This window comes from Nonomuraea sp. NPDC052634, assembly GCF_040678535.1.
In the GTDB taxonomy this organism is placed as follows: domain Bacteria; phylum Actinomycetota; class Actinomycetes; order Streptosporangiales; family Streptosporangiaceae; genus Nonomuraea; species Nonomuraea fastidiosa.
Map to the genome: position 1 here is coordinate 225673 of NZ_JBFATY010000010.1, position 57069 is coordinate 282741.

49 protein-coding genes (1 of these 49 only partly in view) are annotated in these 57069 nt (G+C 72.1%); 30 read left to right on the forward strand and 19 right to left on the reverse strand.

Annotated elements, in window-relative coordinates; genetic code table 11:
- Positions 1–387: 387 nt before the first annotated feature.
- From AB0K67_RS32825 to AB0K67_RS32875, 11 genes are all read left to right on the forward strand, one after another.
- Positions 388–1437: a LacI family DNA-binding transcriptional regulator gene (locus AB0K67_RS32825; protein ID WP_364067998.1), complete on the forward strand. Its 1050-nt coding sequence runs from the start codon at positions 388–390 to the stop codon at positions 1435–1437.
- Between the two features lie 449 nt (positions 1438–1886).
- Positions 1887–2168 (forward strand): peptidase inhibitor family I36 protein, encoded by a 282-nt coding sequence (locus AB0K67_RS32830; RefSeq protein WP_364067999.1) that lies wholly within the window; start codon positions 1887–1889, stop codon positions 2166–2168.
- 802 nt (positions 2169–2970) lie between these two features.
- A complete protein-coding gene (locus tag AB0K67_RS32835; protein WP_364068000.1) occupies positions 2971–5181 on the forward strand; it encodes an alpha-galactosidase in 2211 nt (736 codons plus the stop codon).
- A 41-nt stretch (positions 5182–5222) separates the two neighbouring features.
- Positions 5223–6545 carry an extracellular solute-binding protein gene (locus AB0K67_RS32840; protein WP_364068001.1) on the forward strand — a complete coding sequence of 441 codons (1323 nt, stop codon included), beginning with the start codon at positions 5223–5225 and terminating at the stop codon, positions 6543–6545.
- Positions 6546–6555: 10 nt separating this feature from the next.
- Positions 6556–7491, forward strand: coding sequence for a sugar ABC transporter permease (locus tag AB0K67_RS32845; protein WP_364068002.1), 936 nt, complete (start codon positions 6556–6558; stop codon positions 7489–7491).
- The gene (locus AB0K67_RS32850; RefSeq protein WP_364068003.1) at positions 7488–8366 is read left to right on the forward strand and encodes a carbohydrate ABC transporter permease; all 879 of its coding nucleotides are present in this window, start codon (positions 7488–7490) and stop codon (positions 8364–8366) included. Before AB0K67_RS32845 ends, AB0K67_RS32850 begins: the two co-directional genes overlap by 4 nt.
- Before the next feature lie 41 nt (positions 8367–8407).
- Entirely contained in the window at positions 8408–11017 is a 2610-nt protein-coding gene (locus AB0K67_RS32855) for a hypothetical protein (RefSeq protein ID WP_364068004.1), read from the forward strand.
- Positions 11018–11201: 184 nt separating this feature from the next.
- Positions 11202–12491 carry a cytochrome P450 gene (locus AB0K67_RS32860; protein ID WP_364068005.1) on the forward strand — a complete coding sequence of 430 codons (1290 nt, stop codon included), beginning with the start codon at positions 11202–11204 and terminating at the stop codon, positions 12489–12491.
- Positions 12492–12764: 273 nt separating this feature from the next.
- Complete coding sequence (locus AB0K67_RS32865; protein WP_364068006.1) at positions 12765–13421, forward strand: hypothetical protein; 657 nt, start codon at positions 12765–12767, stop codon at positions 13419–13421.
- Positions 13418–14326, forward strand: a complete 909-nt coding sequence (locus AB0K67_RS32870; protein ID WP_364068007.1) for a hypothetical protein — start codon at positions 13418–13420, stop codon at positions 14324–14326. The genes AB0K67_RS32865 and AB0K67_RS32870 overlap by 4 nt, the downstream gene beginning before the upstream one ends.
- Positions 14323–16476, forward strand: coding sequence for a hypothetical protein (locus AB0K67_RS32875; protein WP_364068008.1), 2154 nt, complete (start codon positions 14323–14325; stop codon positions 16474–16476). Before AB0K67_RS32870 ends, AB0K67_RS32875 begins: the two co-directional genes overlap by 4 nt.
- Before the next feature lie 1117 nt (positions 16477–17593).
- On the opposite strand, the gene AB0K67_RS32880 is transcribed toward AB0K67_RS32875, so the two are convergent.
- The 3 genes from AB0K67_RS32880 to AB0K67_RS32890 all read right to left on the reverse strand — a co-directional run bounded on the left by AB0K67_RS32880 (position 17594) and on the right by AB0K67_RS32890 (position 22328).
- Positions 17594–18520, reverse strand: coding sequence for a hypothetical protein (locus AB0K67_RS32880; RefSeq protein WP_364068009.1), 927 nt, complete (start codon positions 18518–18520; stop codon positions 17594–17596).
- A gap of 15 nt (positions 18521–18535) precedes the next feature.
- Positions 18536–22081 (reverse strand): FxSxx-COOH system tetratricopeptide repeat protein, encoded by a 3546-nt coding sequence (gene fxsT, locus AB0K67_RS32885; RefSeq protein ID WP_364068010.1) that lies wholly within the window; start codon positions 22079–22081, stop codon positions 18536–18538.
- Positions 22082–22145: 64 nt separating this feature from the next.
- A complete protein-coding gene (locus tag AB0K67_RS32890; RefSeq protein WP_364068011.1) occupies positions 22146–22328 on the reverse strand; it encodes a hypothetical protein in 183 nt (60 codons plus the stop codon).
- A gap of 104 nt (positions 22329–22432) precedes the next feature.
- On the opposite strand from AB0K67_RS32890, the gene AB0K67_RS32895 reads away from it, so the two are divergent.
- From AB0K67_RS32895 to AB0K67_RS32910, 4 genes are all read left to right on the forward strand, one after another.
- The gene (locus tag AB0K67_RS32895; RefSeq protein WP_364068012.1) at positions 22433–23542 is read left to right on the forward strand and encodes an FxsB family cyclophane-forming radical SAM/SPASM peptide maturase; all 1110 of its coding nucleotides are present in this window, start codon (positions 22433–22435) and stop codon (positions 23540–23542) included.
- Positions 23539–24840 carry an HEXXH motif-containing putative peptide modification protein gene (locus AB0K67_RS32900; protein WP_364068013.1) on the forward strand — a complete coding sequence of 434 codons (1302 nt, stop codon included), beginning with the start codon at positions 23539–23541 and terminating at the stop codon, positions 24838–24840. The genes AB0K67_RS32895 and AB0K67_RS32900 overlap by 4 nt, the downstream gene beginning before the upstream one ends.
- Before the next feature lie 92 nt (positions 24841–24932).
- The gene (locus AB0K67_RS32905) at positions 24933–25160 is read left to right on the forward strand and encodes a DUF2945 domain-containing protein (RefSeq protein ID WP_364068014.1); all 228 of its coding nucleotides are present in this window, start codon (positions 24933–24935) and stop codon (positions 25158–25160) included.
- A gap of 4 nt (positions 25161–25164) precedes the next feature.
- Positions 25165–25503, forward strand: coding sequence for a DUF3140 domain-containing protein (locus tag AB0K67_RS32910; protein ID WP_364068015.1), 339 nt, complete (start codon positions 25165–25167; stop codon positions 25501–25503).
- A 9-nt stretch (positions 25504–25512) separates the two neighbouring features.
- Here the strand turns inward: AB0K67_RS32910 and AB0K67_RS32915 are convergent, their stop codons facing one another.
- Together AB0K67_RS32915 and AB0K67_RS32920 are read right to left on the reverse strand one after the other, a co-directional pair.
- Positions 25513–26346 (reverse strand): alpha/beta fold hydrolase, encoded by an 834-nt coding sequence (locus tag AB0K67_RS32915; RefSeq protein ID WP_364068016.1) that lies wholly within the window; start codon positions 26344–26346, stop codon positions 25513–25515.
- 172 nt (positions 26347–26518) lie between these two features.
- Entirely contained in the window at positions 26519–26992 is a 474-nt protein-coding gene (locus AB0K67_RS32920) for a MarR family transcriptional regulator (protein WP_364068017.1), read from the reverse strand.
- 188 nt (positions 26993–27180) lie between these two features.
- On the opposite strand from AB0K67_RS32920, the gene AB0K67_RS32925 reads away from it, so the two are divergent.
- From AB0K67_RS32925 to AB0K67_RS32940, 4 genes are all read left to right on the forward strand, one after another.
- Positions 27181–28242, forward strand: a complete 1062-nt coding sequence (locus tag AB0K67_RS32925; protein WP_364068018.1) for an LLM class flavin-dependent oxidoreductase — start codon at positions 27181–27183, stop codon at positions 28240–28242.
- Positions 28239–28856 carry an NAD(P)H-dependent oxidoreductase gene (locus AB0K67_RS32930; protein ID WP_364068019.1) on the forward strand — a complete coding sequence of 206 codons (618 nt, stop codon included), beginning with the start codon at positions 28239–28241 and terminating at the stop codon, positions 28854–28856. Before AB0K67_RS32925 ends, AB0K67_RS32930 begins: the two co-directional genes overlap by 4 nt.
- Positions 28857–28947: 91 nt before the next feature.
- Positions 28948–30123 (forward strand): MFS transporter, encoded by a 1176-nt coding sequence (locus AB0K67_RS32935; RefSeq protein ID WP_364068020.1) that lies wholly within the window; start codon positions 28948–28950, stop codon positions 30121–30123.
- A 145-nt stretch (positions 30124–30268) separates the two neighbouring features.
- Positions 30269–31615: an MFS transporter gene (locus AB0K67_RS32940; protein WP_364068021.1), complete on the forward strand. Its 1347-nt coding sequence runs from the start codon at positions 30269–30271 to the stop codon at positions 31613–31615.
- 11 nt (positions 31616–31626) lie between these two features.
- Here AB0K67_RS32940 and AB0K67_RS32945 read toward each other — a convergent pair whose 3' ends face one another.
- Positions 31627–33117, reverse strand: coding sequence for an MFS transporter (locus AB0K67_RS32945; RefSeq protein ID WP_364068022.1), 1491 nt, complete (start codon positions 33115–33117; stop codon positions 31627–31629).
- 80 nt (positions 33118–33197) lie between these two features.
- On the opposite strand from AB0K67_RS32945, the gene AB0K67_RS32950 reads away from it, so the two are divergent.
- On the forward strand, positions 33198–33653 hold the full coding sequence (locus tag AB0K67_RS32950; protein WP_364068023.1) for a helix-turn-helix domain-containing protein: 456 nt from the start codon (positions 33198–33200) through the stop codon (positions 33651–33653).
- Positions 33654–33824: 171 nt separating this feature from the next.
- Positions 33825–34223, forward strand: a complete 399-nt coding sequence (locus AB0K67_RS32955; RefSeq protein WP_364068054.1) for an ATP-binding protein — start codon at positions 33825–33827, stop codon at positions 34221–34223.
- 102 nt (positions 34224–34325) lie between these two features.
- On the opposite strand, the gene AB0K67_RS32960 is transcribed toward AB0K67_RS32955, so the two are convergent.
- Positions 34326–34733, reverse strand: coding sequence for a four-helix bundle copper-binding protein (locus AB0K67_RS32960; protein ID WP_364068024.1), 408 nt, complete (start codon positions 34731–34733; stop codon positions 34326–34328).
- 133 nt (positions 34734–34866) lie between these two features.
- On the opposite strand from AB0K67_RS32960, the gene AB0K67_RS32965 reads away from it, so the two are divergent.
- Entirely contained in the window at positions 34867–35199 is a 333-nt protein-coding gene (locus AB0K67_RS32965; protein ID WP_364068025.1) for a hypothetical protein, read from the forward strand.
- A gap of 118 nt (positions 35200–35317) precedes the next feature.
- Here AB0K67_RS32965 and AB0K67_RS32970 read toward each other — a convergent pair whose 3' ends face one another.
- Entirely contained in the window at positions 35318–36334 is a 1017-nt protein-coding gene (locus AB0K67_RS32970; protein ID WP_364068026.1) for a hypothetical protein, read from the reverse strand.
- 251 nt (positions 36335–36585) lie between these two features.
- Here AB0K67_RS32970 and AB0K67_RS32975 point away from each other — a divergent pair, with 251 nt between their 5' ends.
- Positions 36586–36834, forward strand: coding sequence for a sensory rhodopsin transducer (locus tag AB0K67_RS32975; protein ID WP_364068055.1), 249 nt, complete (start codon positions 36586–36588; stop codon positions 36832–36834).
- Between the two features lie 94 nt (positions 36835–36928).
- Here the strand turns inward: AB0K67_RS32975 and AB0K67_RS32980 are convergent, their stop codons facing one another.
- From AB0K67_RS32980 to AB0K67_RS32995, 4 genes are all read right to left on the reverse strand, one after another.
- The gene (locus AB0K67_RS32980) at positions 36929–38293 is read right to left on the reverse strand and encodes a sugar ABC transporter substrate-binding protein (protein ID WP_364068027.1); all 1365 of its coding nucleotides are present in this window, start codon (positions 38291–38293) and stop codon (positions 36929–36931) included.
- Positions 38293–39234 carry a carbohydrate ABC transporter permease gene (locus AB0K67_RS32985; protein WP_364068028.1) on the reverse strand — a complete coding sequence of 314 codons (942 nt, stop codon included), beginning with the start codon at positions 39232–39234 and terminating at the stop codon, positions 38293–38295. The genes AB0K67_RS32980 and AB0K67_RS32985 overlap by 1 nt, the downstream gene beginning before the upstream one ends.
- A gap of 12 nt (positions 39235–39246) precedes the next feature.
- Complete coding sequence (locus AB0K67_RS32990; RefSeq protein WP_364068029.1) at positions 39247–40158, reverse strand: sugar ABC transporter permease; 912 nt, start codon at positions 40156–40158, stop codon at positions 39247–39249.
- Between the two features lie 408 nt (positions 40159–40566).
- The gene (locus AB0K67_RS32995; RefSeq protein ID WP_364068030.1) at positions 40567–41268 is read right to left on the reverse strand and encodes a TetR/AcrR family transcriptional regulator; all 702 of its coding nucleotides are present in this window, start codon (positions 41266–41268) and stop codon (positions 40567–40569) included.
- Between the two features lie 101 nt (positions 41269–41369).
- Between AB0K67_RS32995 and AB0K67_RS33000 the strand changes: the two genes are divergently transcribed.
- Together AB0K67_RS33000 and AB0K67_RS33005 are read left to right on the forward strand one after the other, a co-directional pair.
- On the forward strand, positions 41370–42383 hold the full coding sequence (locus tag AB0K67_RS33000) for a hypothetical protein (protein ID WP_364068031.1): 1014 nt from the start codon (positions 41370–41372) through the stop codon (positions 42381–42383).
- Positions 42384–42391: 8 nt separating this feature from the next.
- Positions 42392–43249 (forward strand): aldo/keto reductase, encoded by an 858-nt coding sequence (locus tag AB0K67_RS33005; RefSeq protein ID WP_364068032.1) that lies wholly within the window; start codon positions 42392–42394, stop codon positions 43247–43249.
- A gap of 85 nt (positions 43250–43334) precedes the next feature.
- Here the strand turns inward: AB0K67_RS33005 and AB0K67_RS33010 are convergent, their stop codons facing one another.
- Both AB0K67_RS33010 and AB0K67_RS33015 read right to left on the reverse strand, forming a co-directional pair.
- Positions 43335–44840 carry a CocE/NonD family hydrolase gene (locus AB0K67_RS33010; protein WP_364068033.1) on the reverse strand — a complete coding sequence of 502 codons (1506 nt, stop codon included), beginning with the start codon at positions 44838–44840 and terminating at the stop codon, positions 43335–43337.
- A 14-nt stretch (positions 44841–44854) separates the two neighbouring features.
- Positions 44855–46180, reverse strand: a complete 1326-nt coding sequence (locus AB0K67_RS33015; protein ID WP_364068034.1) for a citrate:proton symporter — start codon at positions 46178–46180, stop codon at positions 44855–44857.
- A 111-nt stretch (positions 46181–46291) separates the two neighbouring features.
- Here AB0K67_RS33015 and AB0K67_RS33020 point away from each other — a divergent pair, with 111 nt between their 5' ends.
- From AB0K67_RS33020 to AB0K67_RS33030, 3 genes are all read left to right on the forward strand, one after another.
- The gene (locus AB0K67_RS33020) at positions 46292–47221 is read left to right on the forward strand and encodes a LysR substrate-binding domain-containing protein (protein WP_364068035.1); all 930 of its coding nucleotides are present in this window, start codon (positions 46292–46294) and stop codon (positions 47219–47221) included.
- A 211-nt stretch (positions 47222–47432) separates the two neighbouring features.
- Positions 47433–48635 carry a CoA transferase gene (locus tag AB0K67_RS33025; protein WP_364068036.1) on the forward strand — a complete coding sequence of 401 codons (1203 nt, stop codon included), beginning with the start codon at positions 47433–47435 and terminating at the stop codon, positions 48633–48635.
- Positions 48625–49512 carry a CoA ester lyase gene (locus AB0K67_RS33030; RefSeq protein WP_364068037.1) on the forward strand — a complete coding sequence of 296 codons (888 nt, stop codon included), beginning with the start codon at positions 48625–48627 and terminating at the stop codon, positions 49510–49512. Before AB0K67_RS33025 ends, AB0K67_RS33030 begins: the two co-directional genes overlap by 11 nt.
- 36 nt (positions 49513–49548) lie before the next feature.
- Here AB0K67_RS33030 and AB0K67_RS33035 read toward each other — a convergent pair whose 3' ends face one another.
- Positions 49549–51285 (reverse strand): ABC transporter ATP-binding protein, encoded by a 1737-nt coding sequence (locus AB0K67_RS33035; protein WP_364068038.1) that lies wholly within the window; start codon positions 51283–51285, stop codon positions 49549–49551.
- 287 nt (positions 51286–51572) lie between these two features.
- On the opposite strand from AB0K67_RS33035, the gene AB0K67_RS33040 reads away from it, so the two are divergent.
- Positions 51573–52907 carry a cytochrome b N-terminal domain-containing protein gene (locus tag AB0K67_RS33040; RefSeq protein ID WP_364068039.1) on the forward strand — a complete coding sequence of 445 codons (1335 nt, stop codon included), beginning with the start codon at positions 51573–51575 and terminating at the stop codon, positions 52905–52907.
- Between the two features lie 9 nt (positions 52908–52916).
- Here AB0K67_RS33040 and AB0K67_RS33045 read toward each other — a convergent pair whose 3' ends face one another.
- The 4 genes from AB0K67_RS33045 to AB0K67_RS33060 form a co-directional block, all read right to left on the reverse strand.
- Positions 52917–53474, reverse strand: a complete 558-nt coding sequence (locus AB0K67_RS33045; RefSeq protein WP_364068040.1) for a hypothetical protein — start codon at positions 53472–53474, stop codon at positions 52917–52919.
- A gap of 204 nt (positions 53475–53678) precedes the next feature.
- A complete protein-coding gene (locus tag AB0K67_RS33050) occupies positions 53679–54683 on the reverse strand; it encodes a hypothetical protein (protein WP_364068041.1) in 1005 nt (334 codons plus the stop codon).
- A 9-nt stretch (positions 54684–54692) separates the two neighbouring features.
- Positions 54693–55280 carry a serine/threonine-protein kinase gene (locus AB0K67_RS33055; protein ID WP_364068042.1) on the reverse strand — a complete coding sequence of 196 codons (588 nt, stop codon included), beginning with the start codon at positions 55278–55280 and terminating at the stop codon, positions 54693–54695.
- A gap of 319 nt (positions 55281–55599) precedes the next feature.
- Entirely contained in the window at positions 55600–56646 is a 1047-nt protein-coding gene (locus AB0K67_RS33060) for an alcohol dehydrogenase (RefSeq protein WP_364068043.1), read from the reverse strand.
- A 188-nt stretch (positions 56647–56834) separates the two neighbouring features.
- On the opposite strand from AB0K67_RS33060, the gene AB0K67_RS33065 reads away from it, so the two are divergent.
- A protein-coding gene (locus AB0K67_RS33065) for a helix-turn-helix transcriptional regulator (protein ID WP_364068044.1) crosses the window boundary here: on the forward strand, positions 56835–57069 show its 5' portion. 629 nt of this gene lie beyond the right edge of the window; the window shows 235 of its 864 coding nt (coding positions 1–235); its start codon is at positions 56835–56837; the stop codon falls past the right edge of the window.

Consider the following 57069-nt stretch of genomic DNA (forward strand, 5'->3'; position numbering starts at 1 on the left):
CCTACGCCAGGAGGCGTTGCGCACTTCCCACGCCCATCGGCCCCGTTTCCGGCCGGCCGCCCGAGCGCCCGCACACCTCGACCATCCACGGGTCCGCACTAGGCGTCAGGCCCCTGATCACTCCGCGCGCGCCCGTCTCACCTGACCTCTCGAACAGGCCGGGCGGCACCCTGACCCGTCGCGCCGAAATCCCACCCGCCGGCACACGTTCAGCCAGGTGATTTCCTTTCACCAAAGGACGATTGGCACCTGCGAAAAGGGCTCGAATGCGAGAGAGCGTGTTCTCGATGTGAAGTTCGGACGTTCCCGGACCGACAGGAACTCGAAGACGAGGCGGACGGACGGTGCCCGGCATGAGCGCGGATCATCAGGTCATACGATGTGGAGGTGACTCCGACTCCCCCGCGCGCGTCTCGCGCGGCCGCCCGCGACGCGGCCGTGCCCAGCATCAGGGACGTCGCCGCCGAGGCCGGAGTGTCGTACCAGACGGTCTCGCGCGTGCTCAACGACTCGCCCAGGGTGCGCCCGGAAACCCGCGCCACGGTGCTCGCGGCCATCGAGCGGCTCGGCTTCCGGCCCAGCCGCGCGGCCCGCGCGCTCAGCCTCGGCCGGGCTCGCGGCATCACCGTGGTCACCTCCGACACCGTCCTGTACGGCTACGCCGCCACCCTCCAGGGCATCGAGGAGGCGGCCCGCGCGGCCGGCATGTCCGTGGGCGTCAGGGTCGTGGAGTCGGCCGAGCCCGCGGAGGTGCGGCAGGCCGTCGAGTACGTCAGCGACGCCAGCGCCGGCGCGGTGGTGGTGATCGCCTTCGACGCGATCGGCGTCGCCGTGCTGGAGGCGCTGCCCGCCCATGTGCCCGCCGTCGCGGTGGCCGAACCCGCCGCTCCCGACCGGGGCAGGGTCGCGATCGCGCTCGACGAGCGCGGCGCCGCCGCCGACGCCACCCGGCACCTGCTCGACCTGGGCCACCGCACGGTGCACCACGTGGCGATCCCGTCCGAGGTCGGGCAGGGCGGCCGCCTGGCGGGCTGGCGCGACGCGCTGACCGCCGCGGGGGCGGCCGTGCCCGAGGTGCTGGGGTGCGGGTGGGACATCGCCTCCGCGTACGAGGCGGGCCGCCGTCTGGCCGCCGACCCGCAGGTCACCGCCATTCTGTGCGGCAACGACGACATCGCGCAGGGCGTCCGGCGGGCGCTGTACGACGCGGGCAAGGACGTGCCGGGTCACGTGAGCATCGTGGGCTTCGACGACATCCCGGGGGCGGCATACTGGACGCCCGCGCTGACCACCGTACGCATGGACTTCCCCGGCCTCGGCCGCGCCTGCTTCGACGCCGCCATGGCCGAACTCTCCGGCCTCCCGCAACCGGTGCCCCGCCTGGTCCCCCCGGCCTTGATGATCCGCGAATCCACCGCCCCACCCCCTACCACCTGACCCATCCCGCCTTGCTCCCGGCGCAGCCCACACAGGACAGGCGGCACCGGGCAAGCGGCATCGCCAGCGAAGGGGCGCGAACCGAACTTCGCTCTGGAGGGCTCTCGGTATCCGCACGCCCCAACGCAGCGCGTCCCATGTGCTCGGCGCGGCATCCAGCTCGTGGAGCACCACCCGATTCGGCGTGACACCGCTCCGCCACGCGCACAACAGGCCGGCTCTGCGCACCACGCCGATTCACCAGCCCACTTCGCGCCTCACCTGGCGACCGATCGGCACGCGGAGCCGGGTCCGGCGCCCTGCCGGCATGGTGCCGGAGGTCTGTCCCGTGCGCGTGTGAAGTCCCGCCCCGCTGCGAGAGCGCGTGCGGACGGTCGCCTCAGTACGCGGTTTCGGCAGCTCGTTCGTCCGCGCCATCTCGCCGAGAGTTGATTACCCTCACCGCACAGGTGAGCCTGACGCGAGCGGCAGCGGGCTGTCCCACAGGCAACATCTGCCTGTGGCGGGACCGGAACTTCGACGGTGTCCCGTGGAAGTGGAGCCCCGGCGACGGCTATCGCACGTTGCCGGCCAACATGCGCAACCACGTCCACTCCTTCTACGCCAACGCCTCAGGCTGCTTCATTGACACCGGCAGCCGTGAAAGGCGAGGCGTCAGGCCCGGCCACTACGCCAGGGCGTACGACACCAACTTCGGCGAGAAGGTCGACGCCATCGCCCGCACCTGCTGACGGCTGCGTCATGGGCATGACGCGCCCGCCCGAGCTCGAAGGAGGAGGGGTGGTCGCGTTGCCGAACTCCGAGCGCGCAGCACACGGATTCGGGAGGCCATCGGCGGGATCACGGCCGAGCCGAACAGGCGAGGCGGGCGGCCATGACGAGCAGAACGTCAGGCCAGGCCCGAAGTCGTGCGCCACCCCGGTCGTTCCGTAGGCCAGTCGCAATGTGAGGCGCTGAGAGCGATTCTCAGCGCCTCACGTGTCTCACGACATCGGGTTTCACCTGGAGACGACTACTCCTAGTACTGCACCCGATACTCGATCGTGCCCTTCTTCCCGAGCCCCCTGGCGCAGGGATCGCCGCGGCCGTCTTAGCGCTCGGCCCAAGGCTGGGCGCTCGCCGACCCCGGGCCGCGGGCGATGGGCCAGGGGATCTCGGCCGCACGGTCGGCGGCCGCACCGCTCCTGCCAGCGGTCGGCCGGCTCGCCTTCCGTCCCGTTGGCAGCCTCTTCCGCGGCTCCTTCCAGACCATCGCCTCCGTCCATTCGTGGATGCGACAGGCGGCGTCGCAGACTCGGAAGCACCGACAACCTTGCTGGTCAGCGCCCTGGTCAGCTTCGTTCCAGGCCGCGCGCTCAGGAAACCTGTGCGTAACGAATCGGCAAAGAAGGCTTTCGCAGGGGCCGTGTGACCGTTCACACTGACGGGCGTGTGACCGGTCACATGACTGCGGGAGCGCCCACCCGTCCAGGACAGTACGCGCGAACCCTGCCACCGCGATCGGTCCCCTGTGACGCCGAAAGAGAGAGCTTGATGCCTGCTGATGTCGTGGAGACCCTCCGCTGGGGCCATTCGGGTCTCGCGGTCGCCCTGGAGATCCATCAGGATCGCCCGGTGACGCTGCGCGAGCTGTCGCCGGGCGGGGCGGCGGCTCCCATGCGGACGTCCCAGCCGGTCGTGGAGGTGCTGGTGCCCGGCGAGGGCCGGGCGCGGGCCTCGCAGCGGCTGTCGGAGACGGCGGTGGGCCTGCGGCTGCGGTACGCGGGCGCGGACCGCTCGGTCCAGGACGGCCGGCACGAGCTGCGGGTGCGGCTGCGTGACGAGTCGTCGGGGCTGGGCGCGGAGCTGCTGCTGGAGTCGTACGAGGGCGTGCCGGCGCTGCGGTCGTCGGTCCGGGTGACGAACCTGGGCGCGCAGCCGGTGCTGCTGCTGGCGGTGACCTCGTTCGCGGCGGGATTCCACGGCCTGGAGGCGGCCGATCTGGACGTCCTGTACGCGGGCAGCGCCTGGCTCGGCGAGAGCCGCTGGACCAGGCAGCCGCTCGCCGGCCACCTGCCCGACCTGGGCCTGGAGGGGCACGGCCACGGGCGGGGCGCGTACGCGCTGACCAGTCTGGGCACGTGGTCGAGCGGCCGGTACGTCCCGATGGGCGGGCTGGCCGAGCGCGGCTCGGGCCGGACGTGGCTGTGGCAGATCGAGCACAACGGCCCCTGGCGGTGGGAGGTCGGCGACCGGCTGGACGGCGTGTACGCCGCGCTGTCCGGCCCGACGGACCTGGACCACCAGTGGAGCCAGCCGCTCGCGCCCGGCGAGTCGTTCACCACGGTGCCGGTGTCGGTGGCGGTGTCCGGCGACGGCCTGGAAAGCGCGGCGGCCGCGCTGACCGCGCACCGTCGCGCGTCGCTGCGCCCCCACCCCGACCGGGACAGGTTGCCGCTCGTTTTCAACGACTACATGAACACGCTGATGGGCGACCCGACCACGGAGAAGCTGCTGCCGCTCATCGACGCGGCGGCCGAGGCGGGCGCGGAGGTGTTCTGCGTGGACGCCGGCTGGTACGACGACGGCGGCGACTGGTGGGACAGCGTCGGCGAGTGGCGGCCGTCGAGCACCCGGTTCCCTGGCGGCATCGAGGAGGTGCTGGCCCGGATCAGGGAGCGCGGCATGACGCCCGGCCTGTGGCTGGAGCCCGAGGTGATCGGGGTGCGCAGCCCGATGGCAGGCAAACTGCCGGACGAGGCGTTCCTGCAGCGCGGCGGCGTACGGGTGGCCGAGCACGGCCGCTACCACCTCGACCTGCGCCATCCCGCCGCGGTGGCGCACGTGGACCAGGTGATCGACCGGCTGGTCACGGAACTGGGCGTCGGCTACTTCAAGCTCGACTACAACATCAACCCGGGCGCGGGCACCGACGTGGACGCCCCCAGCGCGGGAGCCGGGCTGCTCGGGCACAACCGGGCCCACCTGGCCTGGCTGGAGTCGGTGCTCGACCGCCACCCGCACCTGGTGCTGGAGAACTGCGGCTCGGGCGCCATGCGCATGGACTACGCGATGCTCTCCCGCCTGCAGCTCCAGTCCACCAGCGACCAGCAGGACTTCCTGCGCTACCCGCCGATCGCGGCCGCCGCTCCCCTGTCGGTGCTGCCCGAGCAGGCCGCCAACTGGGCCTACCCGCAGCCGGAGATGACGGAGGAGGAGGTGGCGTTCACGATGTGCACCGGCATACTCGGCCGCCTCTATCTGTCGGGCAACCTGCACCGCATGGACGGCCCCAGGCTCGCCCTGGTCAAGGAGGGCGTGGCGGTGCACCGGCGGCTGCGCCCGGTGCTGCCGCGCGCCACCGCGTGCTGGCCGCTCGGCCTGCCCGGCTGGGACGATCCCTGGCTCGCCTTCGCCCTCCGCGACGACAGCCCACGAAGTGACGGCGGCCCGCTGAGCGACGGCACCTCACGAAGCGACGCCATCCCGACAGGCGACGGCAGCCCACGAAGTGACGGCGGCCCGCGCAACAGCCCCGGCGCGAGCGGCGACACGTACGTGACGGTCTGGAGGCGGCCCGGCGCGCCGGAGTCCACCGTGCTCTCGCTCCCCCACCTCCGCGGCCGCGACCTGGAGGCCACCGTCGCCTACCCGGCACAGGCCGGGGGCTGGCGCCTCGACTGGGACCCGGGTGCCGCCGAGCTGACCGTCACGGCCCACGTCCCGCCGCCCACCGCCCGCATCCTGCACCTCCGCCCCCGCTAGCCCACCGAACCGGCGCTATGAGACCGAAGGACGACGTAACCGTGCGTAGAGCCCCCCGTACCGCGATCATGGTCGCGGCGAGCGCGCTCCTGGCGCTCACCGCCTGCAGCGATCCCGCCGCCGGGCCGGCGGCGACCACCGACTCGGCCCCGGCCGCCTGGCCCGAGCCCACCGCCCGCCTGGACGGGGTGACGCTGACGATCTGGGCCGCCCAGAACAGCACCACCACCCCCAAGGCGATCACCGACGCCTTCTCGAAGGCCACCGGGGCCACGGTGGAGGTGGTCACCGTCCCCGACCCGTACGAGCAGGGCGTGCAGACCAAGGTGGCCACCGGCGACAAGCCGGACCTGGCGTTCTGGCAGCCGACGGCGTCGATGCTGACCGCGCTGAACGCCCGCGCCAACCTGCAGCCGCTGGACGGCGCGCCCTGGATCGACAAGCTCTCGCCCGAGCTGCGCGACATCACCGGGATCCTGGACAAGACCCGGTACGCGGCGCTCATCACCAGCCCCGCCGTCGAGGGCGTCTACTACAACAAGAAGGTCTTCGAGGCCAACGGGATCAAGGAGACGCCGAAGTCGTTCGGCGAGATGGTGGAGCTGGCCCGCACGCTCAAGGCCAAGGGCGTCACCCCGTTCTTCGAGATGGCCGGCGACAAGTGGGCCACCCAGTGGTGGGTGCAGGTGCAGCTCGCCGACGCCGCCAAGAACGGGCTGTGGGACCGGATCAACACCGGCGAGGAGACGTTCGAGGACAAGACGATCCTCGATGCGATCAAGACGTACAAGGGTCTGATCGACGAGGGCTTGTTCAACGACGACATCAAGACGGCGACGTTCGAGGACCAGGGCGAGGCGCTGCTGTCCGGCAAGGCCGCCATGGTCGTGCAGGTCAACTCGTTCTTCGGCCAGCTTCAGGCGATGGCGGACACCGCCGAGCTGGACGAGAAGATCGGCTTCTTCCCGATCTCGCCGTCGGGCAACGTCGCCACGTCGATCCCCGACCAGTCGAACGCGCTGGTGGCCTTCCGCACCGGTGATGCCACGCGGGAGGCGGCGGCGCGGCAGCTCCTGGCGTACTGGATGGGGCCGGGCTACCAGACGTTCGTCGACGACCGTAAGACGGTCTCGCTGCGGCCCGACGTGCCGACGCCGGACGGGGTGCCGCAGGCGCTGAAGGACGTGCACGCCTCGCTGGGCGAGTCGGTCGGGTCGATGCAGTCGCTCGCGGTCGCGAACCCCGACCTGTATCTGAACCTGGCCGACATGATTACCGGCAGCCTGTCGCCCGAGCAGGTGGCCGCCGCGACCCAGAAGCAGTTCGCGCAGCTCGCCAAGGCCGCGGGCGCGCCCGGCTTCTGACCCCGTACCCGTGTCTCTCACCAAGGAGCAGACCGTGCCGTCCGGCCAGGAGACGCGCCGCCGCCCGCCCGCCGGGGCGGGGCGGGGCCGCACCCATCCGTTGTGGTTCCTCGTCCCGGCCTTCGCGATCCTGTTCGTCTTCTTCTTCCTGCCGACGCTGTTCAACTTCATCTACGCGTTCACCGACTGGTCGAGCTTCAAGAGCGAGATCAGGCCGGTGGGCCTGGAGAACTTCCGCACGCTGCTGTCGGACGGCACCCTGTTCGGGTCGCTGCGCATCACCGTGATCTACGCGGCGCTGGTGGCGCTGTTTCAGAACCTGTTCGGCTTCGGCCTGGCGGTGCTGCTGGAGCGGGACACCTGGCTGAACAGGGCGGCCAGGCTGGTGTTCGTCATCCCGGTGCTGATGTCCGCGCTGGCCGTCGGGTACGTCTTCCAGGCGCTGCTCAAGCCGGACGGCAGCCTGAACGCGCTGCTGTCGGCGCTGACCGGCGAGCAGGTGGAGATCGCCTGGCTGGGCAGCACCACGTGGACGCTGGTGCTGGCCGCCGTCATCCACGCCTGGAAGTGGATGGGGCTGTCGATGCTCATCTACCTGGCGGGGCTGAAGTCGGTGCCGGAGGACGTCTCGGAGGCGGCGCGCATCGACGGTGCGACGCCCTGGCAGGCGTTCTGGGCGGTGCGTTTCCCGCTGCTCGCGCCGGCGGTGACGTTCAACGTCGCGACGGCGCTGCTCGGCTCGATGAACGGCTTCGACATCGTGCAGGCGCTCACCGGCGGCGGCCCGGCCCGCAGCACCGAGATCCTCAACATCTTCATCTACCGGACGTTCGGGCAGGGCCTGTTCGCGCAGGCCACGACCATGAGCCTGGTGCTGTTCCTCATGGTGGCGCTGCTGGCGTTCCCGGTGATCCGGATCCTGCGCAAGAGGGAGGAGATCCTGTGACGGCGCCTGTCTTCGGCGGTCCCGGGCGGCGGCGTGCCGCCGGCCCGCCGATCTCGCGGGGCCTGGCGGCGCGGCTGCGGCCGGTCGCGGTGGTCGTGCTCGTCCTGCTCGTCATGGGCGTGCCGCTGTGGCTGGTCGTCGTCACGGCGGGCAAGTCGCAGGCGGAGGCGCTCTCCCCGGACCTGTCGCTGCCGTCGCAGTGGCATCTGTGGGAGAACCTGGCCCAGGTCTGGGAGCAGGGCGAGGTGCCGAAGGCGTTCATCGGCAGCGTGCTGGTGGTGGCGCCGTCGGTGGTGCTGGTGCTGGCGCTGGGGTCGATGGCGTCGTGGATCCTGGCCCGTCGTGCCTCGCGGTTCACCGCCGTGCTGTACGCGCTGGCGATCAGCGGCATCGTGCTGCCGCCCGCCGTGGTGACGATCGTGCTGCTGCTGCGCCTGCTCGGCCTGGCGGGCAGCCCGGTCGGCATGATCGGCGTGTACGTCGGCATCTACATGTCCACGGTGATCTTCTTCGTGACGGGCTTCGTGCGTACGGTGCCGCTGTCGCTGGAGGAGGCCGCCCGCATGGACGGCGCGGGCCCGCTGCGGGTGTTCTTCTCGGTCATCCTGCCGCTGCTGCGGCCGGTGCTTGCCACCGCGACCATCCTCATCTGCCTGTACGTCTGGAACGACGTCTTCTACGCCTTCTTCGTCATCGGCGGCCGGTTGGACACGCTGCCGCTGAACCTGTTCCAGGTGGCCAACGCCGGGCTGTACCTCGACAACTGGCACCTGATCTTCGCCTACATCATCCTCATGAGCCTGCCGCTGCTGGCCGTCTTCGCCGTCGCCCAGCGCAAGATCATCTCCGGCATCACCGGCGGCGCCGTCAAGTAGAGCCACGTCCCTAGTCGCACCCCCTATGAGGAGGTTCCTCCATGCCCAGACACCGCTTAGCGCGGCCCGCCCTGGCGTCCGCACTGTCCGTCGCGACGCTGGCGGCGCTCGCCCCGGCCACCGCCGCCTCGGCCTCCGCCGCGGCGCCCGATGTGGTCGCCGTGGACTTCTCGCAGCGCACCGGCCCCGTGTACGGCGGCGCGACCGGCGGCCTGTACGCCCTGTCCGACCCCGGCGTGCCCGGCGACAGCCTGCTGGCCGGCGCCCGGCCGCGCACGGTCGCGCAGAAGGCCCCGGACGGCGAGCAGCATCCCAACGGCGACGCGCTGGCGGTCGCCGACGGCTTCTTCGCGGCGGGCGGCGAAGAGGTCGTGATCTACATGCAGGACGTCTACAGCCGGTGGCCGTACCAGGAGCTCGGCATCGACGACTACCTGGCCAAGGTCGAGACGATGGTCCGCAAGGTCGTCGAGGAGCGGCCGAAGGACAAGGACCGGTTCGTGTGGGTGCCGTTCAACGAGCCCGACTGGATCTGGTACGAGGACTGGGCCACTGAGAAGGAGCGGTTCTTCGCCGACTGGAAGGCGGTGTACGAGCGCATCCGCTCGATCGACCCGAAGGCCCGCATCGTCGGCCCGAACGAGGCGTTCTACCGTCCCGAGCGGCTGCGCGACTTCCTCACCTGGGCCAAGGACACGCCCTGCGCCGGGCAGGACCACTGCCTGCCGGACATCATGGCCTGGCACGAGCTGCAGCGCGAGCGGCTCGCCGAATACCGCGGGCACTACGAGCACTACCGCGCGATGGAGCGGGAGCTCGGCATCGGGCCGCTGCCCATCAACATCGACGAGTACGGCAACCGCCGCGACATGTCGGTGCCCGGCCAGATGATCCAGTGGATCTCGCTGTTCGAGGACACCAAGGTGGACGCCGACATGGCGTACTGGACGTACGCCGGCAACCTCGGCGACCACGCGGTGCGCACCCGGCAGGCGAACGGCGGCTGGTGGCTGCTCAAGTGGTACGCCGACCTGACCGGGCAGACGGTCAAGACGACCCCGCCGCGCCTGAACGAGGCCGACACGGTGCAGGCCGTGGCGGCGATCGACGAGCCGGCGCGGCGCGGCACGATCCTGGTCGGCGGCGGCGCCGCGCCCGTCAGGCTCGACCTGTCCGGCCTCGATCGCCGCGTCTTCGGCGACCGGGTGGACGTCGTGGTGTCGAAGACGACCTGGACCGGCTACGAGGGTGACGCCGTGGAGCCGCCGGTCGTGGCCGCCACCCGGGCCAAGGTGTCCGGCGGCGAGCTGCGGGTGGACGTGCCGGGCGGCGACGTGATGGCGGCCTACCGGGTGACCGTCGTGCCGGCGAGCGGCCCCGCGCCCGCCGCGAACGCGCCCTGGTCGGTGTCCGTGGAGGCCGAGTCGGCGACGCTCACCTCCGCCCGCGTCTTCGACCAGGACACCACCGCCGACCCGCAGCTCTACGCCACCTCCGGCAAGCGCGACGTCGGCGGCATGAGCCAGGACGACTCGGCCGTCACGTTCAGCGTCACCGTGCCCCGCGACGGCCGCTACCGCCTGGGCATCTACCAGGGCACGAACAAGGCGCCCGGCCGGCACGCGCTCTTCGTGGACGGCAGGCTCGACCAGATCGTGCAGTACCCGGCCGACCTCGGCTGGACCTACCGCGGCCGTACCGACGTCGAGATCGAGCTGAGCGCGGGCGCGCACGAGCTGTCGCTGCGCACCAGCGCGGGTGACGGCACGCGGCTGCCGGGCAGCGACGTGACGCTCGACAAGTTCGACCTGACCGAGGTGACCGGGCCGCACCGGGCGGTGCACGGGGCCGACGAGGCGCGGCTGTCCGGCGGCGCGAAGATCACCCGTGGCGGCAAGGGGCCGGCCGTGGTCCTCGGCGGCACGGCGCGGGCCACGTACTTCGTCGCCGCGCGCGAGGACGGCTACCACGACCTGACCTTCGCCTATCACGCCGCCGGGCGCGGCGACCTGCGGGTCACCGTGGACGGACGGCAGGTCCCCGGCCTGCGCGTCACCCGGCCGGGCGAGGGCGCGTCGCGGGCGCGGATCTACCTGCCCGCCGGGATCAGCAAGGTCGAGGTGGGCGGCCCCGGCGGGCTCGAGCTGCGCACGCTGACCACGGCCAGGGCCGCCCAGGCGGACGAGACTGTGCACGCGGTGGAGGCCGAGCAGGCGCGGCTCGCCGGAACCGCCACGGTGGTGACCGTCCCGCCCACGAGCGCGTCGAACGCCTCGCGCGGCGCGTACGTCGGCGACCTGGGCGGCGGCCCCGGCAACACGCTCGCCTTCGACCGGCCCGGCGGGTTCGGCCCCGGCGAGTACGTGCTGGTCGTCCACTACGCCAACGCCGACAGGAACACCGGGCACCCGTACAACACCGACGTGATCAGCCGGTACCTCGACATCACCGAGGACGGCGGCGCGACGGTGCGCGGCGTGTTCCGGCACAACTACGCCTGGGACGGCTTCTGGTCGCAGGCCACGCCGCTGACGCTGACCACCCGGCAGGGCGGGCTCGTCCTCGGCAACGCCGACGGGCCGGGGCCGAACGTGGACCGGGTGGAGCTGGCCAGGTTCGTCGCGGAGGTGGACAACTCGGCCCGCCGCTGACGTACCCGTGAACACAGCGCGCCGGAGTCCGCCGGGCTCCGGCGCGCCGGCGTTTCCGGCGGCATAATGCAGGCGGGGCCGGTCCCGCCGAGGACGGGCTCCTGTTCCACCGCAGCTCGGGAGCCCTCCTCCCCAGCAGGCGGCGCACCACCCGTACGCACGCCCGCAGACCAGGAGCCCGCCAATGTCGCCTGCCACGCCGCGCCCCGGCCTCGCCATGACGATCGAGGAGGCGGGAAGGGCGCTCGCCACCCCTGACGCCTACACCGACGAGCACCGCCTGCACGCCGCGCTCGCCCTGCTGCGCCGTGAGGCCCCCGTGCATCACGTGCGGGCGCCCGGCTACAACCCGTTCTGGGCGATCACCCGGCACGAGGACGTGAACGCCATCGAGCGTGACCACACGCTCTGGCTGAACGCGCCCCGCCCGGTGCTGCGCACCGCCGTGCTCGACGCCGAGCTGGCCGCCCGCCGCGCGCGGGGCAGGGCGCTGTCGAGCCTCGTGCACCTCGACGACCCCGAGCACCGACGGCTGCGGGCGATCGCCGCCGACTGGTTCCGCCCGAAGGCCATGCGCGACATGGGCGAGCGGGTGCGCGAGCTGGCCCGCCGCCACGTCGACCTCATGGCCGAACTCGGCCCGTCCTGCGACTTCGCGCAGCAGATCGCCGCGCCGTACCCGCTGTATGCGATCCTCGCGCTGCTCGGGCTGCCCGAGTCCGACTATCCGCTCATGCTGCGGCTCACGCAGGAGCTGTTCGGCCACGACGACCGCGACAAGGGGCGCGACGCCGGCAGCCGCGCGGGCTACACGACCGCCCTCGAGGACCTGTTCGTCTACTTCCACGACCTCATCACCGAGCGCCGCGCCCGCCCCACCGGCGACCTGGCCTCCCACATCGCGCATGCCCGCATCGACGGGCGGCTGCTCACCGACAACGAGATCGCCTCGTACTACATCCTCATCGCCACCGCCGGGCACGACACGACCAGCTCCACGGTGGCGGGCGGCCTGGAGGCGCTGATCCGCCATCCCGACCAGCTCGACCGGCTGCGCCGCGACCCCGGCCTGCTGCCGGCGGCCGTCGAGGAGATGATCCGCTGGGTGAGCCCGGTCAAGTCGTTCATGCGCACGGCCGCCGCCGACACCAAGGTCCGCGGGGTGCCGATCGCGGCGGGCGAGTCGGTGCTGCTGTCGTACCCGTCGGCCAACCGCGACGAGGACGTCTTCGACGAGCCGTTCCGCTTCGACGTCGGCCGCGAGCCGAACCGGCACCTCGCGTTCGGGACCGGCGTGCACTACTGCCTGGGTGCGGCGCTGGCCAGGATGGAGGTGGAGGCGCTGTTCGCCGCGCTGCTGCCGCGCCTGCGGGACATCGAACCGGACGGGGAGCCGGCGTGGACGGCGACGACGTTCGTCGGCGGCCTGAAGCGCCTCCCGATCCGCTACCGCCTGGCGCCGGCACCGCGCTGAGCCGCCTCGCGCTTTGGGGCGAGTGCTCCGTAAACGGCATGAATGTGCCGTTCCATCGTCCGCCCCGTACGAAAAGCACCCTTCCACAGGAAGGTTTTCTGTGCTGTCATATGACGAACCATGAACATCTCACGCTTACGCCGGATGGCCGGTTATCGTGGCGATTACCGGCGAGGCGAGGAATGAGGTATGCGACGTTTGAGGGTGTCCGGCTGGTCACTGCTCTTCGGCGCCCTCATTTCGCTGTCCGCATGTTCGAATTCCGCGGAGCCGTTGCGTGACGACCAGATCGTGCAGTGCCTTTCCCCCACTCGGCAAACGGAGCTGGCGGCGGCGGCAGCGGCGCTCGACCACCGCCTGACCGCCGCCGGAGACCGCATCGTCACCCCCACCGCCACGCTCGACCCGATCACATGGTCGAGAACCGACCGCGCCGCCTTCACCCGGGCCTGCCGGGCCATGACCTACGTCGCCCCGCCCAAGTCCCCGGAGAGCCCGTTACCCGCCGCGGTGGCCATCCTGCTTCCCGTGCTGGCCGGCGGGCTGGTGGCACTGATCTCTACCGAATGGCGCAACTCCTCGGAGCTGGCGGTCAAGCACGCCGACGACCTGGGCGACGCCGCCGACGCCTTTCTCGTGGCGGCGCGCGAGTACCGTACCGCCCTGCAGGCCGGCCGGACGCCACAGGCGGGGCCGTACGAGCAGAGCCACGAGAAGCTGGCCGCCGAGCTGGCCCGTGTGAGCCGCTTCCGCCCCGGCTGGCGCCAGGTGCCGGTGGCCCGGCGGCTGCTCCTGGAGCGCCTCACCCGTGAACGGGCCCACGACAGCGACATCGAGCCCGAGCTGACCGCGCTGGCGGAGCGGCTGGCGGCCGTCAACCTGGCGCTGCGCCACCGGTTGCGGCTCCACCTGGAAGTGCGCCGCCGATGACCAACCCCATCCACCCGCCGAGCCCCGACGGCTCCCCCTACACCGGGCCGCTGCTCTTCTTCGACGAGCGGGTGGACCACCTGCCGCTGTTCGCGTTCATCGACGGCATGTACAACCTGCTCAACGAGCGCTTCGGCACCGCGGTCACCGCGGAGCGGATCCTGGTCCGCGGCCACCTCATCCTGGTGTACGGCCGGCGCGGCGCGGGCAAGAGCACCTTCGTCCAGCGCTGTGCCTATCGGCTGGCCAAGGAGATCGAGCTGGAGCGTGTCTGCGTCGCCGACTACAGCCAGGCGACCGGCCACCAGGACTGCGAGGACTTCCACCAGATGGCGCTGTGGCTGGCCCGCCAGATGACCGTCCTCCTGGAGGAGGAGGAGTGGACCGTCCATGAGGACGTGGCGTCGCTGCGGGAGACGACCGATGATCCGAATGCGGCCTTCGGCCGCATCAGGGATGTGCTCAACGAGCGCAACGGAGTCGCCGTCATCCTCCTTCCCGCGTACCTGCCGCTCACCTGGGTGCGCGGCTTCCAGGAGCTGGCGCGCCGGCGGATGGTCTTCTTCGCCGAGTCCGACTCGGACGACGCCGGCAAGCTCGCCCATCACTTCGGCAGGCTTCCCACCTGCCATACGATTTTCCTGCCGATCGGTTCCTTGGACGGCGGGGGCAGCGATATCCGCGAAATTCTGGTCAAACGTCAAGTCTCCCTAGGGGACGCGGAAATGAACGAGCTCTCGGCAGCGGTGCGCGACTTCACAACACCCAGGCAGGCCCTTGAACACCTGGCGGTCTTCTTCGACGAATACGGCACGGAAAACATCACCTTCGAGAAAATCAAGGCGTTCAAGGAGAAGCTGGTGCCGCGCCTGCTCGCCGAGTGGGAAAGAGACAGGCAGTCATGACAACCGGCCCAGGACCGCGCGAGCCCGAGGTCCCCGTTACCTACACCCTGCGCCTCGCCGACGACGCCGATCCCACCGGGATCACCGTGATCACGCCGGCCTTCGACAGCGCCCACCGGTTCGTCGACGGCTACCTCGCGACGAGCGGCGGCGGGCTCGGCGAGTCCGGCCGCGCCCTTGCCCTGATCGGCGACCTGGGGTCGGGCAAGACGCACCTGGCCACGTCCCTGCTGCACCGTATCGCGCGCAGCCACGAGGACGCCGTCATCCTCAAGCTGGACACCCCGCACTCGGAGTTCGGCTACCTGTTCCGCAACATCCTGCTGGAGCAGTTCGGCCGCGAGCGGCTGCACGACCTCGTCATCGACTACTACGGTCAGGTGACCGCGGACGGCATCGGCGACGACCAGGCAGGGCCCGAACTGGCCGAGGAGATCCGGTCGCGGCTGCGCGAGGGCACGATCGACCCGCGCAAGGTGGTCGAGCACTTCCACCTGGCCAAGCGGGTGCTGCAGGAGGAGCTGCGGCGCGTGCTGAGCCACCTGACCGAGCACTCGGTGTGGGCGACGGCGCTGGCGCTCATGGTGATGGACGAGCTGACCGACGCGGTGTGGGAGTGGCTGAGCGGCGCTCCCCCGAGCCGCGAGCTGAAGGCGCGGGGCGTACACCGCCAGCTCCACACCTCCGCCGACGCCTACCACACCCTGTCGGTGCTGGTCTATCTCAGCGGCCGCATGCGCCGCCGCACGGTCCTGGTGATCGACGAGTTCGAGAAGCTGCTCGGGGGCGAGGGCCAGGCCGCGCGCGACGCGGTCAACTCCCTGGAAGAGCTGGTCAAGGTGTTCATCGACGCCAGAGGGCTGCTGATCTACTGCGGGCCCACCGACAGCCTGCCGCTGGTCAGCAGGGGCACGTTTCAGCGCACCCGGATCATCACGCCCTCGCCGTTCGGCCGCGAGGAGACGGTCGAGCTCATCGCCAAGCGCGGCCACCAGGTGAGCGAGGCGGTGGCCGAGTCGCTGGTGCAGCTCACCGATGGCAACCCGCGCGAGATCCTCTCGTTGTTCCGCCGTGCGCAGGCGATCGTCGAGCCGACCGGCAGGCCGGTGACCACCACCACGATCAGGGAGGCCGTCAGGCAGCGCCACGAGTTCGAGCCGTGGGAGGTGACCACCACCGTACGCCGCATCCTGGAGGACAGCGGGCTCGACTTCCGCACCGACGTGGTGCTCGCGGCCGACACCGACCCCATCGACTTCTGGGTCCGCTACGCCGACGGCCGGGCCGCGGTCGCCGTGCTCGTCACCAGGTCCCTGCTGAGCGAGGGCGACGACGCCCAGCTCGGACGGCGGGTGGCCGCGGTGCGGGCCGGCCGGATGCCGTGCGAGGTGATCACCGTGGTCAACGGACACCTCGCCACGGGGATGCGGGCCGAGGTGTCTGGCCTGACCGGCCGCCAGCCGCTGCTGTTCAACATGCAGGACTTCGGCAGGAGGTTCAGGGAGACGCTGGAGAGCGCGCTCGGCCGGCTGGCCGCCGCGGCGGAGGAGAACGTGCTGGAGGGCCTGCGCCGCCGGATGGACCGGCTGAGCAGGCAGCAGAGCGCCACCCAGAACATGATCGACCAGTTGCACGCGTCGGTCGCCGGGCTCAGGTCCGCCCCGTCGTCCGGCTCCGCGCAAGCCGGGCTCACGGCGCTGCCGCCGGCCGTGGCCGAGCAGTTCCAGCGGGCCGGCGCAGTCACCGAGGACACCGGCGAGCTCGACCGGCTGCTGCACGACGTCTTCGACGACCCGGCGGGCGGCGAGCACAGCCTGCGCGCCCGGCGGCGGCTGGCCTCGCGGGAACTGGTGGAGGCGGCCGGCGCGGCCATGGTGCAACGGCTGCTGGTGCGGGCGTTTCAGGAGCGGGTGGCGCGGTTCTTGGCCAGCGCGCCGCCGGGGCGGCTGAGCCCCGCCCAGGAGGAGGAGCTACGGGCGATCTGCCGCACCTTCGAGGTGACCGTGCAATCGCTGCCGCTTGCGCCGCTCAGCTCGGCGGCTCCTGAACGGGGTCCGACGCGTCCGCCGCGACCGGACGAGCGGACCCGGGTGCTGGACGAGCTGGGCCGCCGGGTGCTGAACGGAGTGATCTCCGCCGTACGGCCGTGACCGCTCGCCGCAGGCCGCTGTTGGCCGCCAAATGCAGCACGTTCACCACCAGCACGGCGGGCGCGATGATCGCCACCGCCCGCGGGTAGCCGGGCGTCAGCGTCAGCGCCAGCAGGATCGCGGTGATGCCGTTCTGCTGGCCGAGCGCGAGGCTCACCCGGTCGCGGAGGGGCAGGCCCCGGGTGATGAGCAGGCCGCCGACGACGGCCTGCGCCGCGAACGCCGCGCCGCCGAGCACCAGCGCCATGGCCGGCTCGATCCCGGCGACCAGCAGCGTGCCCACCGCGAAGGTGGCCAGGTAGAAGGCGCCGGTCAGCGCCCCGTCGAGCAGCCTGCCCAGCGCGGGGCGGAAGAACAGCCCGATGAGGGCCATGCCGAGGACAAGGAACTGCGCGGTGGCGAACGCCAGCAGCGCGATGAGCACCAGCAGCGAGACGGCTCTGACCAGGCCGGGCCGCGGCCGCCTGAGGCCTGCCAGGCGGCGGGCCGTCGTCACGGCCGCCAGGACCGCCGCGGCGAAGAGCAGGTTGATCCCCAGGTTCGCCAGGTAGTCGCCGTAGCCGTCGCCGAGACCGCCCAGCACGAGGGACGACAGGTATACGGTCAGCAGCGCGGTGATCGGGTCGTCGAAGGAGGCCCAGGCCAGCAGCAACGACCTGGCGCGCGGCGACATGCGGGCCCGGCCGATCAGCGCGCCGACCGACAGCGGGTCGATCTGGGCGACCGCCAGCGCCAGCAGGACGACGGCGGGTTCGCCGAAGAACAGCCACATGACGCTCGCGATCAGCGCCGTCTTCAGCAGCACGCCCACGGTGACCGCGAGCACGACCGTCCTGACGTCACCGGCGACCGACTCCTTGTCGATGCCGTGCACGCTGCCGTACAGGCCGAGGCAGAGCAGGGCCGTCACACCGTAGAGGAAGACCGGATGCCCGGCATGGCTGCCCAGTCCGAGGGCGGCGAAGGCCCAGCCGGCCAGTGCCACGCCGACTCCCTTCGCCAGCCGGTCGGCGGCGGGGTCGTTCAGTAACGGACGCACGCCCTCTCCCCTCGTGGCCGGGCCCCTACGCGACGGTAGCCGCTCGCGGGTCATCCGGCCATGGGCCGCGCCGCCACATCAGCCCGTCCCCAGCAGCTCGCCGATCCGGTGCAGCCCCTCGCGCAGCCGGTTCTCGGCGGCGAAGACCTCCGGCTGGAACACGGTGAGACCGGCCACGAACCCCCGGGTGCCGGGCAGCGGGTAGACGTAGAGTGCGCCTGAGACGACGTCGAGGACCAGCCGCCGCAGCGGCGCCTCCGAGAGCTGCCGCAGCGCGTACGCCAGCTCCGGCATATCGGAGCGGAGCCGGGCGGCGAAGTCCTGATACATCTTGCGCGCCCCCTCACCGCCCGCCGCACCGCCGAACCACGGCGCCAGCGCCGGGCTGTCGAGGACGTCGGCCGCGCACAGGAAGCGCCAGTCGCGGTAGACGGCCACGTAGTGCAGGTCGTCGACACAGGCGAGCGAGCCGAGGCAGCTTTCCAGGTCGGCGATCAGCGCGGGATCGGCCCCCTCGCCCGCGGTGGTCCTGAGCACCTGCGTGGCGATGCCGGGCCGGTCCCGGGGGCCGTGCCGGCCACCGGGGAGCTGGTCGGCCTGTAGGTAGACCTCCTTCCTGATGCGCGTGACGAGCCGGGAGACCTGCTCGTCCATGGCGTCGGCGGCGTCGAGGTCGCGGGTCACGCCGATTAGAAACTCCTCCTCGAAGACGTGCCCGCACTGCACGGCCGCGTCCTCGGTCACCACGAACGTGCGTATCAGCTCGCCGGTGCCGAAGCCGCGTAGCAGGCCGTCGAAGCGGACGTGTTCGTTGACGAGCTGGCGGAAGGCGCGCTCCAGGGCCGCGCGCTCCTCGTCGTCCGCCTGCGCGATGGTGAAGATGTGGAAGCCGCGGTCGTAGAAGGCGAGCACCTGGGCGTCCGGCAGGCCTGGCAGCGCCTCCTCGCAGAACGTGATCAGCCGCTCGTGCCCGGCATGGGCGAAGGGCGAGCGCGTCGTCCTCACATGGCCTCCCGCATCTTAGTTCCCGAGGATCTCGATCTCGGCGGCGTGACGGGGCACGTCCTCCGCCCCCGGATGGCCGACCACGCGGCGCCGGGTGTTGGTCAGGTTCTCCTGCACGGCGAGCGTGCGCGGGTGCCCGGGGCCGTAGATCCTGGCCAGGCGGTCCCACGCCCGTTCCTCCAGCACCAGGGCCTGCGCCGGGTCGTCCCGCACCAGCCGGTCCGCCAGCGTCACCGCGGCGGCCAGCGTGTACGGATGCCGGGTCCCCAGCCGCTTGTGCAGCGCCCGGTGGGCCTGCCCGGCCAGTTCCAGCGCCTCGGTCTCGGCTCCGGCCGCGGCCAGGTAGATGGCCAGGTTGACCCGGGCGGCGTGGGTGAAGGGGTGATCGGCCTGCATGGCGGCGAGCCCGGCGACCACCTGCCGCGCATTGCCGGCCGCGGCGGCGTGCTCGCCCCGTGCGTGCAGGTCGGCGGCCAGGCCGGCCTGGCAGATCAGCGTGTAGAGGTGGGTCGCGCCGAGCAGGGAGCGCAGCTCGTCCAGCGTCTCCCGGTCGCGGGCCAGCGCTTCGAACGAGCGCCCGAGCATTCGTTCGGCCGCCGCGAGGCTGGCCTGCATCCGAAGCATGAGCATGGTGCGCGGCTGCCCTTTGGCGCTCAGGCCGGCGAGCCGATCGGCGGCCGCGCGGGTCAGCTCGTACGACTCGGCGTACCTGCCCAGGTCGCGCAGGAGCACGCCGGCCGTCTGCGCCGTCCGCAGCAGGCCTAGGTCGCTGTCACCGAACAGCGCGCGCCGCCGGTCCATGCGCTGCTTGGCCAGCTCGTACGCGCGGTGCGGCTGGCCGTTGAGCGAGGCGGACAGCGCCAGGCTGTTGAGCGCCTTGCTCGTCCACTCGTGGTCGGGCCCGAACACCCGGTTCATGCCCCCGTAGGCGACCGAGTCCCAGTGGTAGGCCTCCTCGAAGTCGCCCGCCGCCCGCAGGTCGGCCGCGTGGACCTGGGCAGCGATGTACTTGAGCGGGTGGTCGCGCCTGGCCAGGCTGAAGGCCTGCAGCGCTTGGTGGGACAGGGCCCGGGCGGTCTGGGGCCGGTCGAGCATGCGGTAGGTGTTGGCCAGCTCCATGCGCAGCCGGTTGACCAGCTCAGGCTTGGTCCCGGCGCCGGGGGCGGTCCAGCTCCGCAGCGCGCCGTCGCCGATGGCGACCGCCTGTTCCCATGCGCTGCGATCGCCTAGCAGGAACAGGTAGCGGACCTGCCCGATGATCCAGCGCTGCACCATCTCGTCCGCGCATTCGAGAGCGCCCGTGGGGAAGACGTGCTTGGCCAGCTCCAGATACATGGCGGCGTCCGGCCCCTCGGTGTCGGCGGGTGCGTGCCTGGCCAGCAGCGTGAGCACATGGTGGCGGCGCTCCTCGACCTGCCCGGCAGACATGCGGGCGCGGACCAGGGCCGCGGTCACACGGTGCACGCGCAGCCGGCCGCCCGGCCCCGGTTCCACCCTGGCCAGGGCGTGCACGTGCAGCAGCCGCAGCAGGGCGTCGACCATGAAGCCGTCGCCGTACTCGTGGACCAGCGAGACCGCGTAGTCACGTGAGGCGGTGGAGTGGGCTAGGCTCAGCGGGACACCGTCAGAGGAGACGAAGGTCAGCGCCTCCAGCAGCCAGGGGGCGCCCGTGCCGCCCGGCACGCCGTGCAGCAGGTCGAGCATCATCTCGACCAAAACGGCGTGCACGTCGTCGGGGCGGCCGCGTTCACGCAGCTCGCGCTTGATCCGCTCGTAGGTGAACAGGAACCGGTCGACGGTGATCGTGCGCAGGTCCTCGATCGTGCGGCGGGGCCGCTGCGCGCTACTCAGCTGCCGTGCCAGCCACGCCCTGGCCATGGTGACGGCCAGCGGCAGGCGCTCGACGGCCTCGGCCACCCTTGCCGCGCCGTCCTCGCTGAGCAGCTCGTCGCCCGAGGTCAGCAGCTCGACGGCGTCCGCGGTGGACAGGCCGCCGACCTCGACGCGGGTGAAACCGTCCGGCCAGCCATCCGCGCGCGAGGTCACGACGACATGGCCGTACGGACCTTGCGGGATGAGATCAAGGATCTCCTCGGGGTGGTCGGCCTCGTCGAAGATCAGCAGCCAGCGGCCCGCATGGGGAGTGGCCAGGTGCTCTCGCAGCGTGGTCACCGCGTCCTCGCGCGGCGGCAGGCCCAGCTCCTGGCCCAGCCGGCGCAGGCCCTCGCGGGCGGTGTAGGTGTCCTCGGCGTGCACCCAGTGCACGACGTCGTACGCGCTGCGGAAGCGGTGGGCGTATTCGGCGGCCAGGGCGCTCTTGCCGCGGCCTGCCGCGCCCTGGAGCACGCAGCGGCCGGTGCGGTCCCACCGGGGCCCGAGCGCGGCGCGCAGGCTCGCCAGCAGCTTGCGTCGGCCGACGAACTCGTCGTTGCGCTGCGGCAGGTTCGACAGGTCGGGCGGCCGGCCGGGGAAGCGGGCCGTGCCCGCGCCCTCGCCGCCGGCCACGAACGCGCCCCCGACGCCGAGCGTGGCCTGCAGCGCGTCGGCGGCCTCCGCCTCGTCCAGGCCGCGCAGGTCCAGCTCCATCTCGCCTGCCTGGGGCTCGCCCGCGCTCTTGCCGTCCACCAGCACGCGGATGAGCCCTCGGCCGGGAATCGGGGCGGGCCGATCGTGGCGGCGCCGCCAGTCGAAGCCGGTAGGCTCGCCGGCCGGGCCCACGAACATCACGGCCGTGTGCGTGTCGCCGGCCAGCAGGTCGACCGGGGTGCGCTCAAGGTAGTCGTCCTTGCCGACGATGTCGGTGGGGACGCCCCACAGACCGACCTGGGCGCCGATCCACTCTCCCCACACGTCGTAGCCGGGCGCGGAAACGACCGAAACCTGGCGCAGCGTCGTCACCGCGCCACCGCTGAGCAGCTCCACCAGGCGCTCGTAGGCGGCGCGCTGGGTGCCGCCGGAGCCGGGCGGCTCGCTGATGACGGCCAGGTCATCGGAGAAGTAGGCGGCGCTGTCGTAGGGCACCTCGACGGCGATGTCCGTGCCGAAGGCCCCGGTGGCCCGGCGGCGGGCGTCTTGCAGCAGGTCGTCACCGTCGGGGGAGACCATGGTGGGCAGGGGCGTGACGGGGGTGCCCGCCCGCTGTATCCGGCGAGCCGCCGTCGCGGCCTCGTCTATCCCGTACGGGCTGAGCCAGAAGCAGATCACCACGTGGTCGCAGGAACGGATGAGCGGCGACGGCTCCAGGCCCGGCCGCAGGTTGACCAGGACGTAGTCGTAGGGGGCGGAGGCGTCGATCTCCCCGGCGGACGGCACCGCGTGCCACACGGACCGGCCGGGCAGTTCGGTGGCGATCTCCAGGGCGGACCAGTCACCTGGCCCCACCGTCCGCGGTTCGGCCGGGCGCTCGGGGAGGAAACGGCTCAAATGGTGCCACAAAGCGGGTGCCTGTGGCTCCTCGTCGAGGACGAGAACACGTTTTCCCGCCTCGGCGAGAAGAAGCGCGCAGTTGCACAGCGCCATGGTGCGGCCGAGACCGGCCCGGGTCGAGAAAAAACCGATCACGCGAGCATTCGTCATCGTCTCCACCGCCGCTGCTTCGCACTATGCCGAGACCGGGCCCACCGACCTAATCCTTGCCCGTGCCGGGCAGGCACGTGTCGTGGCCGAGGAAATAAGTCTCCGACGGATCGCCCGCGTCCGCCAGCAACCGCCGTACGGCGCGGCTCAGCGCACTGTCGGGCAGCCGGGCGACCACGTCGAGGTCGAGTTCCGGCAGATCCGGCAGCTCCGAACGGAAAATCTCCTCCACCTGTCCCCCAGGGCCGAAATCGTAGGCAATTTCCGGTTAACGCGATATTATCCGGTGAGCGTTTCCCCGAGAATTGGATGGCAGTGCATTTATTTCCCGCAGCCATGCCGGAGAGTTTTCGCACATTCGTTCTCAAAGTTCACAGCCGTTGTGATCTGGCCTGCGATCATTGCTACGTTTACGAATCCGCCGACCAGAGCTGGCGCCACCGTCCCCGCATGATGAGCGCCGCGATCGCGTCGGCGACGGCCGCCCGCATCGAGGAGCACGCGGCGACACACGGCCTGCGCTCGGTCAACGTCGTTCTGCACGGCGGCGAGCCGCTGCTGTGCGGCCCCGCCCACCTGCGTACCCTGCTCGCCGTCTTCTCCGGGATGTCCGTACGCGCCAACCTGACCGTCCAGACCAACGGGCTACGGCTCGGCCCTGCCGTCCTCGACCTCTTCGACGAGTTCGCCGTCCGAGTCGGCGTCAGCATGGACGGCGGGCGCGCCGCCCACGATCGGCACCGCAAGACCCGTACAGGGCGGGGCAGCTACGACCGGGTCAGGGCGGGCGTGGAGGCGCTGGCCGCCCGTGAGGGCCGCTTCGCCGGGCTGCTGTGCACGATCGACCTGCGCAACGACCCCGTGGAGGTATACGAGGAACTGATCGCGCTCAAACCGCCGGCCATCGACTTCCTGCTGCCCCACGGCAACTGGTCGCAGCCGCCTCCTGGGCGCGTGCCCGGGGGCGGCACCCCGTACGGGGACTGGCTGGTCGCCGTCTTCGACCGGTGGTACGGCGCATCGCCCCCGGAGACCTCGGTCCGCATCCTGGAGGCGATCCTCACGCTGTACCTGGGCGGCCGGTCAGGCACCGAGGGCGTCGGGCCGGAGCCGGCGGCCGTCGTGGTGGTGGAGAGCGACGGCTCAATCGAGCAGAGCGACGCGCTCAAGTCCGCCTATCACGGCGCGGCCCGTACCGGGCTGCACGTGGCCACCGATCCGTTCGACGCGGTTTTCGGCCTGCCCGGCGCGGCGGTGCACCGACCGCCGCCGGCCGCCTGCCTGTCCTGCCCGCACGTGCGGGTGTGCGGCGGCGGGCACGTCGCGCACCGCTACCGCGACGGCGCCGGCTTCGACCGGCCCAGTGTCTACTGCCCCGACCTCTACCGGCTGATCGGGCACATCGGCTCGGTTTTGTCCGGCGACCTGGCCCGGCTGTGCGGATGATCCGCGAGTTTGTGCTGCCTCCCGCGGCGCTCGACGAGCTGGCACACGGCGGCGCTTGGCCCGGCGCGCCCGCCGCGATGGAGCGAGGCAAGAACACGCTGCTCCTGCATGCCGTGGCCACCCGCAGCCGCGAGCTCGGACATCTGGGGGCACAGGCGGCGGCCGACGGGTACCGGCTGCTCACGCACGTCCATCGGGCCGCCCCCGCGGCGGCGGCGCAGACGCTGGGTTATCCGCTGCTCGGCACGTGGGCCTCAGCCACGGTGGCGGCCCTGGAGCGCGGGGCCGACGACGCGGCGCCACACCGGCTCGCCGCCGTGGCCGCCGCCGCCGTCCTGCTCGCCCGGCTGCCCCTGACCGTCCGCTTCCACACGGATGCGGGCGCGGCGGAGCTGCCCGGCCTCGGGCGGCTGGTGCTGCCGGGTATCGCGGCCGGCGAGCCGGTCGCGCTGGTCGCGGACGGCTCCGGCGCCGCCCGCCTGGACGTGGCCGGCGAGCGCTTCCCGCTGCCCCGCGTGCTCCGCGCGGATGCCGAGGCAGGCGGCGCCCACGGAGAGAGGGCTCGATGGGAGGGCGTGCGGGATGCCGGGTTCCTGCTCGACGACGTGGACCCGTGGCGCTTCCCCGGGCCGATCCCGCCGCTGGAGCGGCTGGCCGGTCCGGAGGCGGCGGCCTGGGGCACGCGGCTGCGGCGGGCGATGCGGCTGCTCAACGCCCGTCACCCGGGCGTCGCGCGAGCCTTGCGGGAGGTCACCAAGGTCGTCGTGCCGATCTCGCCTCCGGAGGCGGGCACGCGCAGCGCGACGGCCAGGACGGCGTACGGCAGCGTCGCCATGTCGCGGCCGCACGACACCAGGTCCGCCGCGCTCACGCTGGCCCACGAGGTTCAGCACGCCAAGCTGACCATGCTGATGGACCTGTTCGACCTGGTACGCCCGGGCGTGCGTGACCACTACTACGCGCCGTGGCGCGACGATCCACGCCCGGCGGCGGCGCTGCTGCAGGGCGCGTACGCGCACATGGGGGTGGCCGGGTTCTGGCGGGCCGAGCGCCACGTGGCGGCAGACCCCGAGGTGGCGCACAGCGAGTTCGCGCGCTGGCGGGACGCCGCGTACGAGGTGTGCCTGACTCTGCTCGCCGGCGGCGCGCTCACACCGCTCGGCCGCCGCTTCGTCAGGGGCATGCTCGAGACGCTGGCGGCCTGGCGGGCCGAGCGCGTCCCCGCCGAGGCCTCGGCGCGGGCCCGCCGCGCTGCCGCCCGGCACCGGCTTCAGTGGGTCGCCCGCCACAGAAGCTGAGCCCCGGCCTTGACCTCGGCTTGGGGGTATCCGTGCCCTATCCGTGCCCGCCGCCGACGACGCCGCAAGGCTGCGCGGGTAGGGCGCAGATCATGACGAAGAAGCGGAAGCAGGTGCCGTCCGTGGGTGACGAGGTCACCTGGAAGAGTCACGGCTCCACCGCCCATGGCAAGGTCGAGAAGAAGGTCACCAGCCGGCAGGAGGAGGCCGGCCGCACGGTCGCGGCCTCGCCGGAGGAGCCCCAGTACGTCGTGCGCAGCGAGAAGAGCGGCAAGAAGGCCGTGCACAAGCCGTCGGCGCTGCACGAGGACGAGGGGTGAGCCGATGGTCGCGGTGAGCGAGGACCGCGCGGCGATCGCGAAGGAGTTCGGCGAGGCGGTGAACATGACCGCCGGGGAGCTGGAGGAGTGGCTGGAGACCGACGAGTCCAAGGCGGTCGGCCAGAAGGACGGCGGCGGCGAGTCCACCGGCCACGAGTCGGGGCGCAGGATCGTACGGCTTCTGCGGGCCAAGAAGTCGGAACTGACCGACGACGACTACGCCCACATGCGCAAGGTGCTCGGCTACATTCACCGGCACCTCGCGCAGCGGCCCTCAGGGGACGTCAGGAACACCAAGTGGCGCTACTCGCTGATGAACTGGGGTCACGACCCGCTCAAGTGAGCGCGGCTGTCAGCGTTCGAGGAAGTCCAGCAGGAGTGCGGCCGTACCCGGCGGGTCCTCCAGGATCGGGGTGTGCCCGATCCCGGGCAGCAGCTCGACCCTGGCCCCGGGCACGGCGCGATAATCGGCGGCGGACGACGAGCGCCACCTGCGGTCGTCCGCGCCGAACACCACCAGCAGCGGCTTGCCGAGCCCGGCCAGCCGGTCGGGGAGCGCCCGCCGCCGCAGGTACTCGGTGGTCTCCCGCATCGTCGTGGTGAGCGAGTGGAAGGTCATGAGGCGCACCTCGTCCAGGAGCACCTGGGGGACCTCGAAGCCGGGACGGCTGAAGCCGGTGCCGCCGAACCTGCGGATCTGCTCGTCGTCCGGCGGCCAGCGGTCCGGTGAGAGCGGCAGCGGCTCCTGCGGGATGAACGCCTCCAGGCTCGGCCCGGTGTTGATGAGCACGAGCGCGTCCACCAGGCCGGACCGCTGCTCGGCGAGCGCGGTCGCCACCACGCCGCCGCTGGAGTGCCCGGCCACGGTGGCGCGTTCGATCCCGAGCCGGTCCAGCGCCTCTCCGGCGCGGCGCGCCTGGTCCTCCGTCGCGTAGCTCCGGTCGTCCGGCTTGCCCGACCTGCCGTGTCCGAGCAGGTCGATCCGTATGACGTGGTACGTCTCCGCGAGCGGCGGGACGAGCGCGTCCCACGAGCGCAGCGAGCTTGCGGAGCCGTGGATGAGCAGGAGCGCGGGGGCGTCGCGCGGGCCGTCCTGGCGGACATGGAGGTCTCCGTCGTCCAGGCGCAGGGTGCGGCTCTCGGTGGGGCCGCCCAGCACGCGCGGCCCGTCTTCGTGAACGGTCATGCCCGCCACTGTGCCGGGCGGCGGGTGCGGCGTATTGCAGAAATGTTCCCAGGCCGGGCTCGCGGCGCCTGCGACGGGCCGGGCCCTGGCGCGCCGGTCCCGCACGTCAGGCCGGGCCCTGGCGCGCCGGTCCCGCACGACAGGCCGGGCACCATGGGCGGGGCCGGCGCCGTCAGGAGGGGTGTTCGAGTGACGCCTTGTCGTCGTCCGTGGGGGCGAGCCTGGCCCAGATCTCGGCGAGGCTGCGCAGGTGGTCGTCATCGAGCCGGTCGAAGAAGAGCCTGCGCAGGTCCTCGTGCTGGCGGCGCCACGCCTTGCGCAGCAGCGCCCGGCCCTCTTTGGTGAGGTAGACCTCGAAGCCGCGCCCGTCGTCGGCCGACCGCCGCCGTTCGATGAGCCCCCGGCGCTCCAGCCGGTCGGCCAGCCGGGTGAACCCGCCGCTGGACATCAGCCGCCGCTGCGCCAGCTCCGACATGCGCATGCCCTTGCGGCCCGCCTCCCCCAGCAGCGCCATCACGCTGTATTCGGCCATGCTCACGCCGAGCGGCGCGAGCCCGGCCTCGATCTCCCGCCAGATGCGGTCATGGGTGACCAGGAACCCCCGCCAGGCCGCGTCCTCGAGCTCGTCCAGCCTTTCCGTCGCCATGGGCAGCACCGTATCGGCCCGCGTACGGGTGCGCCAGCCGCGCGTATCTGCCTGCACAGCAAAGCTTACGAAGCACCGTTCAGCACCATCCCGCCTTGTACCAGCGAAACCTCGCGGAATAATTGCCTGCGCAAGCAGATTAATGCAGATGTCCGGAGAGTACCGGGCGCATGTGGAGAGGAGACGACATGCCGTTCGAGATCGGCATCATGACGTTCGGCGAGCTGACGGAGGACCCCCTGACGGGGCACCATCCCTCCCCCAGGCAGCGCGTCCGCGAGACGATCGAGCAGGCGCAGGTCGCCGACCAGGTGGGCCTGGACGTCTTCGGCGTCGGCGAGCATCACAGGTCCGACTTCGTCGGCTCGGCGCCGTCCATCCTGCTGGCCGCCGCCGCCGAGCGCACCGAGCGGATCAGGCTCACCAGCTCGGTCACCGTGCTCAGCTCGGAGGACCCGGTACGCGTGTGGGAGCAGTTCGCCACCATCGACCTGCTGTCCAAGGGACGGGCCGAGATCATCGCCGGGCGCGGCTCGTACACCGAGTCCTTCCCGCTGTTCGGCTACGACCTAGAGGACTACGCGGACCTGTTCCGCGAGAAGCTGGACCTGCTGCTCGCCATCCGCGGGCGCAACCCCCTGACCTGGCGGGGCCGCTTCCGCCCGCCGCTGGTCGATGCGGACATCGCGCCGCGCGCCGACGGCGAGACGATCCCGATCTGGGTGGGCGTCGGCGGCTCGCCCGCCTCGGCGATCAGCACCGGCAGGCTGGGCCTGCCGATGGCGCTGGCGCTGCTGCTCGGGCCGATGACCCTGCACCAGGAGACGGTCAGGCTGTACCGGGCCGCCGCCGCGCAGGCCGGGCACGACGCGTCGGCGCTGCGCGTCAGCATCAACGCCCACGGGTACGTCGGGCGCACCAGCCGGGACGCCCGCGACACCATGTACCCCTACTTCGCCAAGGGCATGATGGACAACAACCACCAGCGCGGCGCCGGCTACCCGCTGTCCAGGCCGGTGTTCGACGCGCAGGCCACGCCCGCCGCCGGGCTGCTGGTCGGCAGCCCCCAGGAGGTCGCCGGCAAGCTGCTCGCCTACCACGAGCTGTACGGCGTGACGCGGGCCATCATCCAGATGGGCTTCGGCGGCATGCCGCAGAAGGAGCACCTGGCGGCCATCGAACGTCTCGGCACCGAGGTGGCGCCCATCGTGCGCGACGAGGTGGCGCGGCGCGAGAGGAGCGCGGCGTGACGGGCGCGACCTTGCGGGTCGTCGTCGTGAACGGCAGCCCGAGCGAGCCGTCCAAGACGATGGGACTCGTGGACGTCATCCTCGGCACGCTGGGGCGCATGACGCCGATCGAGGTGTCCCGCGTGCACGTCTACCGGCTCGGCCCCGGCTTCACCGGGGCGATCGAGCGTGACGACGTCCCGCCGGAGGTGGAGGCCGCGCTGCGGCTGGCCGAGGGCGCCGATCTGCTGGTGGCCGCGGCGCCGGTGTTCAGGGGCTCGTACCCGGGCATGTTCAAGCACTTCTTCGACCTCGTGGAGCAGTACGCGCTGGCGAACAAACCCGTGCTGCTGGCCGCGACGGGCGGGGGCGAGCACCACGCGCTCGTGCTGGAACACGCGATGCGGCCGCTGTTCGGCTTCTTCCAGGCGCTGACCGTGCCGGTGGCGGTCTTCGCCTCGTCCGGCGACTTCGACGGCACGACCCTGCTCAACCCGCGCGTCCACGGACGTATCGAGGTCGGTCTCCGGGACGTGGCGGACCTGCTGCGCTCCCGCGCGACGGGCCCCGCCGCGGCAGCGACCGGCCCCGCGCCGACGCCGGCGGGCCCGGTGTCGGCACCGGCGGCGACCTGACCGTTTCAGCACACCCCGCCCGAATTATCGTGAGAGATCACCCATAGCATGCAGGGGTACATCGGCCGCCCCGAGCCCGGAGACCCCCTGCATGGACCTCGCCACCCGCCGGCGCCGGCAGGCACTGTTCCTGCTCTTCTTCCTTCCGGGCATCGCCCTGTCGTCGTGGGTGACCCGCACCCCCGACATCCGTGACCGGCTGGAGGCGTCCACCGGCGAGATGGGCTGGATCCTGTTCGGCCTGTCGCTCGGCTCGATGGCCGGCATCCTCTGCTCGGGGCGGCTCACCTCCCGCTTCGGCACCCGGCCGGTCATCGCGGGCGGCACCGCCGTACTCGTCGCGAGCCTGGCCGTGCTGAGCACCGGCACCCTGCTGTCGTCGGTGCCGCTGGTGGTGGCGGGGCTGTTCGGGTTCGGGGCGGGGGTGGGCGCCGGCGACGTGGCGGTCAACGTGGACGCCACCGACGTCGAGCGCGTCACCGGCAAGACCACGATGCCCACCCTGCACGGATGCTTCAGCCTGGGCACGGTGGCCGGCGCCGGGATCGGCATCGCGGCCACCGCCGCCCGGCTTCCCGCGCACTGGCACCTGGCCGCCGTCACCGCGTTCTCGCTCGCGCTCTTCCTGTACGCCATCCGCGCCATCCCCGCGGGCACCGGCAGGCTGGAGGAGGCCGGTCGGGCCGGCGGGCGGGCTGCGCAGATCTGGAAGGAGCCTCGGCTGCTCATGATCGGCGCGATCGTGCTGGCGATGGCGCTGGCGGAGGGCGCGGCCAACGACTGGCTGCCGCTGCTCATGGTGGACGGGCACGGCGTAGACGCCGCCTCCGGGTCTCTGGTCTACACGGCGTTCGCCGCCGCGATGACGCTCGGCCGGTTCGGCGGCACGTACGCACTCGACCGGTTCGGCCGCACGCTCGTCGTCCGCGCCAGCGCCGTCTCGGGTGCGATCGGCCTGCTCCTGGTGATCTTCTCCGACAGCGCGGTCCTTGCCGGGGCCGCCGTGCTCTTCTGGGGTCTGGGCGCGTCGCTCGGCTTCCCCGTCGCGCTGTCGGCCGCGGGCGAGACCGGGCCGGAGGGGACCGCCCGCGTCAGCCTCGTCGCCACCATCGGGTACGTGGCCTTCCTCGTCGGACCGCCCGGTCTCGGCTTTCTCGGCGATCATTGGGGGCTGCGGCCGGCGATGCTGGTGGTGCTCGCCTTCGTCGCCTGCGCCGCGTTCCTCGCCTCCGCCGTGGACACCCGCCGCGCCGCCGCTTCGACCTGACCCGGCGGGGGCCGGCTGTGCGCGGCGGGCGTTCTGAGAAGCGAACGCGCAGGTTGGGGCGGTCATCCATGGAATGGGCGCCTACTACAGGCTGTAGAGTTACCGCCGTGAGACAGCGGTGGCGCACCCGCAGGGAGGGGACACGATGCGGCGCCCGGCGCAGCTGATCATCTCGGCCACGGTCTTCGTCGATCTGCTCGGCTTCACCCTGATCCTGCCCGCGCTGCCGTTCTACGCCACCGAGCTGGGCGCGACCGGGCTGTGGTTCGGGGCGTTGATGAGCGCGTACTCCGTGGCACAGCTCGTCGCCGCGCCGCTGCTCGGCCGGCTGTCCGACCGGTACGGGCGGCGCCCGCTCGTCCTGCTCGCACTGGCGGGCACCGCCGTGTCCATGGCGCTGACCGGGCTGTCCGCTTCTCTGCCCGCGCTGCTGGCCTGCCGCGTCGTGGCGGGGGCGAGCGGCGGGAGCATCTCCGTGGCGCAGGCGTACCTGGCCGACGTGGTGCCCGAGGAGCGGCGTACGGGGGCGATGGCGCAGATGGGGGCGTCCATCGGGATGGCCTTCGTGCTGGGTCCCGCGCTCGGCGGGCTGCTGGCGCCGCTGGGGTTCGCGGCATGCGCGTACGCGGCGGCGGCCCTGGCCGCGCTCAACTTCATCGCCGCCCTGATCTGGCTGCCCGAACCGTCTCGCACCCGGACCGCCGCGATCGGCACGCCCGGCCAGCCGCCGGCCCACGCCCTCGCCACGCCCGATCACCCGGCCGCGCCTGAAGCCGGCACGCCCGGATCTTCGGGCGCTCACGAGCCCGGAGCATCCGGTCAGCCGGTCGCACCCGAGACGGTCCACGCCGGCGCCGGGGCCGGGGCGGTCCCGAGGCCGGCCGGTGCGGCGCCTGCCGTAACAGCGCAGAGCAGTGGCCGGGCGCCGGTGGCGTTGCTTGCGGCCACCGGGTTTCTGGCGATGGCCGCGTTCGTGGGCATGGAGACCACACTCGCGTTCCTCGGCCGCGACCGCTACGGCTGGGACGCCACCTCGATCGGCCTGGCGCTGGCGGCGGCGGGTGTGGCGATGGCCGCCGCGCAGGCCGGGCTCGTGCCGTGGCTGGCCCGCCGCTGGGGCGACTCCCGGGTCGCGGCGGCCGGCGCGGTCACGATGACCGTGTGCATGGTCGCGGTGGCCGTCTCCGGCACCTGGTGGCAGGGCCTCGCCGCCGTCTGCCTGCTGGCCGCCGGGCACGGCCTGCTCACCCCGACCGTCTCCAGCCTGCTGGCCGCCTGCGGCCCCTCGGAACGCCGGGGCGCCCGCCTGGGCACCGGCCAGTCCGCCGCCGCGGCGGCCAGGGTCGTCGGCCCGGCGCTCGCGGGCCTGCTGTTCGACGCGGGGACGGCGCTGCCGTACCTGGCGGGTGCGGTCGCCGCCGCGCTGGCGGCCGTAGCCGTACTGGCGGTTCCCGCGCCAGGGCCTGCCGCAGCACCCGAGAGCAGCGTCTGAGCGCCGGCGCCTCATCCTCGGCCGTCGCATCCCGCCGGAGATGTCAGCGAGCAGCGTTCGGCGGACCGCGATCCGGGGTTCGCGCGATCGCCGGGCAGGCTGCGGCCGATCGCCCACACGGCCAGCGCGCAGGCGGCGAAACCGGCGCCCAGGAGGCTGGAGCCCGTCCAGCCGAACGCGGCGAAGGCGGCGGTGGTCGTGGCCGCGCCGAGCGCGGAGCCCAGCGAGTAAAAGATCATGTAGCTGCCGACGACGCCGCTGGTGCGATCGGGGTGGGCGGCGGTGAGCAGGTGCTGGTTGCTCACGTGTACGACCTGGACGGCGAAGTCGAGCAGCACGATCCCGGCGACGAGCAGCCACAGCGACCACGGGAGCTGCGCGATGGCCGCCCACGAGCAGATGAGCAGGGCGAGCGCGAGACCGGTCGCGGGGGCGGCGCGTCCGGCGTCCGCCCACCGTCCCGCGCGGGCGGCCCCGAGCGCACCGGCGAGTCCCGCGACGCCGAACAGCCCGATCTGGCTCTCGGTCAGCCCCCACGGTGCGCCCGCCAGCGGCAGAGAGAGCCCGCTCCACAGCGTTCCGAACGACGCGAAAAGGAAGAACGCGATGAGCCCGCGCGTCAGAAAGAGCCGCTGCCCGAACGGCCTTCGCCCCGAGGCGTCCACCCTCCGGCGACGGCGCTTCCTTCCCGGCAGGAGTGCAAGCACCGGAGCCGCGAGCCCAGAAGCCTCCCCGCGCAGGCGACGTTCCTCACTCGGCAGGAGCGCGAGCACGAGTGCCGCGAAGCCGTACGAGAGCAGCGCGAGCACGGCGTAGACGCTTCGCCACCCCCACACATCGGCCAACGCGCCGGCGACGACCCGCGCGCCCAGGATGCCCACCACGACGCCCGAGGTGACGACGCCGATGCTGCGTCCGCGTTCCGCCGGTGATGAGATCGAGGCGGCGTACGCCACCGTCGTCTGCACCACGACCGCGAACACCCCGGCCACCGCGAGCCCGGCGAACGCCGCCCACCCTGCCGGCGCCAAGGCCGTCAGGGTCGTGCCCGCGCCGGTGAGCGCCAGGTGTGCGGCGATGAGCCGGCGTCTGTCGAGCACGTCGCCGAGCGGCACGAGCAGCGCCAGCCCGGCGAGGTAGCCGAGCTGGCCGGTCGCGACCAGCCACCCGGTGCGATCCGCGGGCACGCCGAGCTCACGCCCCATCGGCTCCAGGACCGGCTGGGCGGCGTAGACGCTCGCCACCGCGACGCCGCACACCACCGCGAGCAGCGCCCGCCGCCAGGCGTTCATCGGGAACCACAGCCGATCGATCGGCCCCCATCGCCCATCGATCGAGTGCCACCACCCATCGATCGAGTGCCGCCGCCGATCGATCGCGCCCCGCCACCCGTCGATCGAGTGCCGCCGCCGATCGATCGCGCCCCGCCACCCGTCGATCGAGTGCCGCCGCTGATCGATCGAGTCATCGATCGCGCCCCGTCTCGCATGCCGCGCTCCCATCCCTCGTTGGTTGCAATTCGAAACCAATCACGACCGTAGGGCATAATGGTTTCAATCTGCAACCGACTGGAGGTGTGCTGGTGACGACCGCGGAGCGCGTACCCGAGCTCGACTGGACCGACCCCCACTGCCCGGTCGCCCGTGCGCTCGACCTGGTCGGCGACCGGTGGAGCCTGCTCGTCATCAGGGACGCGATGGACGGCGCGCGGTCGTTCACCGAGTTCCAGCGGCGGACGGGCATCGCCCGCAACATCCTCACCGACCGCCTGCGCAGGCTGACCGCTCACGGGCTGCTCGCCCGGCGGGCCGCGCCGTCGGGCCGCCGCCAGGAGTACGTGCTCACCGACGCGGGACGCGACCTCTTCCCCGTCATCGTCACCCTGCGCCAGTGGGGCGAGCGGCACGCCTTCGAGCCGGGCGAGCCCCATTCGATCCTGGTGGACAAGGACGGCGTCCCGGTGCCCGAGGTCACGCCGGTGGGCGCCGACGGCGGCGTTCTGGACTCCGGCACCACCCGCGTACGGAAGGTCGAATAGCGGCGCGCCCTGTCCGCCGGCTCAGGATCGGGCCGCTCACCGGAGACCTTTCCGTGAATGTCCGGACGAGTGCCGTACGACGGCGCTTAGGATTTCGGGCAACGGGATGAGCACACGACGAGCGACGCGCTCGTCACAGAAGCGGCCGATGGGATGGATCAGGCGGTGACCATGGGCGAGTCCTACGGCCTGCGCGTACCGATCGACGACGATCTCGCCCTCCTCCGCGCTTCAGTGGGCGCGTTCGCCTCAGGGGCCGGCCTGAGCAGGCGACGTACGGAGGCGCTCGTCCTGGCGGTCAGCGAGGCGGCGAGCAACGTGCTCGAACACGCCCAGGCGGCGGGCACGGTGAGCGCCCGCAGCGACCCCGACGGCATCACCGTGCACGTCGAGGACGAGCGCGGCGCATTGACCCACGAGCACCTCCGGGGCACCCCGCCCTGGCCACCGCGCCGCGGCCTGGGCCTCTTCGTCATCCAGCGCGTCTGCGATCGCGTGGCGCTCGACCATCCCGGCGGCCGGTCGCGCCTCGAATTGTTCATGAGGTTCAGACCCGACGACCCCGACTGACCCGACGACCCCGACCGGCCCGACGACCCCGACCGGCCCGACGACCCCGACCGGCCCGACGACCCCGACCAGCCTGACGGCGCCGGCCGCCACGGCTTTTGATCAGCCCAGTGCGGCCATCAGCTCGCGGCACGCCTGCTCGCAGTCGCGGCAGGCCTGAGCGCACGTGACGCAGTGCGGGTGGTGGGTGTGCTGCGCGCACTCGTCCCCGCACGTCTTGCACGCCAGCGCGCATGCCTCCAGCACTGCCCTGGTGAGGTTCGCGTCGTAGCCCGTGTGCCGCGACAGCACCCGTGCCGTCGCCTCGCACAGGTCGGCGCAGTCGAGGTCGCCCCGTACGCACTTGGCCAGCTCCGTGACCTCGGGCTCGCTCAGGCAGGCGTCGGCGCACGCCGTACACGCCTGGGCGCAGCTCATGCACTGCTCGATGCATCTGATGAGGCGGTCCTGGTCCACCTGGCCGAGGTCCTGTGGGTACGCGGAGAGCATCTCCGCCACCTGTGACGTCATTGTCGCCTCCCGTTGCAGAACCCTTCAGCTACCCAGCGGGCGCGGGCCGTTAACGCGTTCCCGGCCGGCCGGTTTTCCGGGTGTTTTCCGGGTATGGCGGGCTGCCGAGCGCGTATCGAAGGAGGTAGTGGTGATGCGAGTGCACCATGGGGAGCCGGTGCGGGACGAGCGCGACACGGCGTACACGCGGCGGCTCGACCGGGAGGCGGCCGCCGAGACCGCCGCCGTCGTGACGACCAGCGTCGCGGGCGGGCGTGCCGGGAGCGTGGCAGGCGGCATGGCGAGCCGTGTGGCGGGGCGGCGCGCGCCCGCGCCCGCGGTGGTGGCCGCGCTGCTCGCCGGAGCCTGCGGCGCCGTCGTCGCCGCCCGGCTCATCAGGGCGCGCATGACGAGAGGCGCGGGCGTTCCCGCCCAAGGCAGGCGGTGCCTGAGCACGCACGACAGGGTCCGCCATCACGAGCGCTGACACAGGCCCGACAGGACCCGCCAACACGAGCGCTGACACAGGCCCGACAGGACCCGCCAACACGAGCATCAACGCGAGCCCGGCCCGGTTCTGTCTGCCGCCGGGGCGTCGGTCTTCTTCAATGGCAGGCGACGACGAGCTTGGTGCCGGGGCCGCAGCGCTGGCGTTCCCAGGCGCCGGTGATGCCGGAGAGCGGAACGACCTGCAGGTCCAGCTTGAGGCCGCCGGACGCGGCGAGCCGGGTCATCCGCAGGTAGGCGTCGCGGCGCACCTCGACAGGCGCGTGGAAGATCGCGAAGCCGCAGATGTCGAGCGCGGGCGAGCGTACGAGCGGCGCGGGCAGGTCGATCCGCATGGCGGCCTGCTGGCCGAGCTGGATGTGCCGGGCGCCGTGGCGGGCCGCTCCCATCGCCGCCAGCGCGGGCGGGCCCCACAGCGGGTCGATGATGACGTCCGCCCCGCCACCCGTGGCCTCCCGTATCGCGGCCACCAGGTCGCCGCCGGCTCCTTCACCACCGCCGCCGGTGGCCCCCCTGCCGCCGTCACCGCCGTGGCCATCGGTGCCACTCGCGCCGCCGCCGCCCGCGCCGTCGAGCTCGACGACGGCGTCCGCGTCCAGGCGGTGCAGGCGCTCGCTTGACCGGGCCGCCGCGACGACCCGGCCCGCCCCGAGCGCGCGGGCGATCTGCACGGCCGCCGTCCCCACCGTGCCGGTCGCGCCCAGGACGAGGACGGTCTCCCCCGGCCGCAGCCCGGCCCGCCACTCCAGCGCCAGCCAGGCGGCCAGGCCGCTGTTGCCGAGCGCCGCCGCCATCCTGCTGTCGACCCCCTCGGCGACGTCGAACAGCGCGCCGGACGGCACCAGGACGCGTTCGGCCAGCGACCCGTACGGCGGCACGACCGTGTCGAAGAACACCCGCCGCCCGTCCGGCAGGCGGCCGACGCCGTCGCTGCCGACGACCGACGGCAGGGGCGGCGGCCCGGTGTAGAAGGTGCCGGACGCCTTGGCGACGTCGAGGTGGCTGAGCCCGGCCGCCTCCACCTCGACGACGGCGGCGTCATCGGAGGGGCGCGGCTCGTCGAACTCGTCGTAGTGCGGCGGCGTCCCGTAATCGTGCAGTACGGCGGCTCTCATGCGGCATCGCCATCCTTCCCTGCGCCCGGCGAAGGCGACGTCGTCCCTGGTCAGGGCGGTCGTAGCAGGTTTACTGCCCACGCAGCCGCCGGGCCATGCCGGACGAACGGCGTACCCGGGTGATAGAGCGGGCCGCGCCGGGGTAGCGGCCTGCTGCCGCGGCAGGAGAACGGGAGTGGCGCATGAGCACCATGGCGGGGAGCTGGAAGATGACGATCACCGACGGATGACGTCCCGGAGACCGGCTGAGCCTGCTCAACCCCAGCCCCGGCCCCGCGCACGTCGAGCTGACGCTGTGCGCGCGAGGCGGCCGGCCGCGCGGGCCGATCCGGGTGACGCTCCCGGCACAGCGCACCCGGTCGGCGACGCTGGAGGAGCTGGCGGGCGCCCTGCCGCCGGGGACGGTGTACTCCGTCGTGGTGGTGTCGGACGCGCCGGTGCTCGTGCGGCCGCACCGGGCCGGCGACGATGTGCCCGAGGTGGGCCGCCCCGCCGCCTGACCCGCCGAGTGCCCTCCCGAAGCCCCGCCCAGGGAGAGCGTGCGGCCTGGCCGACCACACGGCTGGGGGCGAGCGCCTGCGCCCGCCCCTCAGCTCAGCCGACCACCTCGAACAGCTCGTTGAGCTGATCGTTCAGTTTGGAGAGCGAGCTGACCGGCTCGTCCCCGATGTACACGGCGTCGAACGCGGGCTTCGACAGCGCCGAGATGTCGGCCGCGTTGGAGGTCACCGGCAGCGGGAACGTGGTGCCGTTCTTGACGTGGTCGGTGAACGCCGACACGTCGAGCCCGCGCTCCTTCTTGTTGTACTCGATGGCCAGCTCCGTCCCGGAGGGCCGGGCGGGGAAGACCACGCCGGACTGGCCGATGATGTTCTGGCACTCCTCACTGGAGAGGAACTTGACCCACTTGGCGGCGTTCTCCGGCTGCTCGGAGAACGTCGTGATGGAGTCGGCGAGCCCGTTGAACATCGAGGCCCGCTTGCCCTTCGGCCCGATCGGGGTGGGCGCGACGCCGATGTTCAGCTTCTTGCCGTCGGCGTCGGTGAGCTTGGTGAACGACGAAATCGTCCACGAGCCGTCCAGGCCCATCGCGGCGATGCCGGCCTGGATCTGCTTGTCGGCGGTGATCGCGTTGGTGCCGCCGATCGCTTCGTAGCTCGCCATGTACCCCTTCTTGGCGAGCCCGAAGTACCACTCCAGGGTCTCGTGGAGCACCGGGTCGTCGAGGTTGAAGCGGGTGCCCCAGGGGTTCTTGTCGGTGGGCTGCCAGCCGACGCTGCCGGTGAAGGCCGACCACTGCGTCTGTCCCCAGTTGTCGCCGCCGGCGCCGTTGGCGGCGAGGCCGTACCTCTTGACCTTGGTCTTGTCGAAGCCGGGCTCGTCGCCGCGCTTGCCGTTGGCGTCGATGGTCAGGTGGGCGATGGTCTTTTCGAACGTGCCGCCGTCGTGCGGGTTCCAGGTCAGCTCGTCGAGCGTCTCCGGGTCGATTCCGGCCTCTTTGAGCGCGTCGGCGTTGTAGAACATCGCGATCGTGTCCCAGTCCTTCGGGGCGCCGTATCGCTTGCCGTCCTTGCCCTTCCACAGCTCGGCCAGGCCCGCCTGGTAGTCGGAGTCCTTGATGTCGCTGGTCGGGCCGAGGTCGTCGAGCGGGCGCAGCACCTCGAGGTCGACGAACTGGGGGAACTTCGTCAGGTGGTCGGTGAAGACGTCGGGGGCGGTGCCGGCGATGAAGCTGGCGGTCAGCTTGGACCAGTAGTCGTCCCAGTTGTACTGCGAGATGTTGATGCGCAGGCCGGGGTTCTGCTTCTCGAAGGCGTCGGCGCACTTCTGGTAGCCCGGCTGCTGCGCGGAGTCCCACAGCCAGTACTCGATGGTGCCGTTCGCCCCGCCGCTCCCGCCGGTGCCGCACGCGGCGGTGGTGGTCAGCAGGAGCGCGGACAGGAGGATTCTTCTGAGCATCACTTGATCCCGCTGAAGCCGATGGAGTTGACGATACGGCGGGCGAAGACGAAGAACAGCAGCAGCATCGGCAGCGCCGCCACCAGCGTGGCCGCCATCAGTCCCGCCCAGTCGGGGCCCGCCTGGGGCTTCTGCGACTTGAACACGCCGAGCGCCACGGTGAGCACGCGCGACTTGTCGGTGTAGCTGACCATGAGCGGCCAGAAGTACTCGTTCCAGGAGGTGATGTACGTGAGGATCGACAGCGTCGAGATGGGCGCGGCCGACATCGGCAGGATGATCCTGAAGAAGATGCGCACCTTCGAGGCGCCCTCCACCATCGCCGCCTCCTCCACCTCCCGGGAGATGCCGAGGAAGAACTGGCGCAGGAAGAACACCGCGAACGGCGTCATCAGCATCGTCGGCAGCGCGATGCCGAGCACGGTGTCGATCAGGCCGAGCTCCTTGATGAGCACGAAGTTCGGCAGCAGCGTGAAGATCGCCGGGACCATGAGGCCGGCCAGGAAAACCGCGAAGATCTGCTCGCGGTAGCGCCAGCGCAGCCGGGCGAAGGCGTAGGCGGCCATCGAGGAGAAGAACACCTGCCCGGCCGTGACCATGGTCGCGACGAGCACCGAGTTGAGCAGGTAGCGCCAGAAGTTGAACGGCTGTCCCGAACCGCCGGCGTCGATGGCCTCCTGCCCGGTCTGCAGGCCGAAGACGCGCTCGAAGCCGCCCCAGGAGAACTGCACGGGCAGCAGGCTGTCGCTGCCCGCGTAGAGGGCGTTGTTGTCGGACAGCGCGGTCCTGAGCACCCAGTAGAACGGGAACAGACTGGCGAAGATCACCAGCACCATGAACGCCCAGGCGAGGATCCTGCCGATGCCGGGCCGGGGCTTCGGCGGCGGCTCGTGACCGGCGGCGGAGGCATCGCTCGGGGCGGGGGCCATGACGGTTGCCATGTCACACTCTTCCTAGGCCAGATCGGAGCTGCCGGCCCGGGTCAGCCGGTACTGAAGGAACGTGATGATCGTCAGGACGATCAGCAGCGCCACGGACATCGCCGAGGCGTAACCGAACTGGAAGCGGCTGAACGCGGCCTCGTAGATGTAGTACTGGAGCACCTTCGAGGAGTTGACCGGGCCGCCCTTGGTCGCGATCGCGATGGTGTCGAACACCTGGAACGAGCCCACGACGCTGATGATCAGCACGACCGCCGTGATGGGCCGCAGCAGCGGCAGCGTGATGCTCCTGAACAGGCGCAGCTCGGAGGCGCCGTCCACGCGGCCGGCCTCGTACACGGTCGCGGGGATCGTCTGCAGGCCCGCGAAGATCAGCAGCGCGGTGTAGCCGACGTGCCGCCAGACGTTGATGAGCGCCACGGTCGGGATGACCCAGGCGGAGTCGGCGAGGAACGCGATCCGGTCGAGCCCGAGCAGCTCGAGGACCGTGTTGCCGATGCCGAGCTGGTAGTCGAGGATCCACAGGAAGATCAGCGCCGCGACCACGTTCGAGACGAGGTACGGCGTCAGCACCAGCCCGCGCAGCCACGTCTTGCGGGTCAGCCGCTGCATCAGCACCGCGATGATCAGCGCCAGGATCGTCTGGATCCCGATGTTGACCACCACGTAGTAGACGGTCACGCCCAGCGCGTTCCAGAAGACCGGGTCCTCGACCATGCGCACGTAGTTGTCCAGCCCGGTCCAGCGGGCGGGCGTGAGCAGGTTGAACTTGGTGAAGCTGAGGTAGATGCCGCGCAGCGTCGGCCAGAGCAGGAAGACCAGGAAGCCGATCAGCGCGGGGAGGATGAACAGGAGCGCCAATCGCGTGTCGTCGCGTGGTCGCTTGGGAGTGCCGGTGGTCGCCAGCTTGGTGGGGGTGGCCATGGTTTCTCCTACGCCGCTCACCGGACGATCGGCGCGGGGCGATCCGTACCCTTCCCGGACATTGAGGGACATCTCCGGTTTGACGCCAAGTGCTTAATGGTTAGCGGAGAGTCTGTTTCCCTATGACATGTCATGTCAAGACTTGCTAACCGCCTGCCATAGGACATTGTGCGGAGAGGCGGGGCGATAGGGATCGCCGATCGCGCGGCCACGCAGGGGTTCGGCACGATCTGCCGTCAACCGCGCCGAAGATCGCGCGCGATCGGTTTCCATCCGCGCCGAGAGCCGCGCGCGATCCCCTGGAAGCCCGCGTCGGGAGCCGCGCGCGATCCCCTGGAGGCCCGCGTCAAGAGCCGTGCGCGATCACCTGGAGGCCACGTCGAAGGCCCGCGCGACGGCTCGGCGCGATCAGCGTTCGGCCGCGTCGAGGGCCGGGACGAGGGGCGCGAGGGAGGCACGGAGCAGGCCGGGCAGCGACCCGGACGGCACGACCAGCCCGGAGGCCGAGGCCGCACCCGGCCGCCCCACCCACCGGTCGATCGCGACCCGCACCGCGGCGGCCACGGCGGCCGCCAGAACGCGCGCGGTGTGCTCGCGATCGTCGTCGTCGCTCCCGGCGTCGTCGCGATCGGCACCACTGTCGCGGGCCGCGTCGGCGGCTTCCCCGCCCTCCCGGCGGGCGGCGAGGCGGGCGGCGATGGCGGCGGCGAGGGGGAGCTCCATCGAGGCGGGAGCGTCGACGAAGGCCTCACGAAGCGCGGGCCGGGTGGTGATCATCAGCAGTGCGGCCGCATGCTCCTCGCCGGGATCGGTGTACTGCTCCACGATCGCGTCGATGACCGCGTCGGCCAGGCGTACGGACGGCGGCCTGGCGGCCACGGCCTCCGCCACGCGGCTCTCGCGCTCGGCGGTGACGGCGGCGACGATCGCCTGCTCGCGGCTGGCGAAGTAGTTGTTGTACGTCCGCGGCGAGACGCCGGCGGCCTCGGCGATGTCGTCCACGCGGACGTTGTCGGGCCCGCGTTCGAGCGCCAGCCGCAGCGCGGCCTCGCGCAGCGCCTTCCGGGTGGCCTGCTTCTTCTGCTCGCGCAACCCCGTACGCCTCGCCATCACGCCCCCACCATGCCAGAAAACTTGCACTCACGCAAACTTGCGCGCACGCAATTTTCGTCCGTACGCTGATGCCCCCTCGAACACGAAAGGACGGCACTATGCGAGCCAAAGGCATCAGCTACGACACCGGCTTCGTCCCCGGCGGGTCGGGCACCGTCGAGCGCTTCGACCTCGACGTGGTCCGGCGCGAGCTGGAGATCATCCGCGACGACCTGCACTGCACCGCCGTCCAGCTCGTCGGCGGCGACCCGGAACGCCTGGAGCGCGCCGCCGCCTGCGCCGCCGAGCTGGGCCTCGAGGTGTGGTTCTCGCCGTACCCGCTGGAGCTGACGGCTGAGGAGATGCTGGCGCTGTTCGCCGACTGCGCCGAGCGGGCGGAGCGGATCCGGCGGTCCGGCGCGGAGGTCGTGTTCGTGGCGGGCAGCGAGCTGACCGTCATGGACCGCGGCTTCCTGCCCGGCGACACCCTGAAGGAACGGCTCGACGCGCTGCTGAACCGCCGCGAGCTCGTCGCCGAGGCGGGCAAGCGGGTCGCCGCGTTCCTCGCCGAGGCCGCGACCGTGGTCCGCGAGCGCTTCGGCGGCAAGGTCACCTACGCCGCGATCCCCTTCGAGCCCGTGGACTGGTCGCTGTTCGACTTCGTCACGATCGAGCTGATCCGCTCGGCCGAGGTCGCCGACCGCTTCCAGGAGGGCGTGCGCGCCCTGGTCGCCCAGGGCAGGCCGGTCGCGATCACCGGGTTCGGCACGGCGACCTGGCGCGGCGCCGCCGACGTGGCGCCCCGCAGCATGGAGATCGTCGAGTACGACGAGGTCACCGGCCTCCCGGTGCGCCTGACCGGTGAGTACGAGCGCGACGAGGAGGGCCAGGCCACCTACCTGCGGGAGCTGCTGGAGATCTTCGAGGCGGAGGGCGTGGACTCGGCGTTCGTGCACACGTTCGCGCTCCCCGCGCTGCCGCACCGACCGGACGGCGACCCGCGCGACGACCTCGACCTGGCCAGCCTCGGCATCGTCAAGGTGTACGCGGACCGGGACGGCGACACCTACCCCGGCCTGCGGTGGGACCCCAAGCCGGCGTTCGCCGCCGTCGCGGCCTGCTACGGAAAGTGAGGCGCCCGATGACGACCTTCCCGTTGGGCGGTGAGACGCCGGTGAACCGGATCGGCTTCGGCGCGATGCGGCTCGCGCTCGGACGCTCGGCGCGCGGTTCCGAGGCGGGCGTCGCCGTGCTGCGCCGCGCCGTGGAGCTGGGCGTGAACCACATCGACACGGCCGGCTTCTACGGCTTCGGCGACCTGCGGGCGCACGAGCTGATCAGGCGGGCGCTGGCGCCGTACCCGGACGATCTGGTGATCGCCACCAAGGTCGGCCCGCTGCTCGGGGCGAACCTCGCCCCGGCCGGCGAGGCACGCGCGGACCAGCTCCGCGGCCTGGTCGAGGACGACCTGCGCCGGCTCGGGGTGGACCGGCTCGACCTGGTCTACCTGCGGGTCGGCGGGCTGGGGCCGGTGGGCGACGAGCCGATCGGCGAGCGGTTCGCGGCCCTGGCGAAGCTGCGGAGTGAGGGGCTGATCCGGCATCTCGGGCTCAGCCACGTCAGCGCGGCCCAGCTCGCCGAGGCCAGGTCGATCGCACCCGTGGCGGCCGTGCAGAACGCGTTCAGCGTCCACGACCAGGGCGACCGCGCGGTGCTCGCGGAGTGCGAGCGGGCGGGGATCGCGTACGTGCCGTACTTCCCGCTGGGCGGCGGGCGTCCGTCGATCGACCAGACTCGCCTGGCGGAGGTCGCGGCGCGGCACGGGGCGACCCCGGCGCAGGTCGCCCTGGCCTGGCTGCTCGCGGTCTCACCGGTGACGCTGCCGATCCCCGGCACCGGCTCGCTCGACCACCTCGCCGAGAACGTGGCCGCCGCCGGCCTCCGGCTCACCTCTGCCGACCTGGCCGCGCTGAGCGCCGCGTCCGAGACATCGGCCTGACTCCCCCGGCCGGGCCACATCCGGGGGTCGAGCCGCCCAGCCGGGTCACCGGCCGCGCACCGAGCCGCCCGGCGGCCGGTCGCGGTCAGCGGGTGGTGAGGCGGAGTTCGGTGCCGCCGCGCCCCAGGCGCAGCTTCACCTGCCCGGCCGGGGCGTCGGAGTCGATCTCCGGGTAGTCGTCGCTCGCCACGGTGATCCGCAGGCGGTGCCCGGCGGCCAGCCGGTAGTGGACCGGCCAGGTGGTGACGTCCAGCTCGTACGTCCTGCCCGGCCGGACGGGGACGGCCCGCTCGTGGCCGAAGCGGTGGCTCGCCTTGAGCCAGCCCTGCGTGATGCGGGTGGCGGTGCCGTCGGGTGCGACGTCCTCGGCGATGACGGCGATGTTGCCGTCGGCGGCGGTGAACGCGGCCTTGACCCTGGCCGTGATGTCCCCGGCCAGCACCAGGTCACGCTGGTAGGGCTCGGTCTGGAAGGTGAGCCGCTCACCGGCGGTCCCCGGCCCCGGGTCGGTGTTGACGGTGAACGTCCTGGTGGCCTGGGCGCCGGGGCGGGCGGTGATGGTGCCGTCGGCGTTCAGACCGAGCCTGCGCGTGCGGGCGCCGGGCGGCGGCCAGCTGCGGAATTGCCTCCAGCCCGCCCCTTCCATCTCGTACGACGTCACCTTGGCGGCGGGCAGCGGCGCGTCGTCGCGACCGGCGAGCCAGCGGTCCCACCAGGCGAGGTAGGCGCCGTTGCCGATGGCGGCGGGCTGACCGGCGGGCCAGCCGTGCTCCCAAGGCCCGGCCACCAGCCACACGTTGCCCGGCCTGGCCAGGAAGTTCTCCACCATGCCCGCCCGGTACCTGTCCCGCCAGCCGGCGATCTCCAGGGTGGGCACGTCGAGGTTCTCCCAGCGGGCCTTGACGCTGCGCTCGCGCCAGTAGTCGTCGTAGAGCGGATGCCGGGCGTAGGTGGTGAGGGTGTCGGGGGCCACCTGCCGCTGCCAGTCGCGGATCCTGGCGGAGTAGATGCCGCCGCGGTAGATGGTGTTCTCGTACCAGTCGCTGATGCCGTCCACGGGGATGATCGCGGCCAGGTGCGGCGGCTTGTTGACGGCGACGAGCAGCGTGGAGTGGCCGCCGTAGCTGAGGCCCATCTGCCCGACCTTGCCGGTGGACCAGGGCCGCGTGCCGAGCCACTCGATGAGGTCGTAGTTGTCGTGCTGCTCCTGCGCGCTGAACGGGTCGAGGCGTCCTGGCGAGTCACCGGAACCGCGGGCGTTGCAGACGGCGGCGACGTAGCCGCGGGTGACGTAGTAGGCGGCGGCCTTGCCGAGGTTCGCGAGGTCGTCGTACGCGGTGTAGTCGTAGACGATCACGGGGAAGCGGCCGCCCGCGTCGGGCCGGTGCAGGTCGCAGGCCAGGTGGCCGCCGTCGCGCAGGGGGACGGAGACGCGTTCGGTGCGGACGGCGTAGGTGGCGGGACGGTCGTAGGAGAAGAAGGGGTCGGCGGGGGTTTCGCCGCCTGTCGCGGCGGAGGCCGGGGCGTGGGCGGTGAGCGGGAGCGTCAGGGCGGCGGTCAGTGCGGCGGCGAGGACGCGCGCGGGCGACATGGGGCGGGGACTCCTCACAGTGAGATGGCGGTGGTGGCGAGCGCGACCACGGTCATGACGGCCGTGGTGGCGAACGCCCAGCCGAAGATGAAGCGCTGGTGCTGGCCGAGTTGCACGCCGCTCATGCCGACGAGGATGAACGTGGCGGCGGTGAGCGGGCTCAGGGGGAAGCCGGTGGTCATCTGGCCGAGGATGGCCGCCCTGGCGATCTCGGCGGAGTCGATGCCGAAGCCGCTCGCGGTCTGCGCCAGGACGGGCAGCACGCCGAAGTAGTACGCGTCGGGGGTGAAGACGAGGCTGAGCGGCATGCCGGTGAGCGCCACGAGCACCGGCAGGTGCCCGCCGAAGGACTCGGGGATGAGGCCGACGAACGCCGTCGCCATCTCGTCGATCATCTTGGTGCCGGTCAGCACGCCGGTGAACACGCCCGCGGCGAAGATCATGGTGGTGACGAGGACGACGCTCTTGCCGTGCCGTTCGAGCAGCTCCTGCTGCTTGTCCCAGGTGGGCAGGTTGACCACGGCGGCGATGGTGAAGCCGAGCACGAACAGCACCGGCAGCGGCATCACCTGCAGCACCAGGCACACCAGCAGGGCGAGGGTCAGCACCAGGTTGAACGCGGTCAGCAGCCGCCCCTTGCGGGCCGGGGCGAGCGGGGTGCCGGGACCGTCACCCACGGCCCGCGCCTCTGCGGGGCCGGCCTGCGCATCCGCGGGCAGCGCGACGGTCCCGAGGCGGCGGCGCTCGCGCAGCCCGATCAGGAACGACGCCACCAGCACCCACGCGATCCCGGCCCCCATCGCGGGCAGCACGGGCGTGAACACCTGCGAGCCGTCGAGCTTCAGCACCGCCATCGCGCGGGCCGTCGGACCGCCCCACGGCACCATGTTCATGACGCCCGCGCCCAGGCAGACCACACCGGTGAGCACGAGCGGGCTCATGCCGAGCCGCCGGTAGACGGGCAGCAGCGCCGAGACGGTGATGAGGAACGTGGAGGCGCCGTCGCCGTCGAGCGCCACGCACATCGTGATGACGGCGGTGCCGACCGCGATGCGCAGCGGATCGTCCTTGGCCAGGCGCAGGATGCCGCGGATCAGCGGGTCGAACAGGCCGGTGTCGATCATGAGGCTGAAGTACAGGACCGCGAAGGCGATCATGATGCCGGTGGGCGCCACCTTGCCGAGGCCTTCGAGGATCATCGGGCCCAGGTCGGACGCGAACCCGCCGATCAGCGCCGCCGCCACCGGCACGAGCACCAGGGCGGTGAGGACCGAGATGCGCTTGGTCATGGTGAGCGCCAGGAACAGGCCGATGGTGAGAAAACCCAGGAGCGCGATCATCGGGGTCCTTTCCGGGTCCGGGAGGTTACGGGCAAGTGTCCGAGCACCCCGCGTTTCGCGTCCACCATCAAAACTGGATTTATCCATGCAGCATGCGCAAGAGTTGCGGGCGTGGATGCCACTCTGCGGCAGCTCGCCGCGTACGTCGCCGTCGCCAAGTCGGCCGGGTTCACCGCCGCCGCCGCGCAGCTTCACCTCTCGCAGTCCACGCTGAGCCGGGCCGTCGCCGACCTCGAACGCGTGCTGGGCGTCCGGCTCCTGGAGCGCGACACCAGGAACGTGCAGCTCACCGCCGCCGGGGTGGAGACGCTGCGGGTGGCCGAGCAGATCGTGGACGCCCACCGCTCCGGCATGAAGGAGCTGCGGCGGTACCTGCTCGGCGAGTCGGGCGTGGTGGCCATGGCCACGCTGCCGTCCGTGGCCGCCGTGCTGCTGCCCGGCCTGATCTCCGCGTTCCGGCGGCAGCGGCCCGAGGTGAGCGTGCGGATCATGGACGGGCTTGAGCGGGCCGTGCTCGGCCGGGTGCTCTCCGGGGACGCCGACTTCGCGGTGACCACCGTGGGGGCCGCATCCGACCGGCTCGAACACCGTCCGCTGATCCGCGACCGGTTCCGCGCCGTCCTGCCCGAGGGTCATCCGCTGGCCGAACGTGACGAGCTGACCTGGGAGGACCTGGCCGCCGAGCCGTTCCTCGCGGTGGGGCCGGAGTCCAGCGTCCGGCGGCTCACCGACGCGGCGTTCGCGCAGGCGGGGGCCGGGGCGGCGCCGGCGGCCGAGGCGAGCAACGTGGCCACGGTGGGCGGCCTGGTCGCGGCCGGGCTGGGCGTGTCGGCGCTGCCCGCGCTGGTGCTGCCGCTGCTCGGGCCCGGCCGGGTGGTGCACAGGGAGCTGGTCGCGCCCGTGGTCGAGCGGCGGCTGGACGTCGTGGTCCGGGCCCGCCGTACGCTGCCGCCCGCCGCCGCGGCCTTCCTCGACCTGCTGGAGGAGGCGCGCGCCGAGGGCCGCGACGTCCCGCCCGGCGCCTCCTGGATCACCCGCTGACCCGCCCCACCGCACCGGCGGGCCGGATCACCCGCAGACCCGTCTCACCGCACCGGCGTCTCCTGGATCACCCGCTGTCCGCCCCACCCTGCCTGCAGGCACACAGCTACCTATGCGATATGCGCATAAATTTATCGAAATTTCGTGCTGGACCTGCATTTCTCCGAATGGGCACCATGAAGCCAGCCGTACCGGACGAAGGAGCTCATGCGTGGCCTCTGAACAGCGCGGGCAACTGCGTGGACTGAAGGTGGTGGAGTTCGCTCACGTGGTCGCCGGGCCGCTGGCCGGGTCCATGCTGGCCGACCAGGGGGCGGACGTCGTCCACGTCGAGCCGCCGGGCGGCGGCGACGCCGCCCGCGCCATGGGCCCCACCAAGGACGGCGTGCCGCTGTGGTTCAAGGTCGCCGGGCGCAACAAGCGTTCCGTGACCCTGGACCTGCACGATCCGGACGGCCGGCGGGTCGCGCACCGGCTCGTCGCCTGGGCCGACGTGGTGATCGTGACGCTGCGCGCGTCCCGGCTGCGGGCCTGGGAGCTGGACTGGGAGGCCGTGCACCGGATCAACCCGAAGGCGGTGCTGCTGCAGATCTCCGGGTTCGGCGCGACGTCGTCGAAGGCGGACGCGCCCGGCTTCGGCAAGGTCGGCGAGGCGCGCAGCGGCGTCGTGCACCTGACCGGGTTCCCGGACGGACCTCCGGTGCACACCGGGTTCTCCCACGGCGACGCGGTGACGGGGTTGATGGGCGCGTACGCGGTGCTCGCCGCCCTGCACCGGCGCGCCGGCGACCCGGACTTCGACGGCGAGTGGATCGACCTCGCGCTGTTCGAGCCGCTGTTCCGGCTGGTCGAGTGGCAGGTCATCGCCCATGACCAGCTCGGCGTGGTGCCCGGCAGGTCGGGCAACCAGCTCGCGGTGGCGCCTGCGGCGGTCATCAACACGTACCTGTCGGGCGACGGCGACTGGATCACCGTGACGTCGGCGACGCGCCGCTCGGTGCTGAACGTCGTACGCCTGCTCGGCCTGCCCGAGGACGAGTACGCCACCACCGAGCAGCAGCTCGCCGGCCGGGAACGGCTGGATCGCGAGCTGCGGTCGTGGGTGGCCGCGCGCGGCACCGAGGAGTGCCTGCGGGCGTTCGCCGAGGCCGAGGTGGTCGCCTCGCGGGTGTTCACGGTCGCGGACATCGCCGCCGACCCCGTCTACGCCGAACGCGGCGACATCGTCACCGTGGACGACCCCGACCTGGGCCCCGTCCGCATGCAGGCGGCGCTGCCGCACTTCCACCGCGAGCCGGGGAACGTCTGGCGCACCGGCCCGGCGCTCGGGCAGGACAACGACCTCGTCTACCGCGAATGGCTCGGCCTCGACGGCCGGGAGATCGACGACCTGGAGAAGCGCGGTGTCATCTGACCGTCCCAAGCTGCGCTCGCTGCTCTTCGTGCCGGGGAACAAGGTCGAGTGGCTGGCCAAGGCGGAGGCAGCCGGAGCCGACGCCGCCGTGCTCGACCTCGAAGACGCCGTCCCCGAGAGCGGGAAGGCGGCGGCCAGGGAGCGGGTGGCCGAGGCCGTCGCGAACGCCTCGGGCACGATGGCGATCTTCGTGCGGATCAACCCGCTCGACCGCTGGGCGGCCGCCGAGGACCTGCGCGCCGTCGCCCGCCCCGGCCTGGCGGGCGTGCTGCTGCCCAAGACCCGCGGTCCTGAGGACGTGGTGCTCGCCGACCGCATGCTGACCTGGTGCGAGCGCGAGCACGGCATGCCCGAGGGGCGGGTCGCGCTGGTACCGCTGCTGGAGAGCGCCGCCGCGCTGCGCGGGGCGTACGAGATCGGGCGGGCCGCGCCGCGCGTCGCCTACCTGGGCGCGGTCACCGGCAAGGGCGGCGACGTGGAACGCGCGGTCGGCTACCGGTGGAGCCCGTCGGGGACCGAGACCCTGGAGCTGCGCTCGCGCGTGCTGCTCGATGTGCGGGCGGCCGGGGTGCCGTGCCCGGTCGCCGGGCTGTGGACCGCGATCGGCGACCTCGACGGGCTGCGCGCCTTCGCCGAGCAGAACCGCTCGCTCGGGTACGAGGGCATGCTGGCCATCCACCCCTCGCACGTACCGGTGATCAACGAGGTCTTCTCCCCCGGCCCCGAGGAGCTGGACCGCTACGCCCGGCTGGTCGCCGCCGTGGAGGCGGCGCAGGCGCGCGGCGCGGGCGCGATCGTGTTCGAGGGCGAGATGGTGGACGAGGCGATGGCCGCCCGCGCCCGCGCCGCGCTGCGCGACCACGCTCCCCCGCGGTAGCCGGGGTCTCACCGATCCGCGGCTGACCGGCGGCGGTCAGTGGGAGAGCGCGCCGGGCGCGTCGTCGTCCACCAGGAAGCCGCCGGACTGATGCCGCCACAGGCGGGCGTACGCGCCGTCGGCCTCCAGCAGCTCGGCGTGGGTGCCCTGTTCGACGATGGCGCCCTTGTTGAGCACGACCAGGCGGTCCATGCGGACGACCGTGCTGAGCCGGTGCGCGACCACGACCGCGGTGCGGTCCTGCATGAGCCGCCACAGCGCGTCCTGGACGAGGATCTCGCTCTCGGAGTCGAGCGCGCTGGTGGCCTCGTCGAGCAGCAGGATCGGCGCGTCGCGCAGGATGGCGCGGGCCAGCGCGATGCGCTGCCGCTGGCCGCCGGAGAGCTTGACGCCGCGCTCGCCGACCAGCGTGTCGAGGCCGTCGGGCAGCGAGTCGGCGAACTCCATGACGTGCGCCGCCTCGGCCGCGGCCTTGATCTCGGCGTCGGTGGCGCCCGGCCGGGCGAAGGCGATGTTGTCGCGTACGGTGCGGTGGAACATGGCGGGCTCCTGCGGCACGTACGCGATGAGGCTGCGCAGGTCGGCCTGGCGCAGCCGGGAGATGTCCTGGCCGCCGATGAGGATGCGGCCTGAGTCGATGTCCATGAGGCGCAGCAGCAGCCGGGTGAGCGTGGTCTTGCCGCCGCCCGACTGCCCGACCAGCCCGATCTTGGCGCCGGCGGGGATGTCGAGGTCGAGGTCCTCGAACAGCGGGCTGCCGCTCTTGTACGAGAACGTCACCCGCTCGAAGCGCACCGAGGCGTCGGCGGGACGCAGCGGCAGCGGGTCGGGCGGGTCGATCACCTTGGGCGGCGTGAGCAGCAGCTCGGTGAACTGCGCCGCCTCGGTGATGATGCTCTCCATGCGCCGGTAGATCTGGTTGAACTCGAACATGATGCCGATGGCGTTCGTGTAGTACGTGAACGTCACCACGATCGCCTCGACGCCCAGCCCGCCCCGCAGTCCCACGGCCAGCAGCAGGCCGAGCGAGCTGCCGAGGACCGACAGCGGGGACACGACGGTGTCCACCCGCAGGTTGCCGTAGTCCCACGAGCGGAGCGTGAGCCGCTGCTGCTCGGCGAGCTTGACGCGGTGCTCGGCGGCCTCGCGGCGCTCGGCGGCGAAGGCGCGTACGGTGTCCATGTTGGACAGCACGTCGGCGACGTGGCCCGACACGTGCACGCGTGCGGCCTCGCGCGCGTCCACCAGCTTCTGGCGGCGGCGGATGAGCGGCGCGACGATCACCCCGGTGACGATCAGCAGGCCGATGAGCACGACCACCAGCAGCGGGTGATACTGCCACAGCACCACGGAGGCGAAGGCCAGCGGGACGAGCTTGGCCATGACGGAGAACGTCAGCGTGTCGACGAACTCCTCGAACCTGTTCGCGAAGCCGAGCACCCGTTTGGTCAGCGCGCCCGCGAAGTTGTCGTGGAAGAACGCGGCGTCCTTGGCCAGCAGCTCGTCCATGCCGATGATGGCCAGCCGTTCGACGCCGCGCGAGTCGGTGCGGTTCATGAAGTGCAGGCCAAGCCGCCACAGCGTCTCGCCGGCCAGCAGCAGGCCGCCGAAGCCGAGCACGTACGGCAGCAGCGCGGGCAGCGTGCCGTCGCCGTCGCCCGCCAGATGGCCGACGAGCCCGGCCACGGCGAGCGGCGCGAGGTAGTACAGGCAGATGTTGCCCAGCGCGGGCAGCAGCAGCGTGGGCACCGCGATCGGCCAGAGCCGGCGCATCTCGCCGGCGTAGTAACGCAGCGCTAGCCCGATCGCCGATTTCCTTACGGAGGGATCTTCCGCGGTCTCCGGCACAGTCATCCGCCCTCCCCCGATCGCCGACGCAGACCTCGATATGGTGCCGTCCGCCGCCCGTCCAGGCGACCGATTTTTTCCCGGCCTTTCAGGCGTATCGCCAGGTCGGCGCGTAAGTGACGCGGATCACCGCCACCAAAGCCTGTCTTTCCGTCACATATCTCGGCGCTATGCCGTCTCCACGGTGTAACCACCTCGGAGGGGAGGCCCGTATGCGTTCATCGCCGGTCAGCCGCTCGGTCCAGCTCTCGCACTGGTCGTTCATGTTCGCCGAGATCGCCCTGTGGTCGTTCGTCGTCCTTGCCGTGACCGGGGCCGTGCTGATGGTGTTCTACGACCCCGCCATGACCCAGGTCACCTATGACGGCTCGTACGGGCCGCTGCGCGGGGTCCTGGTCAGCCGGGCGTTCGACTCGGCCATGCAGCTGAGCCTGGAGGTGCGCGGTGGCCTGCTCATCCGCCAGATGCACCACTGGGCGGCGCTGGTGTTCGTGGCGGCGGTCGTGCTCCACCTGCTGCGCATGTTCCTCACCGGCGCGTTCCGCCGGCCGCGCACGCGGCAGTGGCTGATCTGGGTGGCGCTGCTGGGGCTCGGCATGTTCGCGGGCGAGACCGGCAACGCGCTGCCCGACGACATGCTGTCGGGCGGCAGCCTGTGGCTGATGGTCTCGGTCCTGCAGTCGGTGCCGGTGGTGGGGACGTGGCTGGCGTCCCTGCTGTTCGGCTCCGGCTTCCCCGGCGAGCAGGTCGTCCCGGTCCTGTACGGCGGGCACCTGCTGCTGTCGCTCGTCATCGGCGCGCTGCTGATCGCCCGCGAGCTGATGCTGCGCAGGAACGGCCACACGCGCTTCGTCGCCGCGCTGCCGGTGCGCCGCGGCGGCCGCCCGCTGATGGCCGCCGCCACGGCCGGCATGCTCGTCATCCTGGGGTTCGGCTTCCAGATCGCCCCCATCTGGCTGTACGGCCCGGCCAGGCCGACGCAGATCTCGGCGGGCGCGGTGCCCGACTGGTACATGGGGTTCCTCGACGGCGCGCTGCGGATCATGCCGGGCTGGGAGCTGACCGTCGGCGGCTACACGCTCAGCCTCGCGGTGCTGGTACCGACCGTGATGGTGCCGGGCGCGTTCTTCGGCGCGCTGGCCGCGTACCCGATGATCGAGCGCATCGTCGCGGCGCGGCGAGGACGGCCGCTGCCCCCGCCCGGCCTGCTCGACCGGCCGCGCGAGAAGCCCGTCAAGACCGCGCTCGCCGTCGCCGGCATCACCTTCTACGGCCTGCTGTGGGCGGCGGCGGCCAACGACCAGCTCGCGCACCACTTCCACCTGACCGTCGAGGCGGTGACGATCTTCTTCAGGTACGCGGTGTTCCTCGGCCCCGTCGTCGCCTTCGTCGTCACCCGGTGGATCTGCCTGGCGCTGCGGCAGGCGGAGGAGGAGGCCGCCGAGCACGGCGTGGAGAGCGGCGTCATCGTCCGCTCCCCCGACGGCGGCTTCCACGAGCGGCTCGAGCCGGCCCGCCACGCGCCGCGGCTGCCGTCGGCGCGCTGACCCCGATGCTCAGACCAGCGGATTGACGCCGGGACCCGCCACTGTGATGGGGGCGCGCGGGAGGGACTCCCGCTGCGCCTCCTGCGGGCCGACGACGGCGTTGAGCCCGCCGTCCACGATCTGCGCCACCGCGTCTCCGGAGACGAACGGGTCGCTCGTCTGCCCCTCGACTCTGATCAGCATCCTGGTACGGGTGCAGAACAGGCTGGCCTCGCTCTCCCGCGAACCGCTGACGGCCGCCTCCATGGGCCCGGAGAAGCCCTGCTGCCGGGCCGGATGGCCCTGGTTGGCGGTGAGGTCGAGGTCGAGGGTCCAGTCGGAGCCGGACAGCCCGCAATGGCCTTCGGAGTTGACCCAGGCGATCATGTCGTAGGAGCCGACCTTGATCTGCGCCAGCGGGTGCTCGGCCTGCTCGGGCAGCTCTCCGTGTTCGGTCAATCCTCGCAACGTCATCAGCGGCCACTGGGCCGGGTCTTTCAGCAGCGGGTCGGTGACCGGCGCGGAACAGGAGACGATGACCGGCGACACCAGGATCCCGGCCACCCAACGCGCCAGACGATTGGTCACTCTCATCTTCCTTCTGGGGTGACGCAGATCGATCATGATCCATCGGACAACTTATCCCAATGTCACCACCACTTCGGCCATCGACCTGGAGCGCCAACCAGGCCGCAGACCGCCTTGTACGCGCATATCAGCAGGTCACACGGGGTCACGAGGATCCTCGCCCGTTCCCCGTCACCGGCGACCGGGCCGAGGTCTCGATCCGGCTCAGCCCTCCACGCTGCGGCCCTCCAGGCGGCTGATCGAGACCGTGCCTCTGGTGGCGCGCAGGCCGAAGCCGTAGCGGTAGCTCCGCCTCTCCTCGTCGGTGGTGAGCAGGCCGTTGATGGGCGCGGTGTGCAGCCGCTGGAACCTGCCCTGGTGCTCGGCGTACGCGGTGATCGTCGCCTCCGACAGCACCAGCGCCAGGCGCTCGCCCGGGCTGAAGCGGTGCGGGATCTGCACGGGCACGTCGGTGCGGAGCTCGCCGTCCACCCGCACGTCGAAGCCGGTGGTGCCGCGGCTGTTGTTGTACCAGGCGGTGATGTAGTCGTCGGCGTCCTTGATCCAGCCGACGAAGACGCTGTCCTCCTCCGCGCCGGTGGCGGCGAACGAGCCGAACGTCACCGTCACCACCGCCTGGCCGGAGGAGAGCACGGGCCCGGCCATGAGCCCGAAGTACGGGCTGTCGCCGGTGCCGGTGCAGGCCCCGCCGCCCGCCGAGGTGCGCGGCAGCACCTCGTTGTCGGGAAACGGCCGGTAGGCGGTGTAGCGGCCCGTGGTGTCGGCGGTGAACGCGTCGGCGACGTCGATGTGCTCGTACGCCTCCACGTCGAGGGTCGGGCCCGGCACCAGGTGGACGGCCGCGGCCTTCGTATCGAACCACGAAGGAGCCACCAGCACACCCGCCGTCACCAGCAGCGCCGCCGCGACCGCCGCCGCACCGGCCCACTTGCCCGACAGACGCCTGCGGCGCGTGGGCTCGGTCGGCAGGTCGACCAGCGTGCCCGGCCCCGATGCCCCGGCCGCCGGTCGTTCGCCGCCGGTGAGGTCGCGCAGCAGCAGGCCGGCGGACGGGCGCGCGGCAGGATCCTTGGCCAGACAGGCCGCCACCAGCCCGCGCAGCGGCTCGGGCACCCCCGTCAGGTCGGGCTCGCCGTGCAGCACGGCGTGCAGCGTCGCGGGCACCGTCGAGGCGCGGAACGGCGCGCGTCCGGTCGCGGCGAACACCATCGTCCCGGCCTACGAGAACATGTCGGACGCCGGCGTGAGCCGCTGGTCGGAGAGCTGCTCGGGCGACATGTACGACGGCGTGCCCACCACCAGGCCGCTGCTGGTGCGGGCATCGAGCGCCCTGGCGATGCCGAAGTCGATGAGGACGGGCCCCTCGGGGCCGAGGATCACGTTGCCCGGCTTGACGTCGCGGTGGACGATGCCGGCCGCGTGGATCGAGGCCAGCGCGGTGAGCGTGGCGACCGCCAGCCGTTCCAGACCGCTGCCGGTGCGCGGGCCGTCGCGCTTGACCAGCTCGTCGAGCGACGGCCCCGGCACGTACTCGCTGACGATGTACGGCTGCTCGCCCGCCAGCCCCGTGCCGAGCACCTTGGCCGTGCAGAACGGGGCGACCCGCCCGGCGACCTCGGCCTCGCGCAGGAACCTGCGGCGCGTCTCCGGGTCGGCGGCGAGCGAGGCGTGCAGCACCTTGATGGCCACCCGCGCCCCGCCCGGCGACTCCGCCAGGTAGACCGTGCCCTGGCCGCCCTCGCCCAGCCGGTCGAGAACGCGATGATCACCCAGCTTCGGGTGGTCGGGAGCACGATGGGCGGTCACGGCGGTCCCCCGTCAGATCCGGCGATCTCCTACGCGATCAGCGTAGTGCCACCGGAGGCGCGCACGACGCCCACCCACCGGAGTCGATCCAGGGGCGGACGGCGTACGTCATCGCACGGGCGAGACCGGAGTCCACTGCCGCACCTCCCGCCACCAGGAGACAGGACCCGCCCCCACCTCCCGCCACCGACGGGACAACACCAGGACCCCCACCTCCTGCCACCGACGGGGCAGGAAACGGGAACGGCCACCGACGGAAGCAGAAGCGGAAGCGGAAATGGAAGTGGAAGTGGAAGTGGAAGCGCGGGCGGAGGGGCGGTCAGCGGCCGGTCGTGAGAACCATGCGGTAGCGGGCCTGGCCGGACATCATGCGGTCGTAGGCCGCGGCGACGTCCTCGAGCGGCCGGGTCTCGGTGAGCGCCCGCACGCCGGTCAGCGCGGCGAACCGCATCGTCTCCTCGACCTCGCTCGCCGTGCCCGACGGGTGGCCGTGCACGGTCCTGCTGGCCGAGATGAGCTGGAACGGGCTGACCTGGATGGGCTCGGGCGTCGCACCGAGCACGATCAGCTCACCGCCGTTGCCGAGCCCGTCGATGGCCGCGGTCATCGCCTCGGAGCTGGCGGCGGTGGCGAGCACGACCTTCGCGCCGCCGAGCGCCTGGAGCCGCCCGGCCACGTCACCGGCGTTGGAGTCGATGTAGTGGTGGGCGCCGAGCTGCTTGGCGGTGTCGGCCTTGTCCGCGCCGCGCGCGACGGCGACCGTCTCGAAGCCGAGCTTGTTGGCGAACTGCACGCCCAGGTGGCCGAGCCCGCCGATGCCGAGGACGGCGACCAGGTCGCCGGGCCGCGCGGCGCTGCGCCGCAGCGAGTTGAACGTGGTGACGCCCGCACAGCCCATGGGCGCGGCCTCGACGGCGCTCAGCTGGTCGGGGATGCGGGCCAGCGCGGAGGCGGGCACGGTGGTGTACTCGGCGTAGCCGCCGGGGTAGGCCCAGCCGGGCACCTGCATGCGGGTGCAGTGGATGAAGTCGCCGGCGCGGCAGGATCTGCAGGTGCCGCAGTTGCCGCCGAACCAGCCGATCGCCACGCGGTCACCGGCGTTCCAGTCCTCGACGCCGTCGCCGACCGCGTCGATGCGCCCGGCGATCTCATGGCCGGTGACCAGCGGGAACGACACGTTCGGGAAACCCGCGTTGACGAAGCCGGAGTCGGACCGGCACACCCCGCACGCCTCGACGGCGACGCGGACGTGCCCGGGCTGCGGCTCGGCCAGCTCGCGCTCGACGATGCTGAACGGGCCGCCGGCGGTGCCGACCTGGGCGGCGCGGTAGGTGCGCGGGCCGGAAGTGGTGGACATCATGGACATCGAGTACCCCTCAGGTGGAGAACGAACGTGAACCGGACCGGCTTTGCGGCCCACGTCAAGCACACCACCGGAAACCCTGCGGAAAGGGGGCCTGAGCAGGCCCTGCGCGGGCAGGTATTGCGGAGACAGGTACTGGCAGGGCCACTTACGCGCGGCCCGGCCGCCCGAGATCACGCGACACTGAGGACATGGACCGCAAGAGCGAACTCGCCGGCTTTCTCCGTTCCCGGCGCGCCCGCCTCAGCCCCGACGGGACGGGCCTGCCCGAGGACGGCCGGGCACGCCGGGTGCCGGGGCTGCGCCGCGACGAGGTGGCCAGGCTGGCCGGCGTCAGCACCGAGTACTACACCCGCCTGGAGCAGGGCCGCGCCGGGTCGCCGTCCCCCGAGGTGATCGAGTCGCTCTCCCGGGCGCTGCAGCTCG

What these genes read in the sequence shown, in the direction of transcription:
- AB0K67_RS32835 (WP_364068000.1), top strand. Translation starts at nt 2,971, where the DNA reads ATGCCTGCTGATGTCGTGGAGACCCTCCGCTGGGGCCATTCGGGTCTC.
- AB0K67_RS32855 (WP_364068004.1), top strand. Translation starts at nt 8,408, where the DNA reads ATGCCCAGACACCGCTTAGCGCGGCCCGCCCTGGCGTCCGCACTGTCC.
- AB0K67_RS32860 (WP_364068005.1), top strand. Translation starts at nt 11,202, where the DNA reads ATGTCGCCTGCCACGCCGCGCCCCGGCCTCGCCATGACGATCGAGGAG.
- AB0K67_RS32870 (WP_364068007.1), top strand. Translation starts at nt 13,418, where the DNA reads ATGACCAACCCCATCCACCCGCCGAGCCCCGACGGCTCCCCCTACACC.
- AB0K67_RS32875 (WP_364068008.1), top strand. Translation starts at nt 14,323, where the DNA reads ATGACAACCGGCCCAGGACCGCGCGAGCCCGAGGTCCCCGTTACCTAC.
- AB0K67_RS32895 (WP_364068012.1), top strand. Translation starts at nt 22,433, where the DNA reads ATGCCGGAGAGTTTTCGCACATTCGTTCTCAAAGTTCACAGCCGTTGT.
- AB0K67_RS32900 (WP_364068013.1), top strand. Translation starts at nt 23,539, where the DNA reads ATGATCCGCGAGTTTGTGCTGCCTCCCGCGGCGCTCGACGAGCTGGCA.
- AB0K67_RS32905 (WP_364068014.1), top strand. Translation starts at nt 24,933, where the DNA reads ATGACGAAGAAGCGGAAGCAGGTGCCGTCCGTGGGTGACGAGGTCACC.
- AB0K67_RS32910 (WP_364068015.1), top strand. Translation starts at nt 25,165, where the DNA reads ATGGTCGCGGTGAGCGAGGACCGCGCGGCGATCGCGAAGGAGTTCGGC.
- AB0K67_RS32915 (WP_364068016.1), bottom strand. Translation starts at nt 26,346, where the DNA reads ATGACCGTTCACGAAGACGGGCCGCGCGTGCTGGGCGGCCCCACCGAG.
- AB0K67_RS32920 (WP_364068017.1), bottom strand. Translation starts at nt 26,992, where the DNA reads ATGGCGACGGAAAGGCTGGACGAGCTCGAGGACGCGGCCTGGCGGGGG.
- AB0K67_RS32925 (WP_364068018.1), top strand. Translation starts at nt 27,181, where the DNA reads ATGCCGTTCGAGATCGGCATCATGACGTTCGGCGAGCTGACGGAGGAC.
- AB0K67_RS32935 (WP_364068020.1), top strand. Translation starts at nt 28,948, where the DNA reads ATGGACCTCGCCACCCGCCGGCGCCGGCAGGCACTGTTCCTGCTCTTC.
- AB0K67_RS32940 (WP_364068021.1), top strand. Translation starts at nt 30,269, where the DNA reads ATGCGGCGCCCGGCGCAGCTGATCATCTCGGCCACGGTCTTCGTCGAT.
- AB0K67_RS32945 (WP_364068022.1), bottom strand. Translation starts at nt 33,117, where the DNA reads ATGGGAGCGCGGCATGCGAGACGGGGCGCGATCGATGACTCGATCGAT.
- AB0K67_RS32955 (WP_364068054.1), top strand. Translation starts at nt 33,825, where the DNA reads ATGGGCGAGTCCTACGGCCTGCGCGTACCGATCGACGACGATCTCGCC.
- AB0K67_RS32960 (WP_364068024.1), bottom strand. Translation starts at nt 34,733, where the DNA reads ATGACGTCACAGGTGGCGGAGATGCTCTCCGCGTACCCACAGGACCTC.
- AB0K67_RS32965 (WP_364068025.1), top strand. Translation starts at nt 34,867, where the DNA reads ATGCGAGTGCACCATGGGGAGCCGGTGCGGGACGAGCGCGACACGGCG.
- AB0K67_RS32970 (WP_364068026.1), bottom strand. Translation starts at nt 36,334, where the DNA reads ATGAGAGCCGCCGTACTGCACGATTACGGGACGCCGCCGCACTACGAC.
- AB0K67_RS32980 (WP_364068027.1), bottom strand. Translation starts at nt 38,293, where the DNA reads ATGCTCAGAAGAATCCTCCTGTCCGCGCTCCTGCTGACCACCACCGCC.
- AB0K67_RS32985 (WP_364068028.1), bottom strand. Translation starts at nt 39,234, where the DNA reads ATGGCAACCGTCATGGCCCCCGCCCCGAGCGATGCCTCCGCCGCCGGT.
- AB0K67_RS32990 (WP_364068029.1), bottom strand. Translation starts at nt 40,158, where the DNA reads ATGGCCACCCCCACCAAGCTGGCGACCACCGGCACTCCCAAGCGACCA.
- AB0K67_RS32995 (WP_364068030.1), bottom strand. Translation starts at nt 41,268, where the DNA reads ATGGCGAGGCGTACGGGGTTGCGCGAGCAGAAGAAGCAGGCCACCCGG.
- AB0K67_RS33000 (WP_364068031.1), top strand. Translation starts at nt 41,370, where the DNA reads ATGCGAGCCAAAGGCATCAGCTACGACACCGGCTTCGTCCCCGGCGGG.
- AB0K67_RS33005 (WP_364068032.1), top strand. Translation starts at nt 42,392, where the DNA reads ATGACGACCTTCCCGTTGGGCGGTGAGACGCCGGTGAACCGGATCGGC.
- AB0K67_RS33010 (WP_364068033.1), bottom strand. Translation starts at nt 44,840, where the DNA reads ATGTCGCCCGCGCGCGTCCTCGCCGCCGCACTGACCGCCGCCCTGACG.
- AB0K67_RS33015 (WP_364068034.1), bottom strand. Translation starts at nt 46,180, where the DNA reads ATGATCGCGCTCCTGGGTTTTCTCACCATCGGCCTGTTCCTGGCGCTC.
- AB0K67_RS33035 (WP_364068038.1), bottom strand. Translation starts at nt 51,285, where the DNA reads ATGCGCCGGCTCTGGCCGATCGCGGTGCCCACGCTGCTGCTGCCCGCG.
- AB0K67_RS33040 (WP_364068039.1), top strand. Translation starts at nt 51,573, where the DNA reads ATGCGTTCATCGCCGGTCAGCCGCTCGGTCCAGCTCTCGCACTGGTCG.
- AB0K67_RS33050 (WP_364068041.1), bottom strand. Translation starts at nt 54,683, where the DNA reads ATGGTGTTCGCCGCGACCGGACGCGCGCCGTTCCGCGCCTCGACGGTG.
- AB0K67_RS33060 (WP_364068043.1), bottom strand. Translation starts at nt 56,646, where the DNA reads ATGTCCATGATGTCCACCACTTCCGGCCCGCGCACCTACCGCGCCGCC.